This is a genomic window from Leisingera sp. S232 (assembly GCF_049800895.1).
In the GTDB taxonomy this organism is placed as follows: domain Bacteria; phylum Pseudomonadota; class Alphaproteobacteria; order Rhodobacterales; family Rhodobacteraceae; genus Leisingera.
Map to the genome: position 1 here is coordinate 1 of NZ_JBNAFX010000027.1, position 57,671 is coordinate 57,671.

Consider the following 57,671-nt stretch of genomic DNA (forward strand, 5'->3'; position numbering starts at 1 on the left):
CCCGCCATCAGCCCGCGGTCCAGCAGCTCCTGCGCCGTGTCGATGATTTCAACAGTGCCGAAACCGGGACCGGAGAGAACCTCCACAGCCTGCATGTTCAGCGTGCCGTCCGGATCATGGTCATTGTCCAGAATATGCAGATGGCTTGCCACCGGATCAAACCCGGTGGTCAGGCTGAAGCTGTCATCCGCCGCAACCGGCGCCGCATTGCCGACATCGATCTCTGCCGTCGCAAAACTGGTCGCCGCCCCCAGCTCGTCGGTGACGGTCAGCGAGACCGTGAACAGCCCCTCGCTGCTGTAGGTGCGGGAGGGCGCTGCCAGATCCGAAACCGTGCCGTCGCCAAAGTCCCAGGCATAGGTCAGCATATGGCCTTCGGCATCGCTCACATCCGCCTCAAAGGTCACCGTATGCGGTGCGGCGGCGGCGGTCTCCTCGCCCGGATCCAGCAGGATGCCGGCGCCGGAGGGGGCCGTGTTGGCGGGGCTTGTGTCCCCATTGCTGATCGTCAGGGAAATCGGGGCGGCATCTGTGCTGACACCGTCGCCGATTTCATAACCGATGGAGACGGTCGCGCTGGCGCCCGCCGCCAGGCCTGCGAACTGGCCGTCGCGGTCCTTGAACTCAACGCTGCCGTCGCTGCTGATCCGGAACAGCCCGCCGCCATCCGACCAGGTCTTCAGCCGCCCGGACGAGTCAAAACTGCTCACCGTGACCGGCTGGCCATTGCCTTTGTAGCCCTGCAGAGCCTCCAGAGCGAGGCCGGCACCGCTGTCATTGGCAAAGATATTATAGGGCAGGGCGGCCCAGGAGCCGTCCGCAAGCTCTGCCAGATCAACCGAAAGCGTATCCCCAGCCGCATCCAGAGACGGGGTGCTGGACACCGTGATGGTTGCGGTGGCCGCATTCGACCATTTTCCCTCATTGTCCTGCACCCGGTAGGTGAAACTGTCGGTGCCCTCAAAACCCGGGTCATCCGGCACATATTCCGCATGCCCGTAGTGGCCCGCCATCAGCCCGCGGTCCAGCAGCTCCTGCGCCGTGTCGATGATTTCAACAGTGCCGAAACCGGGACCGGAGAGAACCTCCACAGCCTGCATGTTCAGCGTGCCGTCCGGATCATGGTCATTGTCCAGAATATGCAGATGGCTTGCCACCGGATCAAACCCGGTGGTCAGGCTGAAGCTGTCATCCGCCGCAACCGGCGCCGCATTGCCGACATCGATCTCTGCCGTCGCAAAACTGGTCGCCGCCCCCAGCTCGTCGGTGACGGTCAGCGAGACCGTGAACAGCCCCTCGCTGCTGTAGGTGCGGGAGGGCGCTGCCAGATCCGAAACCGTGCCGTCGCCAAAGTCCCAGGCATAGGTCAGCATATGGCCTTCGGCATCGCTCACATCCGCCTCAAAGGTCACCGTATGCGGTGCGGCGGCGGCGGTCTCCTCGCCCGGATCCAGCAGGATGCCGGCGCCGGAGGGGGCCGTGTTGGCGGGGCTTGTGTCCCCATTGCTGATCGTCAGGGAAATCGGGGCGGCATCTGTGCTGACACCGTCGCCGATTTCATAACCGATGGAGACGGTCGCGCTGGCGCCCGCCGCCAGGCCTGCGAACTGGCCGTCGCGGTCCTTGAACTCAACGCTGCCGTCGCTGCTGATCCGGAACAGCCCGCCGCCATCCGACCAGGTCTTCAGCCGCCCGGACGAGTCAAAACTGCTCACCGTGACCGGCTGGCCATTGCCTTTGTAGCCCTGCAGAGCCTCCAGAGCGAGGCCGGCACCGCTGTCATTGGCAAAGATATTATAGGGCAGGGCGGCCCAGGAGCCGTCCGCAAGCTCTGCCAGATCAACCGAAAGCGTATCCCCAGCCGCATCCAGAGACGGGGTGCCCTGCACAAAAACCGGCCGTATCGTGCTGTCGGTTTCCGGCACCACAAAGGTTCTGGATGTTGTGGTAATGGACGGGTCATCCTCCCAATGCGAGAAATCCCAGTTGTAGCCGCCGCTGATATAGGAGCTTTGCACGTCCAGGGAATGATTGAACCCGATGATATTATCGCGGACCTGATCGCCGCTATAGGCGATCCCATCCAGATAGAAGGTGAACCCTGCCACATCCGGCATGTCATAGGTCGTGATGCTTTCCTCGGGGTAGATCAGGACCGTCTCGGTGGTGGCCAGGCCTGAACTGTCGATCGCGGTCAGCGCAACCGAATAGCCCACCGTTTCAAAATAATCATGCCCGCTCGTCGGAATTTCGAATTGAATGCCGCCCGGTACATTTTCCGCCGCCGGCAATTCGGGGTGGAAATGCTCATTATGCGCCAGGTTGACCGACCAGAACACATCCGGCCCGGACAGGAGCCCGTCCTCGGCGTCGGTGGCGCTGCCAGTCAGGGTGAGAATATCGCCCGCCCGGAAAGTGGCCCCCGCCAGAGGGGTATCGATGGTGACAGCCGGCGCATTGCCGACCGTGATGGTCACCGGGTTGTAAACCGTTTGCGCCCCGTTGGAATCCGTGGCGATCAGCTCGACCGTGTACTGCCCTTCGGAGGTATAGGTATATGTCGGGTTCTGCTCGGTGGAGGTGGCTCCGTCGCCAATACCGTCACCATCAATGTCCGGGCCATCGCCGAACGACCAGACATAGGTGATGTCATCCCCGTCCGGATCAAATGCATCGGTTTCAAAAGTCACCGTATGCGGCGTCGTCAGGCTGGCCTCTTCGCCGGGATCGAGAATGATACCCTGTCCCGCCGGAGCCTGATTGCTGCTGCTGTATTCCAGCCGGTTCACCGCGCCTTCAAAGGTGAAGATATTTCCGGTCTGGAAGGTGGTGATGTAATAGAGGCTGCCATCCGGCGCTTCCGCAAAGGTCAGAACCTGCCCGCCGGCATTCTTGAAGTGGTTGTCGGACACGAACACCGGCTCACCGGAGGAATAATCGATCTCTAGGTAGCGGATCCAGTTGCGGACCCAGTCGCCATAGAAATAGACCCCCTGGAATTCGGACGGAAACGCCGTACCGCGGTAAACAACACCGCCGGAAACAGAAGACCCCGCATCGCCATAGCTGGGCAGCTGGTCCTGCCCGGGGGCCGAGGCATGCACATAACTGTAAATCGGGCTCCCCGGATCATCGGGATCCGGCAGATAGCCCTCATAATCCGGCCAGCCGTGATCGGCGCCGGGGGCGGCGATATGGATGTCTTCGGTGGCAAAACGCCCGTTGCCGCCGACCTCGCCGATCCACAGCGTGCCCGACACCTGATCATACTCAGCCCGGAACGGATTGCGCAGCCCGTGGCTGTAGATCGTGGTGACCACCCCTTCGGGATCGATCGCCAGATTTTCGGCACTGGTTGAAATCGCAGATTGGGTATGCACCCAAGGCGTATAATTCGCCGCCGCAGCCGGATCATAGTAGGGGTTGTCGGCGGGGATCGAGCCATCGGTCAGATTGATCCGGTGCACCTTACCATCGTCATGGGTCAGATCTTGCGCATTGGCCGCCTCGAACTCCTCGCCAATGCTAATGTACATCTTGTAAGGGCTGGGGTCCGATGCATCAATCGGCTCATAGGCAATGGCCATGCCGCCGCCCTGGTGGTCCGCCTCGGAATAGGTGTCAAACTCCCGCCACAGAACCGTCTGCGCGCTGATGTCGCCGGTGCTGGTGGCGCCACCACTGTTTTCCTGGTGCTGATAACGGGCCACAGTTGTGCGCTGTTCGGCCAAATCGGTGTAGAGCAGGTAGAAATAGCCATTCTCGTCGAAATTCGGATCGACCTCAATGTTCAGCAGCCCGGATTCCCGGGAATTCTCAACCTGGGCGCTGAGATCCATGTAGACGGATTTCGCACTGTTTGCGACGCTCGGGTCCTCAACCAGGATGACCTCACCGCTTTTTTGCACCACCAGCATGCGGCCATCCGGCAGGAAGGCCATATCTGTCGGCAGCGACAACCCGTTCACAACCTTAGTGTCGATAAAGCCGCCGACATCGCCCACAGGCGTGTCAAACACCGTATTGTCTTCGATGATCACCGTTCCCGCAGGCGGGTGCAGGTCATGGCCGGTTTCGGCATTGCCGGTTGCGTCCACAATATGGTCCGCATCCTCATCAAAGCGGTAATAGCGCTCAAGGCCGACAGGAACGCCGCCGCTCAAATCCAGTGTCTGGGCCGCATTGCCCAGGATCTCGGCGCCCGGCCGGGCCAGCGACCAGACCCGGACCTCATCCATACGGCCTTCCAGCGCCCCGGCGACGCTGGATGCCAAATCCGAAATCACAAAGGTGTCATTATAATTCTGGGTCAAAGAGTTGGCCTCATTGACGCCATTCACATAGAGCCGGACAACACCGCTTTCGCGCACCAGGGCAATGTGGTTCCACTCTCCGGCTTCAAGCGGCGACAGCCCGACCACGACATCGCCCCAATCCGCATCGTAAAGGCGTGGGATGCCATCAAAGAAATTGATGTCATTGCCGCCTGCGGATTGCGAGGACACCGCCCCGTCATTCTTGGCAATCTCCGATCCCGGTTCAAAGAAGATATTGAATTCAATTGTAAAATCGCCTGTCAGCGAGATATCCTGAATATCAACGCCGACATTGTCGGTTTGCAAAACATTATTCACAGCACCAAAGCCCTAGTAACCAGCCACCCACCAAACAGGTTCACACGCAGCCGCCGCGGCCAACGGCATTTCTTTGCTGCGCGCCCCTACAAAAGACACAAACAGCAGCGCTCCATGCATCCAGCAGGCACTGTGCTCGCCAAAGACGGTAGGGTAGCCTTGGGCAATGTCAAACCGCCGCTGCCGCAAACCTATCCCCTTGTGCTGAACCACCCCATGATGGCTCAAGGTCTCGATCTTGCGGCGTTCTCCCAGTGATAGTTGTGTGTAAACGGCTCCCATGCCATGATCTCCTATTAGATAACTCATTGTTTTCTAAAAGGAGTCGCACTTCAAAGTAGCGCGCACCCGGCTACACTTCAATATCATGTAATCATAGTTATGTTAATATTTTAGTTCAGAGCGTATCAATTCTGAGCCCTGAATCCTGTCTCACTCCGGTGGGCGTCCCCATTTTGACAAGGCTCCGCTGCAGATTTCACCCGGCTGTTTTCATGATAGCAGCTCATAGATCCCGTCGGTCACATCGGGGGCAAACAGTGCCCCCGCCGTGGCTGGTGCAGCAAAGCCTGCCGGGGCCTTCTGAGCAGGCCGCCCGATGCATGCGGACTGATTTGATCATACCAGTCCACGCAGAAACCCTGCGGATCAGATCACAGCAATTGCCCTCTGCCTCAGCCGGAGTGGCGCCAGGGGCTGCACGGGATTGCGCAGCAGCGCTATAGATGGGATCAACACCCAGGCAGCGGCAGACAAGACAAGAGGCCCGTAAGGATGCAGATAGAAGAGACAGGATTGCCGGGGTTGAAAGTGCTGACCCCGGCGCGGTTCGGCGATGCGCGCGGGTTCTTCAGCGAAAGCTGGAACCGGCGGCGGATGCAGGAGGCCGGGATCGATCTGGAGTTCGTGCAGGACAATCATTCGCTGTCGCGCGAGACCGGCACCCTGCGGGGGCTGCATTTCCAGGCGCCTCCCCACGCCCAGGACAAACTGGTGCGCTGTGGTCAGGGCGTGCTGTTTGATGTGGCGGTGGATATCCGCAAGGGATCGCCGGCTTACGGCAAATGGTTCGGCATTGAGCTGAGCGCAGAAAACGGACGTCAGCTCCTGGTGCCCAAAGGCTTTCTGCATGGCTTCGTCACACGGGTGCCGGACACCGAGGTGATCTATAAATGCACCGATTACTACGCGCCCGACTGTGATGGCGCGGTGGCCTGGGACAGCTGCGCCATTGACTGGGGGTTTGACGGCGCCCCGATGCTGTCAGAAAAGGACGCCGCGGCGCCCGCGCTGGCGGATTTCGACAGCCCGTTTATGTGGGAAGGATAAGAGATGAAACTGCGCGCAGCCGGAGGTGCGGCATGAAACTATTGGTGACCGGCGGCGCCGGCTTTATCGGGTCCGCAGTGGTGCGGCTGGCCATCGCCCGCGGCTATCAGGTGGTGAACCTTGATGCGCTGACCTATGCTGCCTGCCTAAAGAATGTGGCAGAAGCGGCGGCAAGCCCCAACTATGCATTCGAGCAGTGCGATATCCGCGACCGCGCCGCATTAGACACTGTTTTTGAACGCCACCGCCCGGATGCGGTGATGCATCTGGCCGCCGAGAGCCATGTGGACCGCTCCATCGACGGGCCGGGCGATTTCATCGAGACCAATATCACCGGCACCTATCAGATGCTGGAGGCGGCGCGGAAATACTGGGAACAGGCAGGCAAGCCCGACGGCTTCCGGTTCCACCATATCTCAACGGATGAGGTGTACGGTTCTCTGCCTGCCGACCCCGCCGTGCAGTTCACCGAAGACACGTCCTATGATCCGCGCTCGCCCTATTCCGCCAGCAAGGCCGCCAGCGACCATCTGGTGCGCGCCTGGGCAGAGACCTACGGGCTGCCGGTGGTGCTGACCAATTGCTCCAACAACTACGGGCCATATCATTTCCCGGAGAAGCTCATTCCGGTGGTGATCCTGAATGCGCTGGCGGGCAAGCCGCTGCCGATCTACGGCGACGGCTCCAATGTGCGTGACTGGCTGTATGTGGAGGACCACGCCGATGCGCTCTTGTTGGTGATGCAAAAAGGCGCGCTGGGGCGGTCCTATAATATCGGCGGCGAGAATGAGCGCAGCAATCTGGAGCTGGTGGAAACGCTCTGCGCCATTCTGGACGGCAAGCGGCCCCGTGCGGACGGCAAATCCTACAAGGAGCAGATCACATTCGTGACGGACCGGCCAGGCCATGATGCGCGTTACGCGATTGATCCCTCCCGCATCCGCGACGAGCTGGGCTGGCGCCCCTCGGTGACGGTGGAGGAAGGGCTGGAGAAAACCGTGCAGTGGTATCTGGACAACGAGAGCTGGTGGCGGGCTTTGCAGGGCCGCGACGGTGTTGGCCAGCGGCTCGGGACTGGGAAGTGAAGGCTTTCCGGCTGGAAAGCCTGCCCCCCTCTCGGCGGCAAAGCTGCCTGCCGGGCAGCGGGACGGGGATATTTCCGGCCAGAAGAAAACCCAGCCCGTTGCCCGGACGCCATGAGCCGGTGTCGGGCAGGGGGGTCCCATGCTGACTGCGCATCTGCCCTCAGGTTATGTGCTGGCGCAGCTGACGCCTGAAGGCCGCTGGCTGATGCCTGCTGCCCTGATTGGTGCGGTGCTGCCGGATTTCGACATGCTGTGGTTCTACTTTGTGGACCAGAGCAGCATCCATCATCACCGCTACTGGGTGCATGTGCCGGTCTTCTGGGTCGCGGTTGCGGCTCTGATCCTGCCGGTTCTGGCTTTGCGGGCCCGCGCCCTGCTGGCCCCGGCGCTGGTGCTCTTTGCCGCCCTCTTCCTGCATATGGTGCTGGACAGCATCGGCGGCGGCATCCTGTGGGGCGCACCATTCGATGACCATCTCTATACGCTGGTGGAGGTACCTGCGAGCCAGCCCCATTGGGTGCTGTCGTTCCTGCTGCACTGGACCTTTCTGCTGGAACTGGGCATCTGGGCTTTAGCCTTGTATCTGTGGCGCAAAGGGAGGCCTGCATGATCCTTGTTTTTGGCAAAACCGGCCAGCTGGCCCGCGAACTGGCGGCGCATGAAAATGCCGCCTGCCTGGGCCGCGGTCAGGCGGATCTGTCGGACCCGGCGGCCTGCGTTGCGGCCATCCGCGCCCATGCGCCGGCTGGTGTGATCAATGCCGCCGCCTACACGGCCGTCGACACGGCCGAAAGCGAAGAGGCGCTGGCCGATACGGTCAACGCTGCCACCCCTGGTGCGATGGCGGTGGCCTGCGCGGAGATGGGCATTCCCTTTGTCACCGTCTCCACCGATTACGTCTTTGACGGCAGCGGCACCGCGCCCTGGCAGCCGGGTGATGCCCCCGCGCCGGTGAACGCCTATGGGCGTTCCAAGCTCAAGGGTGAAGAGGCCGTGCGCGCGGCGGGCGGCAGTTATGCTGTCTTACGCACCTCCTGGGTGGTGTCGGCCCATGGCAGCAACTTCGTCAAGACCATGCTTCGCCTCGGGAAAGAGCGGGACCGGCTGACCATCGTTGCCGACCAGATCGGAGCGCCGACCCCGGCCCGGGATATTGCGGCGGCCTGTCTTGCGATGGCGCGACAGCTGGCGGAAGACCCCGGCAAATCCGGCACCTATCATCTGCAAGGCGCGCCCCAGACCAGTTGGGCGGATTTCGCCCGCGAGATCTTTGCCCGCGCCGGCGTCACTTGCGACGTGGCGGATATTCCGACTTCGGCCTATCCCACACCAGCGGTGCGACCCCTGAACTCACGGCTCGATTGTGCCGCGTTAGACACTGTTTTTGGCATCCCGCAGCCGGACTGGCGGGTGGGTTTGAATGATATTCTGAAGGATTTGGGAGAATTGGCATGACCAATGGCAAGCCCGGCTCGGGTCGAAAAGGCATCATCCTGGCAGGCGGCTCCGGCACCCGGCTCTATCCGATCACCATGGCGGTCTCCAAACAGCTGCTGCCGCTCTATGACAAGCCGATGATCTACTACCCGCTGTCGGTTCTGATGCTGGCGGGCATCCGCGAGATCTGCGTGATCACCACGCCGCAGGATCAGGAGCAGTTCATCCGCCTCTTGGGGGATGGCAGCCAGTGGGGGGTGGCGCTGACTTATGTGGTGCAGCCCAGCCCCGACGGTCTTGCGCAGGCCTTCATCCTGGCCGAGGAATTTCTGGCCGGCGCCCCTTCGGCGCTGGTGCTGGGCGACAACATCTTCTTTGGTCACGGGTTGCCGAAACTCTTGGCAGCAGCGGATGTGCAAGAGACCGGCGGCACCGTCTTTGGCTATCACGTGGCCGATCCGGAGCGCTATGGCGTGGTGGGTTTTGATGCGGATGGCAAGGCCCGCGAAATCATCGAAAAGCCTGCCGTTCCGCCCTCGAACTACGCGGTCACGGGGCTGTATTTCCTGGATGGCACCGCGCCAGAGCGCGCGCGCGCGGTGCAGCCCAGCCCCCGCGGCGAGCTGGAAATCACCGATCTGTTGCAGAGCTACCTGAACGAAGGGGAGTTGCGGGTCGAAACCATGGGCCGCGGCTATGCCTGGCTGGATACCGGCACCCATGGGTCTTTGCTGGATGCGGGCAATTTCGTGCGCACCCTGCAGGAGCGCCAGGGCCTGCAGACCGGCTGCCCGGAAGAGATTGCATTCGAGCAGGGCTGGATCAATGAGGCCGGGCTGAAGGCGCGGGCAGAGAAATTCGCCAAGAACGCCTATGGCGCCTATCTGGAAGGGTTGCTGAAGTAGGGGCGGCCTGTTTCACCGGGCGCGCCGCCCGTCAGAACAGAAAGTCATCCGCATCCAGCCGCCCCGGGGCCAGATCCTCCAGAAAGACCTTGCCCGACCCGGTTTTGATCAGTGTGCCGCCACTCTGGCCGCTGATCTCCAGATCGGCAAACCGGTCCGCCGCCGCCGCCTCCAGGTCGATCAGGTCGCGGCCTGGGCGGAAATCCGCAATACTGTCGCGCCCATGGCTGCGGGCAAAGACAAAAACATCCTCGCCGCCGCCGCCTTTCAGGCTGTCGCGACCGCTGCCGCCCTCCAGCGTATCGCTGCCGCCGCTGCCGGACAGCAGATCCTTGCCGCTCTGGCCCTTCAGGCGGTCCTGGCCGCTGCCCCCCTTGAGACTGTCGCCGCCGCCGCCGCCGGACAACCGGTCAGCACCGCTGCCGCCCTTCAGGACGTCATCGCCTCCCTGGCCTTTCAGGCTGTCGCGGCCGCTGCCGCCCTCCAGCGTATCGCTGCCGGTGCCGCCCGACAGCAGATCATTGCCAGTGCCGCCCTTCAGGCTGTCGGCACCGCTGCCGCCCTTGAGCCTGTCGCCGCCGTCGCCGCCGTTCAAGCTGTCGCCGCCGCTGCCACCCTCCAGCGTGTCGCTGCCGGTGCCGCCCAACAGCAGATCATTGCCAGTGCCGCCCTCCAGGCTGTCGGCACCGCTGCCACCCGCCAGCCGGTCATTGCCGCCGCCGCCGGACAGCTGGTCATCGCCACCGGTTCCCTCCAGCCGGTCCGCGCCACTGCTGCCATAGAAACTGCCGCCCGGCAGCCTTTCCCCCGTTCCCTGACGCTCCGGAAAGGCAAAGCGCAGATCCGGCCCGAAGACATCCTCCAGCTCCAGCGGCACTCCGTCGGCGCTGGTCAGCACCATGGTGGTCTCCCCCGCCTGCAGCACCATGCCGGTACTGCGGCTGCCCGCCTCCAGCTGGACAGCGCTGTAAAGCCCTTCGAACAACGACAGGTCCAGCCGGTCCTCGCCGGGGGTGAAGTCGCGCACCGTCACCCGTTCCGCCGCCGGGTTGATAACAAAGGCATCGGCGCCGGCGCCGCCCTCCAGCCTGCCGCCGCCCGCGCCCGAAACCAGCACGTCATCGCCGGCATGGCCGTAAAGATCCGCCGCCCCGGCGCCGCCTTCCAGCACGTCATTTGCAGCGCTGCCCTCAAGCCGCGCATCACCCGCAGCGGCCTGGCGCACAACGCCCAGCTCTGCCAGCGGCAGGGTGAAGCGGCTGATGCCGCCCTCCGCGCCCGAAGCCGCAAAAACCTGCAGCTGGCCGCCGACCACCACCGCCTCCAGCGCGGTGACATTCTGCAGCCCGAGGCCGGGCATATGCTCCAGGCTCTGCACATGGATCAGCACCCCGCCCGCGGTCAGGGTGAACAGGCTGAGGCCGCCGTCATTGCCCGCCGCCAACACCAGAAGATGCTCCCCCGCCTGCACCGTCTCCAGCGCCGACACCCCGCCGAAACGGGTCATTGCGGTGTCATGCAGCTGCGCCCGGAATTGCAGGCCGCCCGCCGCATCCACCTGCACCAGCGTCAGCGAACTGCTGCCAGCAGCCCCCAGCAGCGCCCAGGCGGTGCCGTCCATCTCAAACCCTTCCAGCGCAGTGATGCCAGAGACCGAAAGCCCCTGCTCCGGCCCTAGCACCACGCTAGGGGTGAGCGCCCCGGTGGTCTCATCCACATTGTATCCGCGCAAGCCCCCGGCCTCTGCCGCCAGCAGCACCGGGCCACCCGCTGTCTCAACTGTGGCCAGCAGTGCCGCAGGCTCCAGACTGTAGGATGCGCTGCCGCCGCCCAGACCGGTCCGGGCCTGCACCGCCCCATCCGCATCCAGCCGCCAGCCCTGCAGGGCGCCACCGGACTGCCCCACCGCATAGACCGCTGACTTGCCGCCCGTCAGCTGCAGCACTGCCACCGCCCCCAGGCCGCCCGCATCGGCGCCCGTCAGGCTGTCCTGCTGCCGACTGCCCGGGCTGCCACCGCTGCCCAGGGCATAATAGCCGAGACCGCCGCTGGTCCCCTCCTGCACGAGCCGCAGCTCCCCGCCGGTCTCCGACAGCTCAAAATTGCCGGTGCGCAAGGACGCCTGGCTGTGCAGCTGCTGGCCTGCCAGCTGCGGCCCGCCGCCATTGCCGGGCAACTGCCAGCGGCTGATCCCGCCATTCAGGCCATTGATGGCATAAAGCGTGGCCTGGCCGTTCTGCACCGCGACCTCCAGATCGCGCAGATCGGTGCCGAAAATCATGTCATCCGTGCCGAACCTTGTGCTGAATGCCAGTGCCATTGTGCCGCTCCCATGCGCCGCTGAACCCAGGAGCGAACCTGGCGGGCAGGCGCGGCGCAAAGCGGGAGGCAAATCGGGCAAAACCGGGAATATTGTTGACAGATTGACGACAATTGATCGAACAGATAGGGGTCAAGAAGGGAACAGATTAGGATCACAGGTGCAGGCCGCGGCGGTGTTGCGCACCCTGCGTACGCCCCGTTAGCGCCGTTTTGACGCGGTTCTGGCACTGTGGGCGGCACCCCGTTTGCCATCCCGTTTCTCATGCCGGAGCCCCGCCCATGACCCAGGCCTCGCCGATCCTCGCCCTGCCCTATCTGATGCCTGCCCAGGCGCAGAAACATGTGACCCATAACGAAGCGCTGCAAATGCTGGATGCGCTGGTGCAGCTTCGCGTTGAAGGGTTTGATGCGGTGACACCCCCCACCAGCCCCGCCCTGGGCGAGACCCATGCGCTGGCCGCCAGCCCTGCGGGCGCCTGGGCCGGCCACCCCCATGCCCTGGCCGTCTGGCAGGGCGAAGGCTGGCTGTTCCTCGCCCCCCTGCCCGGCTGGCGCGCCTGGAGCATTGCGGAACAGGAACTCAGGGTCTGGGACGGCAGCAGCTGGATCCTGCCACCCGCCGACACCCAGAACCTCGCCCGTCTCGGCGTCGGCACCACGGCCGATGCCGCCAACCCGCTGGCGGTTTCCGGCCCGGCCACGCTGCTCAGCCATGCAGGGGCCGGCCATCAGCTCAAGATCAACAAATCCGCCAGCGCTGAGACCGCCTCGCTGCTGTTCCAGTCGAACTGGAGCGGCCGCGCCGAGATGGGGCTGGCGGGCAGCAATGACTTCGCAGTGAAACTCTCCGCGAACGGCAGCAGCTGGTCCACCGCTCTGGCGCTGACGCCTGCGGGCCGCGCCGGGTTTGGCACCGCCAGCCCGGCGGCGCATCTGGAGATCCAGGGCAGCAGCGATGATTACCTGCTGGCAGGCGATGGCGGCAGCCCGGACTTCCGGCTGGGCGCGGACGGCAACGGGGCTTGCGCCGGCGCCTGGACCGGCGGCGGCGCGGATTATGCCGAGTGGTTCGAATGGGCCGACGGCAATCCGGACGATGAAGACCGCCGCGGGGTCTCGGTGGTGCTGGAAGGGGAGAAAATCCGCCTAGCACGGCCCGGAGAAGAGCCGATCGGCGTGATCAGCGCCAATCCGGCCGTGGTCGGCGACGGCGACATGGATGACTGGAAGCACCGCTGGCTACGCGACGCATACGGCGCAATGCGGCGCGATGCGGCGGGCCGCCCGCAGGAAAACCCCGCCTATGATGCGTCCCGGCCGTATGTGCCGCGCAGCCGCCGCCCGGAATGGGCGCTGGTCGGACTGTTGGGCAAGCTGCGCCTGCGCCAGGGCCAGCCCACAGCCCCGGGCTGGATCCGGATGCGGCAGATCTCCGCAGAGACCGCAGAGCTGGAGGAATGGCTGGTGCGGTAAGTCTCTGCACCACGCGCCTGCACCCGGCGGGCAGCATCCACCTGGGCCTTACCCTTTGGCGCCCTGGCCGCGGGCATAGATGTCGTCGTAGCGGATGATGTCATCCTCGCCCAGGTAGCTGCCGGTCTGCACCTCGATCAGCACCATCGGTACCTTGCCCGGGTTCTCCATCCGGTGCACCGCGCCCAGCGGGATATAGACCGACTGGTTTTCGCTCACCAGCTGCTCGGTACCATCCACTGTGACCTTGGCCGTGCCTTCCACAACGATCCAGTGCTCTGCCCGGTGGTGATGGCTTTGCAGGCTCAGCGCCGCGCCGGGATGCACATGAATGCGCTTGACCTGAAACCGGTCCCCCACCGCCAGGCTCTCGAACCAGCCCCAGGGGCGGTGGTCCTTGGGGAATTCCGTGGCCTGACGGGCCTGTTTGCCTTTCAGCGCCGCCACAGCCTGTTTCACATCCTGCGCCCGGTCCGCCGCCGCCACCAGCACCGCATCAGGCATTGCCACCGCGATCACGTCTTTCAGCCCGATGCCGACCAGCTCCAGCCCGTCGCCTTCGGACCGCAACAGGCTGTCTGCGCAGTCAATCGCCGTTGCCGGTCCGGACGTCACCACGCCAGCCGCATCCGGCCCCGCCTCACGCCAGACCGCATCCCAACCGCCCAGGTCGGACCAGCCGCCCGCATAAGGCACCACCGACAGGTTGTCCGCCCGCTCCATCACCGCATAGTCGATCGAGATATCCCCGGCCCCTGCCCAGGCCGCAGGATCGAGCCGCAGAAAGCCCAAATCAGGCTGGCCCTGGTCCACCGCCTGCTGCACCGGCGCCAGCAGCTCGGGCGCATGCTGGCGGAAGGCCGCCAGAATGGTTTTCACCGAGAACAGGAAAATGCCTGCGTTCCACAGATACTGCCCCGAGGCCAGCATCTGCGCCGCCTTGGCCGCATCCGGTTTTTCCACAAAGCGTTTCAGCCCGATGGGGCGCGGCGTGAAATCGCCCGGGTCCCCGGACAGCTCGAGATAGCCATAGCCGGTCTCGGCCCGCTCAGGTTTGATACCGAAGGTGACCAGCTGGCCTGCCTGCGCCGCCTGCAGTCCGGCTGCCGCCGCCGCGCGGAACGCATCCGCATCCGGCACCACGTGATCCGACGGCGCCACCAGCATCAACCCTTCGGGATCGCTTTTTTCCAGCCACAGCGCCGCCGCCAGCACCGCAGGCGCAGTGTTGCGCCCTTCAGGCTCGATCAAGATGGCACCGGGATCGATGCCCGCGCCTGCCAGCTGTTCGGTCACGATAAAGCGGAAATCGGAATTGGTCAGCACCAGCGGGCTGGCAAAACCGTCGCCTGACAGCCGCCGCGCCGAGGCCTGAAACAGCGTTTCCTCACCCGTCAGCGGCACGAACTGCTTAGGGTAGCTTTTGCGCGACAAAGGCCACAGGCGGGTGCCAGAGCCGCCGCACAGAAGAACCGGATATATCATGATGCTGCCTTGCCTCCCCGCAGAATCCGGACCGTGAAATCTCCGGCCCCCCGTAGGTATAACCCGCCTGAAAGTTTCAGTGCGGTTGTTTTCACAATCTGCCGCTCCATAAAGGCCAGCGGCATGGCACGGTCCGGCCAGGGGCTCTCAAAGCGATGCAACCGGAAGCTCTCCCTCGCAAAACCGCATGAACTTGCCGCACCGTTCTTCCAAATAGGCCTGATCTGCCAGGCTGAACATTTCCTTGTAACGGCCCGAAACGCCCTTGTTGAAATTATAGACCCGCCGTTCCCCGGACAACAGGGCCTGCAGGGCGTCATTGGCCTCAAGCGCCTCCCGCCGGCAGTTCACCAGATCGCAAAGCACATCCAGCACAGACTGTGTTTCGCGGGTGATCTGCTCATAGGAAAATGGCACCCCCATAGCGGATTTCAGCCAAGGGATGGTGGCCCGCTCCAGCAGTCGCGCCATCACGTCAATGCCGTCACGATGAGAATGGATTGCAGAAAAAAACGGCTTGTTCTTGTCAGCCTCCCTGCGGGCACGCTCACCGGCTTCAAAAGCAGAGAGCGCTGCATCGCCTGGATGCCGGTAGGAAATCAGGACCCGGACATCGGGACGGCCAAGCGCCTCAGTATAACGGGGCTGAAATTCAGCATGCGTCTTGATCGACAGGTTTTCGCCCGGCTTCAGCCGGTCAGCCACTTTTGTCACATTGAAAAGATGATTGTCCCGCCAGAACACCCGGTGGCGTTCCAGCGGCCCGGTCAGAACCCGCTTGCGCAAAGCCTCTTGAGGCACACCCGAGGACTCACATACTGCCCTGGCAAGATGTGCCAGATAGGTGCTGGCAGACTTCTGCTGGCCATAAACGACGAGGATCATCCGGAAATGCCTTTACTGAAAATGGCTGCAGTTTAAAAATCACTCGGCCTTAAAATCACTTGGCCCGCAGATTATCCAGCCCCTGCGCCAGGAACCAGTCATAGGTGCCGCGCACCCCATCCTGCAGGCTGATCGAAGCCTGCCAGCCCAGCCGCGCCAGGCGCGTGACATCCATCAGCTTGCGCGGGGTGCCGTCGGGCTTGGACGGGTCGATCAGGATTTCGCCTTGAAACCCGGTGACCTCTGCCACCAGCTGCGCCAGCTCCAGGATCGACACATCCGCACCGCAGCCCACGTTGATATGGCTCAGCATCGCTTGCGTTTCGCGCCCATAGGCCTCCGGCCCCAGATCCATCACAAACAGCGAGGCCGCCGCCATGTCGTCCACATGCAGGAACTCGCGCCGCGGCGTGCCGGAGCCCCAGATGGTGACGCTCTGTGCGCCCGATTGCGCCGCCTCGTGGAAGCGGCGGATCAGGGCGGGCAGCACATGGGAGTTCTCGGGGTGGAAATTGTCGCCCGGCCCATAGAGATTGGTGGGCATCACCGAGCGGTAATCGACGCCGTACTGGCGGTTGTAGCTTTCGCACAGCTTGATGCCGGCGATCTTGGCAATGGCATAGGGCTCGTTGGTGGGCTCCAGCACACCTGTCAGCAGCGCATCCTCGGCCATCGGCTGATCTGCCAGCTTGGGGTAGATGCAGCTCGACCCCAGCTGCAGCAGTTTTTTCACCCCGGCCTCATAGGCGGCGTGGATGACGTTGCATTCGATCATCAGGTTTTCATAGATGAACTCAGCCGGGTAGCTGTTGTTGGCAACAATGCCGCCCACTTTGGCCGCCGCCAGGATAACCTGATCGGGCTGTTCCGCCTGCATGAAACCGCGCACCGCAGCCTGATCGATCAGATCCAGCTCGGCGCTGCTGCGGGTGATCAGCGTCAGATCCTCGCCTGCCGCCTGGCGCGCCTGCAATTGGCGCAGGATGGCGCCGCCCACCATGCCGCGGTGGCCGGCCACATAGATCCGGGGTCCAGTGCCTGCCATAACCTCAGCCCTCGACGCTGACCGGCAGATCCATGCCGTGCTCTTTCAACAGCGCATGGCGGCGCGCGGTTTTCAGATCTTCGGCCACCATCTCGGCGCACATGTCCTGGGTGGTGATTTCCGGCACCCAGCCCAGTTTTTCTTTGGCCTTGGTGGGGTCGCCCAACAGCGTTTCCACCTCTGCCGGGCGGAAGTAGCGCGGGTCGATCCGCATCACCACATCGCCGGGTTTCAGCGCCGGGGCGTGATCGCCCTCAACTGCCGCCACAGTGGCAATCTCATCGATGCCGCTGCCGGAAAACGCCAGGTCAATGCCCAGCTCGGCCGCCGACCACTGGATGAACTGGCGGACCGAATACTGCTTGCCGGTGGCGATCACGAAATCCTCAGGCGCATCCTGCTGCAGCATCATCCACTGCATCCGCACGTAATCCTTGGCATGGCCCCAATCGCGCAGTGCGTCGATGTTGCCCATATACAGGCAGGGCTCCAGCCCCTGTGCGATATTGGCCAGCCCGCGGGTGATCTTGCGGGTCACAAAGGTCTCGCCGCGGCGCGGGCTCTCGTGGTTGAACAGGATGCCGTTGCAGGCATACATGCCATAGGCCTCGCGGTAGTTCACGGTGATCCAGTAGGAATACAGCTTGGCCACCGCATAAGGGCTGCGCGGGTAGAACGGCGTCGTTTCGCGCTGCGGGGTTTCCTGCACCAGCCCATACAGCTCCGAGGTCGAGGCCTGATAAAAGCGGGTTTTCTTCTCCAGCCCGAGAAAACGGATCGCTTCCAGCAGGCGCAGAGTGCCCATGGCATCCACATCGGCGGTGTATTCCGGGCTCTCAAAGGAGACCGCCACATGGCTCTGCGCGCCCAGGTTATACACCTCGTCGGGCTGCACGTCCTGAATGATCCGGGTCAGGTTGGAACTGTCGCTCAGATCGCCGTAATGCAGCTTGAAGCGAGCCTGGTCCATATGCGGATCCTGATAGATATGGTCCACCCGCTGGGTGTTGAAAGAGGACGCCCGGCGCTTGATGCCATGCACCTCATAACCCTTCTCAAGAAGGAACTCCGCAAGATAGGAGCCATCCTGACCCGTAACGCCCGTGATAAGAGCTTTTTTCATAATATGCCCCGTTGCTGAAAGCCTCTGCGCCTGTTCCCGTGCTTAGGCCAGCGCGGCGGAAAAGACCAGCGGCGGGAACAGAGAAGAGTGGCGGCCTGCCCGGGCCCGGCTCAGCCTGCGTCCGGGCTTGCCGGACCTGCCACAGCGGCACCGGGCCAGGCGGCTCCTTGCGGGTCCGGATCATAGCCCAGCCGGGCGCAGAGACGACCATATGAGGGCGCTGTCTGCAGCTCTGCTGCAACTGTTTCAGGCACCGCCCGGCGCGGGCGGGCGGCAATGCTTGTGCCGCTGCGGCCGCTGTCTCCGGACAGGCTCTGAGCCGCCATCCGCTCTTGGAAACCGGCGCTGCCGGACAGCTCCAGCACCTGGCAGATCTGCGCCATGCCCGCTTCAGGTGCGGCCGTGAACGCCTCGTACTGCAGGATCGGGGTGTCGGCATAATGGTCCAGAAACAGATGGTAACGGCGGGCGTATTCCTCCAGCGTGCCAGGGGTAAAATGCACCCAGCTCTGGCGCAGCAGGCTCAGCCAGGAATCCAGCGGATGGCGCACTGTCACCAGGCTCAGCAAATGGTAGTCCGCCTGCAAAAGCTCTTTCATGGACGGCCGCTGCGGCAGGCCGCTGCCGCAGGCGTCTGTGGTGCAGAAATGGCTGTGGCTGTGATCGCGCAGCACCAGGTCGCCCCCCTCGAAGCGGGTTTCTGCCGCCAGCGCCGCCAGTCCGGCCTGAAAAATCCGCGCCAGCACCGCCTGCCCCGGAGGGCTGGACCCCGCCTTGGCCAAACTGATCAGGTCGCGCGGCGCAAAGGCGCCCTGATACCCCAGCGGGCTGAAAGGGTCGGCTTCGCTCAGCAGCCGGACGCACGGCAGCGCCGCAATGGATTTGGCAAACAGGGTGCCGCCAGTGCAGGCAAAATGATGCAGGCTGCGCAGCACCGGGCGCGCAGGCTGCGCCGCGGCAGCCCGGCACTCCGCCAGCAGCCGGGCCGCCGCGGGCGCCCGCATCCGGGCCGCCAGCCGGGCCGGATCCTCGGCCAGAAGCCGCTCAAGCTGCAGGCGGGCCGGCATGGCGTCACCCATGCCCTGCAATCCCGGCCAGGGCAGCCAGCTGCCGCAGCAGATCCTCCTGGGCCTCCTTTTCCTGCAGCACCGCACGGTAGCGCTGCTGCAGCTCTGCCAGATCCGAGGCACAGAGATCCAATTGCTGCTGCAGGTCTGCCTGTGCTGCGGCACGCGCCTGCGCCGCCTTATTGCGCCAGGCCACCGCATACGGGCGGTCCGGGTCCGCCGGCGCAGCCTCCAGCTGGCTGGCATAGCCCAGATCCTCCAGCCCGGCCTGCAGCGCCGCCATCCCCGATGCGCCCCGGTACAAGGGCTTGTGGCCTTCCTGCAGTCGCAGCACCTGGAAATGCTGCAGGCAGCCCGCCTGCTCCAGCGCCTGCAGCAGCGCCAGCGGCTGCGCCGCCGCCTCAATGACCAAAAGCCCCTGCTTTGGTTCGCCGCCCGCCTTGCCACGCTCTGCGGGCAGGCCACAGAGCGCCGCCAGATCCGCAACAGCCTGTGTCTGTGCCAAGTCTTCCTGTTGCACTTCCAGCCCGGGAAACAGCCGGAACAGCGTCTCTGCCGGCCCAGCCTGGCTGCTGAGATCCGGGAAATTGCAGCGGTAAAGCACCGCCGCGCCGCCGCCTGCCGAAACCGCGGCCCTGGCAGCCTGCACCGGTTTGAACCGCTGTGCCAGGGCCTGCAGTTCTGGCAGCGTTTCGGGATCCGTCCCGGCCAACACCACCGGCCCAAGCCCCGCCTGCACATAGCCTTCGGCGGCGCGGCTGCAACCGGCCCCGATATGCAGCACGAATTCCGCCGGGAACGAAAGAGAGAACGCAACCATGGTTCAGCGGGTTCCGCGCAGGAGGCGCCGGGCACTGCGCAGCGGCGCCATCAGGCGGAAGGAGCGCGACCCATAGAGCTGCTGCACCTGCGCCTTGAACCCGGCAGCAGCCTCTGCCTGGGTCGCGACCGCCTGCTCCAGCCCGGCAATCCTGTGCCCCGCCGCCTCCAGCGTTTCAGCCCTGGCCCGCAGCCGACCCTGGGCCATCTGTGTCTCTGCCTGCAGCCGGGCGCACCTGTCGCCAGCCTGTTCCAGCTGCTGCTCCAATTGCAGCTTTTCCCGGTACAGCGCTTCCATCTGCGCATACATACTGCGCTGCTGCTCCCGCAAAAGAGCACATTCTTCAGCCATCTCCCGACCATCCAGGAAAAGCGTCAGCGCCGTATCCGGATCCGCCTCCCCTGGTCCAACCCGTACCGAGGCCGCAAATTGCCCCGCCAGGCGGCTCAGAGCCGCATCCGCCTGCAGCCTGGCAGCGGCCAGCGCCAGCATCACCGCATCAGGGGCGGGGGCTGCAGCCTCCTGCAGGCGGCTCTGCGCCGCCGTGCTTGCCGCCAGGCCGCAGCAGGCCAGCACCGCATCCGGGGCGTGCCGGGCCGCCGTGTCATCCAGCAGCAGCACCCGCTGGCGGTCCTGCATCTGCAGGGCCAGCACCGTTTCAATTTCCTGTCCGGCAGCCTCCAGCGCCGCCGCCGGCCCCAGACCGTCCTGCAGCGCCCGGCAAACGGCCCCGGCCGGCGCGCGCGCCAGCAGCACAACCGCCTGCCCCTGCTCCGGCAGGGCCGCAGGCAGGGTCTCAAGCAGGGTAACGGAATACTGCCCCTGCAAACCAGCCTGCAGAGCCGCGCCCAGCGGCGCATGCGCCGCCCATACCAGCACCCCCCGGCCGGCTCCAGCCGCTTCCAAGGGGGCCGCCTCTGCCTTGTCGCCTGCCATATGATGGTTCCTCAACCGTCTTGCCGCTGCACCGGCATCTTTGCAACTTACTGTCCGCAACGGCGCCTGTCAGGCGCCATCCGCACCGGCAACCTTTTACGTGCGCGCACCGCCCAATAGCAAGACAGCACCCGGCCTGTCGTGCAGCCCGCCCCAAGGCACAGCCCCATTGGTCCCCATTAGGGGAGGACATCCCGGCGCCAGGCTGCTATGGGCAGATGCAGCAACCGCCCTATTGCGGCCCCAGGCAGACGCAGCACATGATACGGATCTTCAAAGCTGGCGCGCATATCCGCCGTTCTCCGCTCAGCTACCCGGCGCTGGCGCCGCTGTTTGACAGCCATATCGAGGAGGCTGCGACCCCCGACAGCGCCGATCTGTATGTTTTCTCCCATATCCTGGACATCGAAAACGCGCCCCGGGAACTGGTGGAGGACTGGCGCCAGCGCCGCCGCCCCATCGTGCTGCTCTCTGAAGAGCCGTTCTGGGACACGCTGTGGGGCCGCCAGCCGCTGGCCCGCCACCGTCTGGCGGACAGTCCCTGGGGGCGGCTGCCGGTACATCAGCTGACCCATCACAGCAGCACCGTCTTCCGCTTTGAACGGATCCCCTACTACCTTTTGACGAATCACCGTTTCGCCAATGCCTATGCGGCCAAATTCGCCCGCAATGCCCGCCAGACCCCGGCCGGCTGGCGCCGCGCCTTCCTGCAGCGGCGCAGCGATCTGGCCTTTCTGTTCGAACGGCGGGAGGGTGCGCATCATTCGCTGCGCTGGCCCGAAGGCGATACCGTCGGCCTGTGCCACTGGCGCACCCAGATCGCCGAAACCTGCCGCCGGGGCCGCGTCGAGCGGCTGGGCCGCAGCTGGCAACCAGAGCGCCCGGCGCGCGGCCAGCTGGCCGACTGGCATCTGGACAAGCTCGCCCTGCTGGACGGGCACGCCCGGGCGATCGGCGCCATTGAGAACACCCACCAGCCCAATTACATCACCGAGAAACTGTTCGACGCCTTCGCCTGCGGCGCGCTCCCTGCCTATACCGCCAGCCCGCGCCACCGGATCCATGATCTGGGGCTGACAACGGACAGCTGGCTCAACCTGCACGGGCTCTCTGCCGCCCAGGCAGCGGCCCGGCTCGACGGGCTGGACTGGGGCAATGCTGCCTGGCTGGAGCGCACCTGCGAAGCCTATGCCTGCGCCCAGCAGGCACTGTCGGCGCTTTTGGGCAATCCGCGCAACTGGCTGCGGGAACGGGCACGCCTGCAGGCGGCGCTGCTGGCAGAATTCCGCAGCATTCTGGATCAGGGCCATACTGCCTGGCCGGATCTCTCTGCCGCCTAACCGGGGGGCGGCGGCAGCCCGGGCACAGTCTTACAGCATCAGCAGCGGCTCGATCTGCAGGCCGTCGGCCTGCAGCCTGTCATCCAGAACAAACAGATTCAGCTCGCAGGCTCCGGCCCTGGCCGCCAGCTCCGGGTCCGAGGGCACATGCAGCAGCACTTCCCGTCGGCCTGGTGGCAGCAAGTCCGGCGCCGGCGTTTGGATGTCGCGAAAGCCGCCCTCGGGCAGGAAGAACCGCAACGCCAGCCGACAGGAGATCACCCCGCTGCTGTGCAGCGCCAGACGCAGCCCCACATAGCGCGCCTGCTTCAGCTCCTCTGCCTGCATCCGCATCCCCAGGCAGGCCCAGCCGCCGCTGTCCCCCTCGGTAACCTCAAATACCATCCCGCCGCCGCTGCGGCCCAGCTTCATCCGGGTCCGGCCAGCCGGATCGCAGGACAGCCACAGCCCGTCACCCAGATCCAGATGCCCGGCCAGGACCTCCTGCGCCTCTCCCTCTGCCAGGGCGGCAATCTGATCACGCAGCGAAGACAGCGCAGACAGCGCGGCAGGGGAATCCGAAAGGGTCACGGGGCAGGTCCTTATCTCAATATGCGGCGGCCAGCTTCCCGGAAAATGCAGGTGGATGCAAGCCGACCCGCGGCCGCTCCCGCATCCAGCCCCGGTTGAGAACTGCGGAACAGGCTGCTACAGGCGGTACTGCCGCCGCGGTTGCGCGGCGAATGCCAGCCTGGACGGATTTCCCGAATGCCTGCCTTGCCCACCCTTGCCGTAATCCTGCCCTGCCTGGACGGCTGCGGCTCTCTCGACCGGACCCTGCACAGCCTGGCAGAGCAAACAGGCCCGTTCCGCCTGCACTGCCATGCAGTGTGGGCAGGGCAGCAGGATGGCACAGCCCCGGCGCAGCAGCTGGACTGGTGGCAAGCGCAGCTGCGCAGCGGTCGCCGCCAGGTCGGCTGTGCCGGGCTCGCTCTCAGCCATGGGCCGGCCGCCGGTCCCGGCAGCGGCCTGGCCGGCTGCCTGGCGACCGCCATCGAAGCTTGCCCCGCAGACAGTGTCTTCAGCTGGATGCTGCCCGGCAGCACCCTGCCGCCGGACAGCCTGCAGACCGTGGCCGAGGCAATGCAGCAGTTTGCGCCCGAACAGCTGTCCTGGCTGAGCACCGCCTGCGCGGCGCCACTGCCGGAGCCGGTCCTGCAGGCCGGGCTCAGCGATGGCACCCATTGGGAGGCGCTGCCCTGCGCCGGAACCTTCTTCCGCCCCTGGCTGTGGCACAAGGCCGCCCTGGATTCGGCCCTGCAGGATCCGGATCCAGGCACCGCAACCTGGGCGCTGTGGGGCCACTTCAGCCAGCACGCAGGCCTGGTCCAGCTGCCACCAGCCGCCGCCAGCGGCGCCGATCCGCTGCTGCCGGAAGCCGCGGCGCTGGAAGCCCTGCTGCCCGCCAGCCGCCGCCGCGCCGCGCTGGCGGATTTGGCCGAGCTGGCCAAATCCGGAACCTCCCCCGCCTGGCGCCGCCTCAGCCGCTGCCCGGAACAGGGCAGCCTGGTGATCAGCAGCGAGGACGCCCTGCCCGCGCTGGCCCGCCATTGCAATATCCTGACGGACGCCATCCCCGGCCTGGCGGACCTGGCGCCGCAGCCGCCGCGGGAACTGGCCCGCGCCCGCCGCGCGCAGGCCTCGGCGTCGGCCTCGGCACTGGCAGCAGAGACAGGCGCCATCACCTTCCAGAACAATATCCTGGCCTATGACAGCGGCTGGCAATATCCCGCCATCACCGAGCAGCACGCTTACCGCCAGCTGGCACAGGCCGGTGCAGTGCCCGATGGCATCACCTATCTGGCCTATCCCTGGGCCACGCTGATCGACAAGCTGCACCGCAAGACCGCCGACCTGCCCGCCCAGCTGGCACAGTTCCGCGCCTTCTGCGCCCGGGTGCCCCAGGACACCATCAAGGTCACCGTCTGCCAGCACATCAAAATGAAAGAAGAGCTGGAGCTGCTCCGCCTCGCCGGAGTGACAGAGATCTTCTGGTCCCATGCCACCCATACGGACGCCGCAGCGGCACAGCCGGACGGGCTGCGGCTGCACCCTTTCCCGCTCTATCCGGTCCAGGCCACCGGGCCAGAGACCGCTGCACCGCCCGGCAATTCAGAAGAGCGGCCGCTTCTGTTCTCCTTCATTGGCGCCCGCGCCAACCAGCATTATCTGACCGGCAGCCGCAACTGGATCCTGGATCTGCTGCAGGATGATCCGCGCGGGCAGATCACCGGGCGCGGCGGCTGGCATTACAACAAGGTGGTCTACAGCCATCAGATCCATGCGCCGGACAACCACAGCAACCGCGGCGACGGCGGCAGCTTCGTCGACGGCAACGCCTCCGAGGAATTCCGCGCCTCGCTCAAGGCTTCGGTGTTTTCGCTCTGCCCGTCCGGCACCGGCCCCAATTCGATCCGCCTGTGGGAGAGCCTGGGACTTGGCGCGGTGCCGGTGATCCTGGCGGACAGCTGGGCACCGCCCGGCAACCCGGCGCTGTGGCAGGCCGGCGCGGTGTTCTGCGAGGAAACACCAGAGGCCATCCGCGCCCTGCCCGAGCGGCTGGCGGCGCTGGCTGCCGACCCGGACGCGCTGGAGCGTCTGCGCCACGGCGGCCGCCAGCTCTGGGCGCTTTACGGCCCGGACTGCTTTATCTACGACCTGCAAAAGTCCATGCTGGAGGCAGCGGCCCGCCCGCCCGTCCACAAGGCAAAACTGCTCGGCAGCCTGCAGGCCGGGCTGACCCGCCCGCAGGCAGAGCCCCGCAGCCCTGCAGCCGCCGCGCTCTATCTCAGCAGCCTGTCCAGCCGCCTGCTGCTGGACGGCACTGCAGCGCTGGACAGCCACCGTGCAGATCCCCTGGCCCAGGCGGCAGAGGCAGCGGCCCGCGCGGCGCTGGCGGCGGATCATCCTCTGGCCGGACAGCTGGACCGCACCCAAGCGCTGCTGCAGCGCCGGGCCGGCCTGTGCCCGCCGCCCGCCGCCGCCCCGGCGCGGATCCGGCGCGGCCCAGTCCGTGTCTGCCTGACCGGCAAACACGCCAACCGCACCCCGCTGGCCTATGCACCATTCCAGTCTTTGGTCCGGGACCGCATCACCCTGGCAGAAAACCTGCAGGACGCCGACATCATGCTGACCGGCTTCAGCGCCGACCTGCGCGAGATGGCTCCGGCGCTGCAGGCTGCGCAGCAGCAGAACCCGGACCTGCAACTGGCGGTTCTGTCCGAAGAACCGCTGTGGGACAGCATCTGGAACAATGATCTGATGTCCCGACATCAGCAGATGGAGGTCGGCGGGCCAGTGCTGGACTACCATGTGTTCAACCACAGCAACTCCGCCATCTTCGATTTCGAAACCATCCCCTATTTCCTGCTCACCCGCACCGGCTTTGCGGCCCGCTATGCCCTGGGGCTGGCGCGCCATGCCCGGCTCAGCCCGGCAGCACTGCTGCAGCACTGGCGCGCGGCCCCGGTGCCAGCCGCCTTTTATGCCGAAGTGCGCGACACCGCCGCCTATTCCCGGGTCTGGCCAGAGCAGCAGGTCGAAGGCCTGAGCGTCTACCGCACCGATGTGGCACGGCTCACAGAGCTGCCCGGCAGCTTGCGCGAAGGCCGCGGCTGGCGCCCCGGCGCCAAACGCCAGGCGCTGGCCGACTGGCACCTGGACAAACTGGCGGCGCTGGACATGCGCAGCCGGGTGATCGCGGCCTATGAAAACACCCACCAGCATGCCTATATCTCGGAAAAGCTGTTCGACGCTTTCCTGGCCGGCGGCATGCCAGTCTATTACGCAGGCCCCGGCCACAGGGTGCATGAACTGGTGCCCGAGGCGGCGATGATCAACACTTTTGGGCTGGACGCCGCAGCAGCCGCCGCGCGGATCACCGCCTTCTCTCCGGACTGGGCCTGCGCCGAGGCCTGGCTGGAGACCGCCCATCAGCTGCAGGCGCGGTTCAGCAACCCGGAGGCCATCGCCCATGAGCGCCGCCGGATCGCCGGAGCCGTGACGGATGCGGTTGAAAGCTGCCTGCCATGACAGTCATGACTGCCGCCATGATCTCTGCCCGCCCGCAACCAAGAGGGAGCGCCGATGCCGAACACTGATTTCAAACGCCGCATGGATGCGCGCCTGGCCTGCTGGTACAAGGGCGCGGACCCGCATGACGACCCCAAACGGCAGCAGCGGCGCAAATATATCGCAGGCCTGGTCAACAAGACCTCAATGTTCAACTACGCTCGCCGCATGGACCTGCCGCTGCCCGAACGCTTTGCCGAGGCTGACGGGCTGGAGGCGCTGGATTTCACCGCCCTGCCAAAGCGGGTGGTGATCAAACCCAACAATGCCGCCAACAATGACGGTGTGCTTTTGCTGGACGGCGAACGGGAGGTGTTCACCGGCGATCACGTGCCGCTGGCAGAGCGCGCCGGATACACCCGCCAGCGCTATGCGGCGGGCAGTTTCTTCAAGCCCGGCAGCAAGGTGATCGCCGAGGAGTTCATCCAGGACTTCGACCCCGCCTTCACTGTGCCGCGCGACTTCAAGGTCTATGTGGCGGGCGGCCGGCCCTGGGTGATCCAGGTGGTCAACCGCCAGGGCCCCAAGGCCGACTGGAGCCACCGCTATTACAGCCAGGACTGGGTCGCCTATGACCATTTCCAGCGTGAGAACAAACTGGCAGAGGTGATCCCCGAACCGGCCCATTTCGAAGAGCTCCTTGCGCTCTCCGCCCGCATCGCCCGCGACATCAACTGCTTCATGCGGCTGGATTTCTATATCACCGCCCAGCGGGTGGTGTTCGGCGAATTCACCTCTTACCCCAATGCCGGGCTGCAGTTCACCCGGATCGGCAGCAATGTGCTGTGTGATCTGATGGACCGCTACCCCGACCCGTTCTGACCCCGACCGGAGCTTCCAGGCCATGCCGCAGCATCTCTTTCTGTCAGGAACCGCCCGGGCCGGCACCAGCGCCCTGGTCAATATCCTGAACCAGCACAATCACATCCTGATCGGCCAGGAACGCTATTTCAAAAAGTTCCGGCAAAACACGATCAGACGCGCCCATTTCGAACAGGACCGGTTCCTGGATGTGCGCGCGGATGACACTCATGAACACGGCGGCCTGTTCCTGCCCCGGCGGCGGCAGCGGTTCAAAAATGCAGCCTATGTCGGGGATAAATACCCGCCGATGTTCCGGCATCTGGATCATGTGCTGGCAGAGTTCCCCAAGGCCCGCCATATCTACATCCTGCGCAACCCGCTGTCGGTTGCAGAAAGCTACGAGGCGCGGTTCCAGGATCCCAAAGACAGCTGGACCCTGGACTGGCGCGCCGGGCTGGCAGCCTGGAACGACAGCGTTGCCCGTATCGCCGCGCTGACAGAGGCGCAGCTGCAGCAGTTCCTGTTTGTGCAATACGAGGAGATCTATGCCAGCACCCGTGCCATCAATGCATTGTTCACCCGGCTGGGGCTGAGCAATCTGGAACCGGAGGCGCTGGCGCCTTTTGCAGAGAAATTCACCAGCCTTAACACCAAGCTGGTGCCGCGCCGCGACGACATCCGCGCCGCAGTGGCGCGCGATGCGGACTGGAGCGCCTACAAGCAGCTCTGCCTGCTGATGCCGCCGCCGCTTCGGAACAGCACGGAGGACCACCCGTGACTGCTGAAACAGCCACACCGTCCCAGGTCCCCGGCCCGGCTCAGCCCCCCAGCCCGGCCCTGTGCCCCGGCCTGGCCGGTTTTGCCGCCGACCGCCGGGAGGGAGATCTGACGCCTACGCGCACGGACCTGGCGCCGGGGATCTTCCTCAATGCGGATCCGGCGCTGCAGATGGCGGGGCGCTACAGCTCTGCCGCCGGCGCTTTCCTCGATCTCCACACGGCACCGGCAGGCCAAGGCAGCTGGTTTGGGCTGCATCTGGCGCTGGAGCTGCCGCCGCTGCAGGATCTGGCCTATCTCGGCTTTGCCTGCCGCACCGCTGCGCCGGAACCGCAGATACTGCGCGCCTGCCTGCGCTCCGGGCTTGAGGACGGCGGCTTCAGCGACTGCTTCTTTGACCGCCACATCCTGGCATCAGAGCGCGCCCACAGCCACCTGGATGCGCTCTATCTCGACAGCCAACCGGAGCTGCCGCTCAGCGCACCCTGGCGCGAGCTGGTGCTGTTCCTGCCCAGCCAGGGCTTTGATCTCAGCCTGATGCATCTGCATCTGTTTGCAGTCTGAGCCCGGGAGCCGCCATGCCTTCTGCTCCGCCCCTCGACCTGACCGTCGCCATCCCCAGCCATGACGACAACGGCAATCTGACTCGGCTGCTGCGGCACCTGGCGGCACTTGGGCTGGCCCAGGCTGTGATCGTCGCCGATGACGGCTCCCTGCCCGCGCCCGATGCAGAGACCCTGGCCCGAGACAGCGGGCTGGCCCCGGCCCGGCTGACCCTGCTGCGCCAGGACCGGGTCCAGGGCGCAGGGGCAGCGCGCAACCGCGCACTTTTGCATGTGAAGACCCGGCATCTCTTGTTTCTGGATGCCGACGACCTGCCCACCCGCGAATTGCGCAGCCTGTGCCAGGCGCTGGCGCAGGCGGATCCCTTCGACTTCTGCATCTTTCAGCACCACGACAGCCGGATGGCGCAGGAGCGGCATTGGGGGCAGATGCCCTTTGACCAGAGTTTCTGGGCTCAGGCGGGCCGCGCCCAGGGCAGCCTGAACCCGGTGCCGGACCCGGCCGCGCCGCTGCTGGCGCAGACCGCCAATTACCCGTGGAACAAGATCTACCGCACCGAATTCCTGCTGGAACAGAACATCCGCTGCTCTGAAACCCTGGTGCACAACGACATTGCCCTGCACTGGCAAAGCTTCCTGCGGGCAGAGCGTATTCTCAGCAGCGCCTGCACCGGCGTCACCCATTTCGTCGCCGATAACGGCCGCCGCCTGACCAACCGGCTGGACCGCGAACGGCTGCGGGTGTTCGAGCCGCTAGAGCAGATCGCGCTGGAAATCGCCGCCGGCCCGGATCCCGCCGGGCGTCTCTATGCCCCGGCCTTCTTCGGCTTTGCGCTGGGGCTTTTGAACTGGGTGCAGGGCACGCTGGCCAAGGAGCTGCAGGCCGAGCTCCAGACCCTTGGCTCTGCCTTTCTGCAGCGATATCTCAGCCGGGAAATGTGCCGCCAGCTGCAGCAGGACCGGCCCGCCGACTGGCAGCGGGCCGCAGAAATCTTCCGCCTGCCCGCTTAAAGCGGCGCTGCAAAAAAGGCAGGCGCCGCCTCGCCTTTTTCCAGGCAGGCGGCAAAGCCGCGCGCCGCATCCAGCGCCTCGCGGATGGTCACATCCATATCCAGATAGCGGTAGGTGGCCAGGCGGCCCACAAAGGTGACGCCGCGGGTGTCCTGTGCCCGCTTCACATAGGCGGCCAGCAGTTCCTTCTCCTTCACCTGGCGGATCGGGTAGTAGGGGATGTCGCCGGGCTCTGCCAGGCGGGAAAACTCGCGGTAGAGCACCGAACCCTCATGGCTTTCCCAGGGTGCGAAATGCTTGTGCTCGGTGATGCGGGTAAAGGGCACCTCTTCTTCGCCGTAGTTCATCACCGCGCAGCCCTGATAGTCGCCCTGATGGGTAAAGCGTTCGAAATCCAGCGTCCGGTAGCCCAGGCGACCCAATGCGTAGCCAAAATAGCCGTCCAGCGGTCCGGAGTAGAACACATGGTCATACCCCTGCCCCATCTCCGGGGTGAATTCAGTCTCTAACTGGACCGAAATGCCCGGATGATCGAGGATTTTTGTGATCATCGCGGTATAGCCGTTTTCCGGCATGCCCTGGAACTGGTGGAAGAAATAATTGTCATCATAGTTGAACCGCACCGGCAGCCGCTTCAGGATCGAGGCAGGCAATTCCGAGGGGTGCATGCCCCATTGCTTGATGGTGTAGCCCTTGAAAAACGCCTCATAGAGCTCGCGACCGACAAACCGCATCGCCTGCTCTTCGAAGGTTTCAGGAGTCTCGATCGAAGTGTCGGCCTGTTCATTGACGATAAAATCATGCGCTTCTTCCGGGCGCATCGTCTTACGGAAGAACTGGTTGATGGTGTGCAGATTGACCGGCAGCGAGAACACTTCCTGCTCCCCCGACAGTCCGCGGGTGGTGGATTTCACCCGGTTCTTATAGGGCAGGAAACTCTCAAACCGGTTCACATAGTCCCAGACCTCGGCGTCGTCGGTGTGGAAGATATGCGGGCCGTAGACATGCACCATGACACCGGTGTCTACATCGCGCTCGGTGTGGCAGTTGCCGCCGATATGGTTGCGGCTGTCGATCACCGTGACCCGGTGGCCCGCCTCGGCCAGATGCCGCCCGATCACGGCGCCTGAAAGGCCTGCGCCCACCATCAGATAGTTTCCTGCCGCCATGCCCCTGTCCTTCTTTGCTTGCCAGTTCACGTGTTCCGTGCCGCCCGGCCACCCCCGGCGCCGGTTCAGCCGCTCTTCAGCTGATGCCCTTGCTGTACCCCAGGGTCTCGGCAAAGGGAAAGGTCAGCTCTTCCGCCATTGCGTGCAATTCGGCGTTTTCCGGCCGTTTCCAGCTGCCCGCAGGCGTCACCTCAATGGTTTCCTTGCGCTCCTTCAGCACCGTGGCATTGGCTGGCGGGAACAGATGCGCGCGCTCCCAGGAGATATCTGCGGTATTGAAGCCGGTGAACAGCGACAGGTCGCGCTCCAGCCCGGCCCAGTCCTGAATGCGCCCGGTCCAGGTCTGCGGATCCTCTGTCAGATCCTCATAGCGCAGCGGCATGAAATCCGCCGGCGCGTGCCGACGCAGGATCTCCAACCGCTTCTGGCGACCGGCCCAGTTGCGGGTGCGCCCGCGCAGCACCTTGGGCCGCTTCAGCACCTTGGCCCAGCTCACCGCCACCGCGCGTGGGTCGCGCACCAGATTGAGGATCTTCAGCTCCACCTGCGGCAGCAGGCTGAGAGCCAGGCACAGATCCACCGATTTCGAGCTGTCGATCAGCATCCGCCCCCCGGCCTGCTGCGAAGCGGCTTCGTAAAGCGCGCCAAAGGCCTCCAGAAACTCCGCATGCTCCGCCTGCAGCGCCTTGCGCACGTCCGGATTGCCCCAGCGGGTGTCTTCTGACGCCGCCTTGCCAAAAACCTGCATGCTTTGCGCCAGCTGCTGCAGCGCGCCGCCGCCAAAGCGTGCCTCCATGGCCGCGATCACCGGCCCCCAGAAAGGGCAGTCCGGCACCGTCTGGCGGCAGCTGCAGGGCACCCCGTCCGTCTGCGCCGCCGGCAGGTCGCGGATCTGGCCGATGTTCTGCGCCTGGGGATGCTGCGACAGCATCAGCGACAGGAAAGTCGAGCCAGAGCGCCCCGCACCCGCAATGTAAAGAACCCTGACCGTCATCCTGCCTGCCCCTGTGCCATGCCCGCGCCATCCCTGTGCCATACCTTGCCTGCCGCCCCCGCAGGAAGCAGATATGCCTTGTTTCATGCCGCTGTTTTTGGGACAAGCGCAATGATTATTTGGACGGCTGGGCAGACTATGGACGATTTGGGCCAAACCACTCTGGAAACCGGCAGCTGGCAGTCCGCGCAGGACTTCCTGCAGGCCGTCCGCCAGGCTCCGGACAGCCCGGCCATCACTGCAGGCGGCGCGACATTCAGCTACCGCAGCTTCCACGCCCGGGTGCAACAGCTGGCCGCTGCCCTGGCCGCGCAGGAAACCGCCGCCAAGGCCCCGGTCGCCGCGATCTATCTCAGCCGCACTGTTGATACCTATGCAGCGGTGCTGGCGGCGCTGCTGCGCGGCCATGCCTATGTGCCGCTGAACCCGAAATTCCCGCCCGAGCGCAACCGCTACATCCTGGACCGCTCCGGCGCCACCGCGCTGTTCTATGAAGCCGCGGACAGCGCCGCGGTGCAGAACATCATGGCCGCCCAAAGCGGCGAGCCCGCAGCCGCCGTGCCCTATTGCATCAGTACCGAAGACCTGCCGCCCGCGCCGGCCATCCTGCCCGAACGGCGGCATGACAACCCTTACGCCTATATCCTGTTCACCTCCGGCTCCACCGGCAAACCCAAAGGCGTGGCGCTGCGCCACAGCAATCTCGGCGCCTATCTGGATGCGGTGTTTCAGGTGGCGGATTACGGGCCCGGCGACCGGATGTCGCAGAATTTCGACCTCACGTTCGACCTCAGCGTGCATGATATGTTTGTCTGCTGGCGGGCCGGCGCGCATCTGATCGTCCCTTCCGAGCACGATCTGGACGCCCCTGCGGATTATGTGCAGCGCAACGATGTCACCTGCTGGTTCTCGGTGCCCAGCCTGGCTCAGAAAATGCGCCAGCAGGGGGCGCTCAGCCCCGGCGGCCTGTCCGGCCTGCGGCTGTCGCTGTTCTGCGGCGAGGCTCTGCCGGTGGAACTGGCGCAGGCCTGGGCCCGCGCCACCGGCAAGCGGGTGGAAAACTGGTACGGCCCGACCGAGGCGACGATCTCCTGCACCCGCCAGGCACTGCCTGCGGATCCGGAGCAGATCAGCGGCCGCAACGGGCTGGTGCCGATCGGCACCGCGCTGCCCGGCATGACCGCGCGGGTCTTCAAGGAAGACGGCAGCGCGGCGGCGCCCGGAGAGACCGGCGAATTGCTGATGAGCGGCCCGCAGGTGGCCGACGGATACCTGCAGGATGCAAAAAAGACCGCCGCCGCCTTTGTGGTGCCTGCTGGGCAGGACCACATCCACTACCGCACCGGCGACCGGGTGCATCTGCAGCCCGATGGCACCCTGGAGTTCATCGAACGGATGGACAATCAGATCAAGATCCGTGGCTACCGGGTCGAGCTGGGCGAGATCGAGGCGGTGCTGCGCGCTGCCGCACCGGGCTGCGAGGCGGTGGTGGTGCCGCTGCCGCTGAAATCCCCTGCCCCGACCGCGCTGGTGGGGGTGGTCGAAGGCTATGGTGGCCCCGGCCGGGAAATCCGCGAGGCGATTGCCGGCAAGCTGCCGGATTACATGTCGCCGACCCGGGTGCTGGTGATGCCGCAGTTCCCCAAGAACGCCAGCGGCAAGATCGACCGTGGCGCCATCGGCCAGCGGGTGCTGAAGCGGCTGGAAAAGATGAATGCCGCCGACCAGCCGAAAAAGAAGATGAAACGCTACGACCGGCTGATCCAATTTGCCCAGGAGATCAACCCGGCGCTGTCGCGCGCCGAGATCGAAAAGGCCGAAAACCTGATGGATGCCGGGCTCGATTCCATGGGCTTTGTCGATTTCACCATCAAGCTGGAAAAGCGCTTCGGCCTGGAGCTGACCCAGGACAGCGCCGCGGAACTGTCGCGAATGTCGCTGTGGCAGATGGTGGTGTTCATCCGCAAGGCGCTGGAAGCCAAGGATGAAACCCGCTTCCAGCCGCCGCCGCCGGACAGTCTGGACGGCAGCGCCCTGAAGCAGCATCTGCACTACCGGGCGATGCGGGCGCTGGATCTCTTGGATAAATTCCCCGCCTATGCCGCGGCGCCTGATGCACCGCCGCTGGTGCCCTTCATCGGCTCTTCCGGCTTCATGCGGGCGATCTGCCCTGAAACCATCGAGACCGCCGCCGCCGCCGCCGGGCAGCAGATCCGCGCCGCCAATCTGGGCATGGCAATGCTCAGCGTGGAAGGCATTGCCGAACTGTGTGAATACATCCGCGACACGCTGCAGGCGCAGGGCCTTCGCCTGCCGCTGGCAGTGCTGGAGATGGAAATCATGCAGCTGTCGATCATGCCGCCCGCAGGCGACATTGAAATCCTGACGGACTACAAGGCCGGCGCCTTCAAGGACATCCCGCGCAAGCATTACGACGCCGACACGGTCTGGGATGCCGGGACCGGCGGCGCCATCGCCGTCTCGGATGCGCCGCGCCCCGGCGGCGCGCCCACCACTCAGGCCAACTGGGAGCGCAAGCGCAACCAGGAAATCCGCGACGCCTTTGAGGGCCGGATGCGGATGGACGGCAAAGCCGTTGCCGCCTGGCTGCGCGGCCTGCGCGCCCTGCAGGACGTCAGCGATGACACCGTAGCAGTGATCCACCCGGTGCACTGCCCGGATCTGGCAGAGATGCGCGCGGCGCAGATGCCCAACCATTTCCTGGACACCGCCGCCCTGGCAGAACGCGAGGCCGGCGTGCGGGTGATCCTGGATACCGCCTTTGCCATGGACAGCGGCGACTTCAAGAACATCAGCCACATGAATGATTACCAGGGCCGCCAGAACTTCTCGGCACAGCTTGCTGCACAGCTGTTTCGCTGACCGCCCGCCAGGTTTGACAGGAAACACACCATGACACAGACACCGGTCTTTCTGTTCTGCTCCGAACGGTCCGGCTCCAATCTGATCAGCATGATTGCGGGCACCCATTCGCAGTTCTATTCACTGCCGCCCTTTCATTTCGGCCGCCTGGCCCTGCTGAATCTGCATGAAACCCTGCAGGAAGGCGTGGAGTCCGCAGCCTGGCAGCAGATCTGCAAGCGCTCCGCGGCCCGGATCAAGACCCTGCTCGGCCCGCAGGAGGCAGAGGCGGCACAGGCCTGGCTGGCGGCGCGCAGCCGCATCGATGCCGCTGAACTGGCCCGGTTCCTGTATCAGGACAGCGTGCCGGCAGCGTCCGGAAAGCGCGTGTTCGTCAAGGAAAACAACCTGCACCGGCTGCTGTTTTTCATCCTGCAGGCCTTCCCGGACGCCAAATTCGTGTTCCAGGTGCGCGACCCGCGCGACTATCTGGCCTCGGCCAAGGCGCTGCGCGCCAAGGAGGGCGCCACCAAATTCGGCAACAACCGGGACGCGGCCCGGATCTGGCGCGAAGATCAGGAGGGCGGGCTGCATGCATTGGCGCTGCTGGGCCCAGAGCGGGTATTCCTGCACCGCTACGAGGATCTGCTGACCGCTCCCGAGGCGCTGCTCAAGCGGATGTGCGGCTTTCTGGAAGTGGATTTCGAGCCCGGCATGCTGGACTTTCATCAGACCGACCAGGCCGCAGCGCTGGCCACCAGCCACAAGCAGCGCGCCAATGTCTCCAAACCGCTGATGAGCGGCAATTTCGCCAAATACCGCAGCGCCCTGACCCGCAAGGAAATCCGCCAGATTGAAAACCGGCTCGGCGATCTGATGCAGCTGTTCGGCTATCCGCTGGATCTGGCAGCCCCCGGCAAGCAGCACGGCAGCGGCCTGCTGGGCCGCTTTGCCCGCCAGCCGCTGCTGAAACCGCTGGATTACGGTGCCTGGGATCCCGCGACAGCCGCCCCCGCAGCCTCCTGAAACCTGCGCCCTTCTCCCACCAACAAGGAGCCTGAACCCCAGGCCCTGCCGGGAAAAGGGCGCCTCTAGGTCTGCGGGACAGCCAGCTCTGTCAGGAACCTGCTCAGGGTTTCTTTGCCCTCCCGGTCCAGCTCCTGCAGCTGCAGCTGTGCCAGCGCCAGCTGCATCGCCTCCGGCTCCGGCAGCGGCTTCCTCTCCAGCACCTGCTCCAGATCGGCAAAGAAAGTGCTGCGCCCGACGGTCTCTCCCAGCCAGGCATCGATCGGGCGGAACTGCTCCAGCATCCGCGCCCGGTTGTCGGCGCCGAACAGCTCGATGCTGCTGCTGGCAGGCAGCGGCAGCCGACCCTGCAGATCCGTGCGCAGCGCTTTGCGCAGCTCCGCCGCCAGCTCCGGCGCCAGCCGGTGATTGGCCTGCCGGGCAATCTCATAGAAGGCCCGGTGGATGGAATCATTCTCGCGCCGCTCCGGCGCCAGCCCGCTGGGCAGATCCAACCCGGCCTGGGTGATGAAATCCGCCACCGAGCCGCCACTGGCGCGCACCTGCTCATAATCGCGCAACACCACCCGCGCCTCAGGCAGCGCCGTGACCCAGCCCTCCACCATCAGCCGGTAATTGAAATGGATACCGCGCAGATAGCTCTCCAGCCCGTCCTTGCGCAGCGGCGCCAGCTTGTGGCCGAACTTCAGCCGCTGACCGTGCCAGGAGGCCAGGTATTCGTCGATTCTCCGCAACGTCGCCACCAGGGTGAACTCCGCCCCCGGAAACCAGCCCGCCAGCCGTTCGATCAGCTCCGGCCCGGCAGCACTGAAATTGGCAAAGACTTCAGCCGCCAGAACCACCGTATGCGGTTCCGAGAACCGGATCTGCTGCTGAATCGCATGCACCATCTGCGGCAGCGCCGGCAGCCGCTTGTGATAGCTCGGCACCTTGCCGCGCTTGTGATCGGCCAGCATCCGGAACGCCAGCGCGTTATGCGGCTCGCGCAGGTTGATCGGCAGGCTGTCCTCAGGCGGCGGCAACAGCCCGCCTGCAGCGGCCGCCATATGCGACAGCCCTTCGAATTCCACAAACGGATAGAGAATGCCATGGCGCGCCAGCGCCGGCGCGTTGCGCGCCAGAAAATCCTGCAGCGAGGTGGAACCGACCTTGTGGTGGCCGATGAACAGCACCACCTTCAGCGGTGCAGGCGCACCTTCGGCGGTGCGCAGACGGACGGGCGCCTTCGCTGCAGCGGAGGGGGCTTTGGATCCGGATCCGGAGGGCTGAATCAGCTTCTTGATGAGCTTCACTCGGCGGCTTCCTGCTGCATGTCTTGAGGCTGGCGGGCCAGGTTCAGCTTGGCCTGCCAGTAGGTTTCACTGGTGAAGCTGCCATACTGCATCCGGTACTCCGCCGCCAGCCGGTCATAGGCTTTCAGGAACGCGCGGGCATTTCCGGCAAACCGCCGGATCTCGCGCCAGGCAGCAGCTTTGGAATGGCGCACGGTATAGTATTTGCTGCGCGCCGCATTCAGGCAGGTGATCTCTGCCGCCCCCCAGGCATATCCGATATGGCTGCGGTTCTGCGCCTCCAGCGTGATCTTGCGGCCCAAGCGGCCAAAGCCCGGGATCAGCAGCCCATTGAGGCTGAACTTCATCAGATACCGCCGCCAGGCGGCAGGCGGTTTGCTGCGCAGCGGTGGCAGCGCCACCTGCGGGTTCATATCCTGCCAGGCCTCGGCCCCGGTCAGCGCCTTGATGTCGGCCCGGCGCCCGGCCATATCGGCATTTGCATCAAAAAAGCCCGGCCCCTTCATCACGTCCTCAACCGCCAGGTTGATCGCGGCCAGCGTATCGTAATGCATCCGCGGCAGGTTCCTCAGAAAGAACCAGACAGCAATTTTCAGCACCCCCAGAGCCCCCACGTCCAGGCGCGGCAGGCTCAGGTGATGGGCCATATGGCTGCGCAGATCCAGGTACCAGGTCTGCGGGCTTTCCTTCTCGGTAAAGCTTTCCTGGAACGACACCACCCCGTTCAGGCGTACGATGTTGAACTCGTTGGCCAGCGAGAAGCTGACATCATCGCCGCGCACAAAGAACGGGAAGGCCAGATGCTTGGCCTGCTCCAGCGGGAAAGCGAAATACCACCAGCCGCCATACAGCCCCTGTGGTGGCGGCCCGGAGATCTCCTGTTCCATCGCCGCCATCTGCTTGAATTCGCGCAGGTCGGTGCCCATGAAAAGCGGCAAGCAGCGAGAGGAGAAGCAGGCCCCGTTTTCCCAGATGGCCCAGCGGTGCTGTTCGCTGATCATGGCGCCGGCCACCGCGGTCGACGGGTCTTCGGCATAGGCCAGCAGCATCCAGCTGCGCTCCAGGCTCTCCATGTGGATAGAGGCGTCGTCATCCATGAACAGACAATGCGAGGCACCGCGTGCCCGCGCCTCCAGAAGACCGCGGGTGAACCCGCCGGCGCCGCCCAGGTTCTCGTTCGGGATCACCGTCACCCCGTCACGCGGCGGCAGCTCCAGCGACTGGCCATTGTCGGTGATGATCAGCTCGACATGATCTTTCATCCAGGAGCGCGCGCGAAAGGCGCAGAATCGCTCCGCCGTGCGCGCCGCCTCGGTCTCACGCTTGAAGGTGGTCACCGCCAGCGCCAGCTGCGGAGTGCGCCGCGGCGCATCCTGCGTCTGCCAGGACGCCTGCGTCAGCAGCGCCTCGCCGCCCGCTGCCCGCAGCTCGAAAAACAGCAGCGCAGCATCACCCGCCGCCTGCATCAGCGCGGTCAGATCCAGCCGTACCGGACAGTCCTCTGCCAGCTCCACAATGTGGTTGCTGCGATCCCAGGAGCGCCCGCGCGGCGCGGCAAAGACCGACACGGTGAATCTGCCCTTGCCTTCCAGCAGCAGAAACAGGCTCTGCAGCGCGCATTGGCGTTTCCAGATGCCCGCGTTGAACAGGTTGAACCAGGTGTCGAAACGGGCGCTGCTGCCCGCAAAGAACCGGTAGCCGCCCGAGGTGCCGTCAGCGGCGGTGACCGGCCCGGTCGGTCCGGTTGTGCGCAGATACAGTTCCTGCTCCGTGCAGATCCCCAGCTCAGGCCACATCAGCCCTTGCAATGCGGTAAACTCTGCCGCCGCCGCATCTGTCATGCCCGTCCCCTTTCGCACCCGTCCTGCACCGCCCGCTGCATACTGCAGCTGCACCGGGAAGTACACGTCCGCGTTACTTCGCAGCGGCGGGAAGTTGCAGCTGCTGCAAAAACTGTCGCGCTGCGGCGTCGGGCAGCCCGGACAGGTCCCGCTGCAGCTGCGCCAGCGCCGCGGCAGCAACCTCTGGCAGCGGATGCGGCCGCACCGCCGCCGCCGCCTCCAGACCGACAAAAAACGGGTGGCGCCCGGACAGCTGCCCAAGTGCTGCATGCACCGGGTGGAACCGCTCCAGCAGCTCCCGGCGCAGCCCGGCGCCGTAGACTTCCACATCCGCGGCCGACGGCAGACCGCGCGCCGCTGCGCTGCGCTGCAGGAACTGGCGCAACGCCGCAGCCGGCTCCGGCGCCAGCGCCAGATTGCCGCGCCGGGCCAGTTCCGCCAGCGCAGGATGCAGGCTGGCATTGGCCTGGAACCGGCGGATCAGGCCGCGCGGGAACCGCAGCCCGGAGACGGCCATGAAATCCGCCACCGAGCCACCCGCCGCCTTCACCTCCTCATAGGGGCGCAGCACCAGCTCTGCCTCCGGCAGCACCGCCCGCCAGCCCGCCAGCGCCTGCCGGTAATCGAAATGCACCGTGTCCCAGTAATCCTGCAGCCCGCCCTCTGCCAGCGGCGCCAGCCGGGCACCAAACCGCAGCCGCTGCATGTGCCAGGCGGCCAGATAGCTGTCGATCTGCCGGAAGACGGTGATGATCCGGACCTCGGCGCCGGGAAACAGATCTGCAATGCGCCGGATCATTTGCTGCTGGCCCAGGCCCATATTGGCAAAGACTTCCGAAGCCAGGATCACCGCCTGCGGCTGCAGCGTCGCGACCTGCGCCGCCACCGTCTGCAGCATCTGGCGCGAATGCGGCAGCCCGCGGTGGTACTCCGGCAGCTTCCAGCTGCGCGTGCCCTCGCTTAGCAGTTTGAAGGCCAGCGCATTATGCGGCTCTGCCACATTGGCAGGCCAGCGGGCGCGCCCCAGCGCGCGCGCCGCCTGCAGCCCTGCCCCCCGCAGACCCAGGCCGCGCATCAGCCGCTGCCTCGGCCGGTTCCACGCCAGCGCTGCCTGCAAATCCTGCGCCAGCCCCGCAGGCGCGGTGCTGGGATAGAGGATGCCCTGCTCCAGCAGCGCCATACGGTTGTGCAGCAAAAATTTCTGCAGCGAGGTCGAGCCCACCTTGTGATGCCCGGTAAACAGAATGACTTTCATGGCGCTCCGCAGTGGCTTCACCCAAAACAGCCTCTAACAAGGGGAAATACTCTAGGCCAGCATCGCTTCATGCACCGCGATCGCCTCTTCCAGATCATCATAATAGCGCATCTTGCCATGTTCCAGCACCAGGCCAGCATCGCAGAATTCACGCACCTGGCCCATTGAGTGATTGACCATGATGGCGCTGGAATGCTGCATCCGCTCGGCAAAGACGGCACGGCTCTTGCGCTTGAACGCCTTGTCCCCCACCGCCGTCACCTCATCGACCAGATAGGTGTCAAAGCGGATCCCCATGGAAGCGCCAAACGTCAGCCGCGAGCGCATGCCAGAGGAATAACTGCGCATCGGCATGTGGTAGAATTTACCCAGCTCGGCAAACTCCTCGACAAAGGCCACCAGCTCATCGGTGTCCACCCCATAGATCCGGGCGATGAAACGGACGTTCTCGGCGCCGCTCAGCTCGCGGTGGAAAGAGCCGCCCAGCCCCACCGGCCAGGACATGCTGCCGCCGCTGACCACCCGGCCGTGATCAGGGCGCATGATCCCCGCAATGATCTGCAGCAGCGTCGACTTGCCGGCCCCGTTGCGGCCCAACAGCGCCAGCGACTTGCCATCCGGCAGGGTGAGGTTCAGGTTGTCGATCACCACCTTGCGCTCGCCCTTGAGCCAGAAGCTCTTGGTCAGGTTCTCAAAGCGGATCATGCCAGCCCCTTTCCAGCTCTTGCTGCCCGGCAATCAGCTGCGGTCGCGGATCGAATAAAAAATCAGCGCCGAAATCGCCCAGATCAGCACCAGGAACAACGCCGTCAGCGCGCTCAGCACTGCGCGGCGCGGATATTCCGGCTCTTCGGCCAGCGTCGGCTTGATATAGGTGGCCAAGTAAAGGCTCTGGCGGGCGGCATCATCGCGCGCCGTCTCCAGCGCGGTCAGCGCCGCGCGATAGACTTGCTCGGCATACTCCCGATCCACCGTCAACCGCTCGAACTCCGAGATCAGCGACGGGTAGTCCTCGCCCACCGCACCGGTATCGGTGTTGTTGGAAGCAAAGGTCTGGCGCTCGATGTTGATTCGCTCGCGGATCACCTCGATCTGCCGCCGCGCCTGTTTCAGACGCACATCGCCCGAACTGACAGTGCCCGCCAGCAGGTCGTATTCGATCAGCGCCGCAGCGAGCTGCTGCTGCAGGTTGTTCATCACCCCCATGCGGCCCTGGATATCGGCCTCCGGGTCAACGATGCGGGTGCGGGTGCGGAACTGGGTCAGCGCCTCGCGGGCCTGTTTCAGCCGCTCCAGCGCCTCCATCAGATCAGCTTCGGCATAGCGCATCGCATCTGCGCGCGCCTGCTCATTGAGCGCATTGATACGGATCTGGCTTTCCTCGACGATGGCTCGGGTCACCGCCTGCGCCATCTGCGCATCAAAGCCGACCGCCTGCACTTCGATCAGCCCGGAGCCGCTGTCATAGGAAATCCGGGCAATCCGCTGCCAGTACCAAACCAGCTCCTCCAGCGTTGCATCCGGCCAGATCGAGAAGACCCAATCCGTTGGCCAGTACTGGCTATAATGGCTGCGCAGATCCAGCCGCGCCTCCACTGCCGCGGCCATTTCCTGGCTCTGGATGAACTCATAGAGAATATCGCTGTCGGAGGCGGCCGTATTGCCGGCAAAGCTGGCCAGCCCGCCCAGAAGATCATTGGCGCCGGAGCTGTCCTGGCTGCGCACGGTGAAACCGGCAGTGGAGGCATATTGATCCTCGGCCACTGCAAACAGATAGAAGACCGTGGCCACCAGCGGCACCAGAACCATCAGCGCCAAGCTGGCGATCAGCCCCCAATGGCGCTGTTTCATCCGCGCCGGACGCGCCACCGGATAGGCCGGAGCCTGCGCGCGGACGGTTTCCAGCTCGGCCAGGGCCGCCTTGGCGCGGCTGCGCCATTTGCGCAGCTTGCGGCCCTTCTTGCCGCGCGCCTTCCCGTCGTTGCCCCTGCCCGCACCTCTGCCCGCGCCGCTGCCGCGGCCACGGAGACCGCGCGCGCCGGGCATCTGCTCCGCGTTGCCTGTCTCTTCTGCGGAGGCTTCCGGCTGGTCAGACCCTGCGGTGGCGCCTGACGATTTGCGACCAGTACGGAATTGCGCCGCGGACTTGCGCCGCGCCGCCGGACGTTCCTGTTTCATAATCTGCTTACCCCGGCCTGCAGCCGTTTGTAATTGCCTCGTCTTTCTTCCATAGTATCGCCTGCGACGCATCCATTCACAACCATACAATCACTGCATTCCCTCATGGCCAGCTCCTCATCCGCTGCTTCCGCAGCTCCGGCCGCACCGTCGGCACCGGCGGCCCTTGCCGCCGCCCAGACGCCCCGGCCCCACCGCCTCCGTTTTGCTGCGGCGCGCACCATCGGTGCCCTGATGCTGCGCGAGATGTCGACCCGTTACGGGCGCACGCCAGGTGGTTATCTCTGGGCGGTGCTGGAGCCGATGGCGGCGATCCTGTTCTTGTCGATCGGCTTTTCGCTGGTCATCCGCAGCCCGTCCCTGGGGACCAGCTTCCTGCTGTTCTATGCCACCGGATATCTGATTTTCAGTCTCTATCAAAGCATCTCAGGCGCAACCTCCCGCGCCATCGGATATTCCAAGCCGCTGCTGAAATTCCCGGCAGTCACCTGGCTGGATGCGGTGTTGGCCCGGTTCCTGCTGAACAGCTTGACCGGCATTCTGATCACCCTGCTGCTGATCGGCGGGGTGCTGACTGTGATCGACAGCCGGGCAGTGCTGGACCTGCCGGTGGCCGTGCTGGCCATGGTCCTGGCGATGGCGCTGGGGCTTGGGGTCGGCATCATGAACTGCGTGCTGATGGGGTTGTATCCCCTCTGGGACGTGGCCTGGTCGATCATCACCCGGCCGCTGTTCCTGGCCTCCGGAGTTCTCTACATCTATGAGGATCTGCCGCCGCTGGCCCAGGATATCCTGTGGTACAATCCGTTGCTGCATCTGAGCGGGCTGATGCGCACCGGTTTCTACCCGACCTATACCGCAGCCTATGTGAGCATCACATATGTTCTGGCCGTCAGCCTGTTTCTGCTGGCGCTGGGTCTGGTGCTGATGGGCCGCTACCATCGCGATATCCTGAACCGCTGAGCAGGCAGGGGCAGCCACTTGGTTTGCGCCCGCTTTGCCCCAGTACTGCCCGCCAGATCAACCTTCGCCGCTCAGCTCCAGCACCCGTGCATGGCTCACAGCCCTGCGCCGCAAGAGCCCGTCGCGCAGCGCATGGAACATCAGCCGCAGAAAGACCCTCCGGTCGCCGCCATGCTGGCGCGCCTTCATCAGCCATTTCGGCACAATGACCAGCAGCACCGGCCAGAACAGCCAGCCCGCCGCCATCCGATACAGCAGCAAGAGGTTGCGGTGATAGTAATAGGCCTTCCACAAGGGCTGGAACCGGCCGCGCTGCGCCTCTGATCCGCCATCCTTGCTCTGGAAGGTCGACAGATCATGCTCAAACCGCACCGAAGGTTCAAAGCCGATCCGGCCGCCCGATTTGGTCAGCCCCAGCGTATAGATCCCGTCATCGCCATAGATGAACAGCTCCGGATCCGGGAAGCCGATGCGGCGCACCGCATCCGCCGAGATGAAGAAGCCGACAAAGGAGGTGACATCGATCTGCATCCCCGGCCCCTCGTAATCCGAGGGCTGCACATGAAAGCCGGAGCGGCCGCCGCCGAACAGCGTGCGCAGGAACGCGCCGGCGTGCCAGAACGGGTTGCGCGAGGGGCGGTTCATCTCGCAGATGCGACCGTCCGGGAAATAGACCGCCGCCGCCACCGCGTCCCAGCCGCCACCGTCTGCTACCCGGTCTTCTGGCCCGTCTGCCGTGTCTCTCGGCTGCTGATGCATGGCCAGCCCGTGAAATGCTGCCAGCCCACCCGGCGCGGGCCGCCCGTCGTCATCCATCACCGCCAGCCAGTCCGGGCTGTGCTGCTCCATCGCCCGGCGCATACCCATCTCGAAACCGCCGGCGCCGCCGCGGTTGGTCTGGCTGGTGCAGATATCAAGCCGCGGATCCGCCTGCGCCGCCAGCCAGGTGCCGGTGCCGTCGCTGCTGGCATTGTCAGCCACCACCACGGCCGCCAGTTCGCTTGCCGGGCTCTCCAGCAGCCGCGCCAGCGTCGCCTTCAGCTTGTCCAGCCGGTTGTGGGTCACCACCACTGCCACCAGGCGGCCAGCGCCTGTGGCGGCATCCGCCGCCGCCAATGCCGGGGATGTGCTGCCGGGTGCCTGTGCTGTTACCGCCAAAGAATGCTCCTTGCCTGTCCGGACCTGTCTGGGCCTATCCGGGCCTGTCTGGTGAATCTGCTGCCGCTTATGCGCGCCCGAAAGCACATAAATACCAGATGCTGTCAAACGCTTTCCCGCCCGGATCTGCCCTCAGCCCCATAGGTCCGATTCGGACCAAATGTTTCGCGCGCGAAACATTTGGTCAATCTTACTGACCTAAATGATCTCTCTCGCGTGGCTGGTATCAGACGCTAAAAAGGGCCTTTCGCAAGAAAGGCCCTTTGCCTGCGGCGCGCGTATTTTTGCAAAGAAGAAGAGAAGCCAGGCTCTGATCAGAGCTTTTTCAGCCAGGCCTGCAGCTCCTTGACCAGGGCGGCGCTGACCGCCTCGCCGCTGATTTCGATCTTCTGCGCGCTGGGGGTATAGGCCAGCTGCACGCCGCGAGGCGCGGGCAGGGTGATCCGTTCGCCCGGCATGGCGGCGTCCCAGTCGCCGCTGCCGCGCACCCGCGGGGCGCTGACCAGCGGCGGAACCGGCGGCAGCTTGGGCGGCGCAGGCAGCGGCGGGGCAGCGGGCAGGGTGCCGTTTTCGGCTGCCACCTGTGCCAGCGACGGCGGCGGTGGCGGGAGATCAGACTCTAACCTCGGGGGTTTCGCAGGCTGCGCCTCTGTCAGACGGGTCAGCACCTCCAGCTCTGCCTCCGGTGTGGCGCGGTCGGCGGCCTGCAGCGCCGCAGTGGCGCGGGCGGCAAAGCCCGCATCCGCCTCGATCTCGCGCACCAGCGCCAGACCCAGCTTCTCGCTGATGGCGGTTGGGTAGAACAGCACCGCATCCAAGGCTTCCACCAGCGTGACAAAGCTGCCGATCTTGGAGCGTTTGGCGCGGGTCGCATTGCCGAACAGTGCCTGCAGCGCGTATTTGCGCCGGCTGAAAACCCCCTCCTTATAAGCGCGCACCGCGATCCGGGCGCGTTCGTAATGAGAGAGATTCACCCGGATCTCGTTTTCCTCGACCATCGCCACATAAGAGGCCTCGGCGCTGTCGGGCTGGATAACCAGCGCCTTCAACCTGGCAAATTGCGGGTCTGAAGTTTCTTCATAGAGCCTGCGAAGCGCGGTCAGCCGGCGCGCACCGGAGATCAGGCCATGGGTAATGGTGCCGGCGCTCTCCTCCAGCGGCACCACTTCTGCCGGGGTCTGCTGGCCGCGGGCCCGGATCGATGCCATGAGGGCGGCAAGCTCTTCCTCATCCTGTTCGATACGATCACGCACCAGATGGTTTTCGTCGATTGCCGCCAGCGGCAGCTCTTCGATCATCAGCCCTTTGGCGCGGGCGGTTTCCAGAACCCCGCTGAGCTCCTGCAGGGCGGCCTGAGCGGAGGCATCAGAGGCCACCTGGGCAATGGGGGCGGCGCCGACGCTGGACGCGGTGCCAAGCGCGGGTCTGCCGGCGGGGGCGGCTGCGAGGTAATCCGTCTGCGCCGGGGAAAGCCGTTTGCGTTTTGCCATATCCTGTCCTCATGTCTCCGGCATGCATGATGCCGGAAATTCCCTGTTAGAGCCTTAGCTCACCGCGCGCTGCCCGGCCTCATCCTGCAACACCTCGCGCCGCCAGACACCGATCAACAGCTTCTTGAAGGCGGCATAGGTCGCATCGAAGGTCTCGCGGCCGCGGGCATAGGTCTCGCGGTTGAAGTCGCGGTAGTCGGCCTCGTAGATGCCGCTCACCTGCTCGCCGGCCTGGCCAATGAGCGCGGTGTAATCCTGTTTGTGAGGGCTGAGCACCCGGCCCATATAGGCCTGCATCAGCGCCGCCAGTTCGCCCTGCTGGGCACCGTCATAGCGGGTGATCACAGTGCGCACCGCGTCCCATTCAAACGCAAGCCCGGGGCGGCCAAGCGCGCGGGCCGCCAGGTTCTCTCCCTCTTCGATGGAGGCAAAGGTGGAATGCAGCATGTCAAAGAAGCGGCCGGTGGAATCAAACTCCAGAAAAGACGCGCCCATCGGCACCAAGAGGATATCGGCAGCCGACAGCCCGTTGATGGTCAGGTAGCCAAGCGCCGGGGGCGTGTCGATGAAGATCACGTCATACTGGTCCAGGACCCCGTCGGCCTCCAGCCGCTCGGTCAGCGCATCCCACAGTTTCCAGCTGCGCGCCGCCATCCGCCAGACCGGGATCTGGAACTCTGCCCAGTAGAGGTTCAGCTGGGCGCCGATGAGATCGATGTTGGGCCAGTGGGTGGTCTGGATGACGTCCCTGGCCGTCATCTCCATGGCCGCATCCAGCGCTTCGTCCAGCGGCTGCGGGGCGTCGCCGCGATCGAGCCGGCGCTGGTTCTCCAGCCGCAGGTGTTCGCCATAGTGGCGCGCCAAAAGCGGGAAGGCGGTTTGCCATTCGTCCTCGACCCGGCCGCCAAAGATCGAGGTCATCGACCCCTGGCTGTCGAGATCAATCACCAGCACCTTGTAGCCATCAAGCGCGGCGGACATCGCCAGATGCGCCGCGGTTGAGGTCTTGCCGACGCCACCCTTGAAGTTGGCCACCGCCACCATTTTGGCAGGCAGCCCTTCGGGGCGGTAGGGGGTGTAGTCCTTGGCCTTGGAGCCCTGGGCGGCAAAAAAGGCCCGTAGCCGCAACACCTCGTCCAGGGTGAACCACTTGGCGCCGCCTTCGGTTTCCGATCTGCCCTGGGGCAGGTCCGGGTTGGCCTTCAGCACCCGGCGGAAATGGGCCTGGGCGACGGGGATCAGATAGCGGGTAATTTCCCAGGTGGAGAACAGGCGCAGCTCTTTGCGGCCGTCTTCGTTCATGCCACGGCTGGCGAGATCCGCGCGTCCCTGGGCGCAGGCGCTGGCGATTTCGGCAAAGCCTGCGGTGCTGGCGGGGGCATCCAATTCTGCCAACGCAGCGTCGGGATCAATGCTGAAATAGGGGGGAAGGCTGCTGCTTGCCTTGTGGATATCTCTGGCCATGAGAATGCTGCCTGTTGCCGGTGAGCCCGGAGGCTCAATGCGTGTGAAGTGGTGTTTGCTCTGCTCTGCAGCCCTGATGTGCTGCCTTTTTGCCAGAATACCCAAAAACACCGCACATGAAAGCAAAATGCGCATGCCGCCTGAATTTTCTAAGCAATTCCGGGATTTGCGGCGGGGCGGCTGGGGCTGTTTCAGAGCGGTGAAAAAAATCTGCTCTGTTAATTATGAGTTATTTATTAGTTACAGGGCGAGGAGGGCCTGTGCAAAGCCCTTTTTTACAAGGCGATTGGGGTGGATTTTGGCGCACGTGCGACTCTGAAACCCCGTTGAAACGACTCCGAACCCCCGATGTGACGATTCCGAACCCCCGTTGCCGCGGGGTGTGGATAACCCTAGGGTGAGTGTAATCAAAACCACGATAAATGAGTCGCGGCACCGGGGCATGAGATCCCAGGCCCCGGCAGAGCAGACGGCGGACAGGCAGATGGCAGCAGGGCTGACAGCGGAAGGGATTCCGCCAGAGGGGCAGGGGGATTTCTTCCTTTGCGATATCTTCGGGGCGATCCCCAAGAATGATCTGGCCTCGATGGAGCATCCGCTGTTCTCGCTTGGCACACGGCCGGACCGGCGCATTCTGAACTATCAGCACAACGGCGCCGAGATCACCGTGACGCCCTCTGTGAAGGGGCTGGCGACGATTCACGACAAGGATATCCTGATCTTCTGCATCAGTCAGCTGATGGCGGCGCTGAATGCCGGTCGCCAGGTCAGCCGGGTGCTGCATCTGAAAGCGCATGACCTTTTGGCAGCCACCAACCGGGAAACCTCCGGCGATGCCTACCGCCGCCTGCGCGAGGCCTTCGAGCGGCTGGCAGGCACCCGCATCACCACCAATATCGTGACCGGCGGGCAGGAGGTCACCACCGGTTTCGGCCTGATCGAAAAATGGGAGATCGTGCGCAAGGCCCGCGGTGGTAAGATGGTCAGCGTGGCGGTGACGCTTTCGGACTGGCTGTACCGGGCGGTGCTGTCGAAATCGGTGCTGACGCTGAGCCGCGATTACTTTCGGCTGCGCAAGCCGCTGGAGCGGCGGATCTATGAGCTGGCGCGCAAGCATTGCGGGCGGCAGAACAGCTGGCAGGTTTCGGTGGAAACCTTGCTGAAGAAATCCGGCTCCGCTAGCCCGCGCCGGGTGTTCCGCAAGATGGTGCGCGACATGATCGACGCCCAGCCCTTGCCCGACTACGCGCTGGAGGAGCTGGAGGGGGACATCATCCGCTTCAGCCAGAAACATGCGGTCACAGAGGCGGTGCTGAATGCGCCGCAGCTGAAACCGCAGACGCTGGAGGAGGCGCGCGCGCTGATCCCCGGCGCCGATGCCTATGCGCTGGAGGCGGAATGGCGCGCCATGTGGGTCCGCTCTGGCAGCCCCCGTCTGCGGGCCGCTGATGCGGCTTTCCTGGGCTGGGTCCGCAAACGCGCGGCGCTGTAGGGGCGCTCCCTGGAATTGGGTATTTGAAACCAGAAAGAAGCGGCAGGGCAGAGCGTCTTGCCGCTTCTTTCTGGTCTTAAATACCCGCGCCGCAGGCCGCCGTTGTGCCAAAGAAAGCGGCGCTCAGGTCTCTCTGGAAAGGTCAAAGGCATTGACCCAATGTTTCGCGCGCGAAACATTGGGTCCGGATCGGACTTTTCTGGGCGCGAGCAGAACCGGGCTTTGTTCAGCAGGACAGCAGCCAACAGGGCGGGGGCAAATCAGCGGCTGGACCTTAACAGGCCCGCGCCCCGCCTGGCGGCGGGGGCGGGCCTTGTCTCAGGTCCTGCCCTTGGAGGTCTGCTTCAGCCGTTGCCTTCCTTCAGGGCGCCAGACATGCTTTGCAGCACCGGGCTGATCAGATAGTCGGCCAGGCTCTGGCGGCCGGTTTCGATCATCGCCTGGGCCGGCATGCCGGGCAGGGTCTTTACATTGGGCAGGGCGGCCAGCTCTGCCGCATCGATGCGGATATGCACCGGGTAATAGGATTGGCCGGTGGCCCGGTCGGTGCTGCTGCCGGCCGCCACCATCACCACTTCGCCCTGGACCGGCGGGGTGGAGCGGAAGCTGTAGGCGGTCAATTGCACCCGGGCCTGGCTGCCCATGGCCACTTCATCGATATCCGCCACCGCGACCCGGGTTTCCACCAGCAGGCCCGCATCTGCGGGCATCAGCTCCAGGAGAGTTTGGCCGGGCTCCACCACCTGGCCCGGGGTGTTGACTTCAAGTCCGACCACCCGGCCGCTGCGTGGGGCGCGGATGGTCAGCCGCTCGGCCACGTCCAGGGTGGCGTCCAGGCGCTGGCGCAGGTCCAGGACCTGCTCCTGCACCTCCTGGCTTTGCATGGCGATCCGTGCCACCCGGTCGCGGCCGGTCTGCAGCAGCCGCTCTTTCATCTCGCCGATTTGCTCCAGCACATTGCCGCGGTCGCTTTCCAGCATCCCCAGAGTGCCCATCAGATCGCTTTGCTGCATCTGCCGCTGGCTGATCCGGGTTTTTGGCACCAGGCCTTTTTCGAACAGCCCGGCCAGATCCGTCAGCTCTGCCTGGACCAGCGCCAGCTGTTCTTCGGTGGCCCGGATGCGGGCATCGCGGCCCTTGAGTTGGTCCTTCAGCTGCAGGATGCGGCCCTGAAGGATGTCCATCTGGCCCAGATACAATGCCCGGTTGGAGGTGAGCAGATCCTGTTGCACTGCGACCAGCTGCGCCAGGTCCGGCGCCGCAGCGATCAGCTGCGCCAGCTCGGTGCCGGGCTGCAGGCTGTCTGCCTCTGCCAGATCGGCCTCCAGCCGCGCCTGTTGCGCCAAGGCGCTGGCCAGCTGGCTGTTCAGGATCGCCAGCTGCGCCTCCACCCGGCGGCTGTCGAGCCGGGCGATGACCTGGCCCTTGGCGACCTGGCCGCCTTCGACCACATTCAATTCGCGCAGGATGCCGCCCTCGTAATGCTGCACCGCCAGCCGGTCGCCGACCACATTGAAGGCGCCCGGCGCCACCACCGCGCTGGTGAGTTCCGCCCGGGTGGACCAGAACACCAGCCCTCCGAACAGGCCGAAGCCGCAGACAATCATCCACAGCACCAGCTGGCGCACCCGGGTCGGCGGGTGTTTGGGCAGCGCCACCGTCTGGCTGCTGTCTGCGGGCATCAGGTCACGAAAGCCGCCGGAGCCGCCGGGTTGTGGCGCCGGGCTGCGGGTCTCAGAGTCAGCCAGGCTCATGCGTGTGCTCCTTTATCCTGGGTCCGGAGGGCGGCGCCCTCCGGGGGCTTGCCCGAGGGGGTGTCCCGGGTTTCATCCCCCGTGCCCTCTGCGGTGTTGCGGTGGCGGAAGGGGGCTATCTTGGGGTCGTCGGAATGCGCCTGGGTCTGGGCCAGCGGCTGCGCCGCCGCCTCGATCACCTGGCGGGCTTCGCCGAAGCGGGCGATGCGGCCCTCCTGCAACAGCGCCGCATGGCTGACCCGGCGCAAAAGGCTGAGCCGGTGGGTCACTGCCACCACAGCGGCGCCACGGGCGCAGGCGGCTTCGATGGCGCTGGCCAGCGCCTCTTCGCCTTCGGGATCGAGGTTGGCGTTGGGTTCATCCAGGATGATCAGCTTGCGGTCGCCAAAGAAGGCACGGGCCAGGCCGATGCGCTGGCGCTGGCCTGCGGAGAGAAACTCGCCGCGCGGCCCGGCCGGGGCGTTGTAGCCGCCGGGCAGCGCCAGGATCATTTCATGCACCTGCGCCAGTTTGGCCGCCGCCACCACGTCCGAAGGGCGCGCCTCCGGGTCCATCAGGGCGATGTTTTCCGCCACCGTGCCCTGGAACAGCTCGACCCGCTGCGGCAGGAAGCCGATGTGCTGGCCGATCTGCGCCGGATCCCAGTCGGTGAGCGCGGCATCGTCGATGCGGATATGGCCGCGCACCAGCGGCTGCAGCCCTGCCAGCGCATGGGCCAATGTGGTCTTGCCGGCGCCGGAGGGGCCGATCAGCCCCAGCGACTGGCCCGGCTTCAGTTCAAAGGACACATCCAGGAGCAGCGGATCCGGACGCCCGGGCAGCACCACGGTGGCGTTTTCCACCGCCAGCCGGCCGTCCGGCTCAGGCAGGGTCAGCCGCTCTGGCGCGGCGCTGAGATGGGCCAGGAATGTGTTCAGCCGCCCATGGGCGCCGCGTGCCTTGAGGAAGCCGCGCCAGCCGGCGATCGACTGTTCCACCGGTGCCGCAGCACGGCCCAGAAGGATCGAGGAGGCAATCATCAGCCCCGGCGTCAGCTGATTGTTGATCACCAGCACCACGCCAACCCCCAGCACTGCGATCTGCAGCCCCATGCGCGCGGCTTTGGCCAGCGAGGTCATCAGCGCCACCCGGTCGGTGGCCAATGTGTTGAACAGCAGCGCCGAAAACGCCTTGAGCTGCCAGCGCGCAATCAGCGGGCCGGTTTTGCCCATGGCATGGATGAGCCCTGCGTTGGTCATCATTTCAGCCACTGCGGTATTGGTCTCTGTGGCCTGTTTGGTGGCCTCTTCCAATGGTTTGCGGGCCATCATCTCGCTGAGCAGCCCCAGGATGAACAGCAGCGCGATGCCCGCCAGCGCCACCGCGCCCAGGATCGGACTGAACAGGAAAATCAGCAGCAGGAACATCACCGACCAGGGCGCGTCCAGAAGCGCCAGAAACACCGGGCTGGTGACAAAGCCGCGCAGCTCCTGGATGTCGCGGATCGGTTCGGCCCGGCGCAGGGCCGGCGGCAGCTGGCCGCTGATCATGCCGTCCAGAACCACCGGGCTGAGCCGGGCTTCCAGCCGAGAGCCCAGCCGCGCCACCAGACGCTGGCGGATCATGTCGAAGAGAAAAAAGAACACCAGCGCGATACCCGCGCCGGTGGTCAAAGCAATCAAAGTCGGAATGCTGCCCGAGGCCATGACCCGGGTAAACAGTTGCAGCATGTAGAGCGGCGCTGTCAGGACAAGGAGGTTTACGAAAACACTTGCCGTGAAAATGGCGGCAAGCACGCCCCGCTGACCATCAAATACCCGTCTTTCCTTCATTGTCGTAGCCCCCCGGCTGCACGAAATTGAAGTTAAAAAATCTGGAGAACAGCGCCCTGGTCCAAGGATGCAATCCTTGGCCGGGGACCAAATCGCTGTCCTGAACCAGGGCTGGACGGGCCCGGGGGGAGATCCCCCAGGCCCGCCGTTCCGGTGGCTCAGACGGCTGTGGGACCCCAAATGTTGTCGTAGCTGTCGTCAAAGCCGGTGTCGGAGGCCAGCACCTTGATTGCCTCGTAAGAGCCGGCATCACCGGTGGTCACCGCATTGATGCCCACGCCGCCGATCGGGATTGCATCCTGTCCCAGCGAGGTGAACGGTGCCTCGTTGCCGGTCAGGCCGAGGATGTTCACCGTGGCGCCGCCGGCGCTGATGCTGGTGTCGGTGCCGTCGTCGGTGACGGTGGCGCCGCCGCCGTTCAGCGCCTCAAAGGCTTGCTGCGCCGAAGTGCCGAGGCCGCCGTCGACATTGGTGACACGCAACAGCAGCACATCGTGGTCCTGGTCGATGTCAAAGTCGGTGATGGTGTCGGTGCCATCGGTGGAGGCAAAGCTGGCGCCGTCCCAGGTCAGGTCGATGATAAAGACATCCTGGCCGTCGCCGCCGGTCAGGTTGTCGTCACCTGCGCCGCCTTTCAGGAAGTCGTTGTCATCACTGTTGCCGCCATGCAGCCGGTCATCGCCGTCGCCGCCATCCAGGAAGTCGCCGCCCTCGCCGCCGAACAGCATGTCGTTGCCGTTCTCGCCATAGAGGCAGTCGCGGTCGTTACCGCCGCCCAGGGTGTCATTGTCCTCGCCGCCCTGCAGCACGTCCTTGCCGGCGCCACCGTACACCATGTCGTCGCCGTCATTGCCGTCGACAAAGTCATCGCCGCTGTTGCCGTTCAGGGTGTCATTGCCGCTGCCGCCATGGGCCACGTCATTGCCGCTGCCGCCTGAGATCCGGTCGTTGCCCTCCTCGCCATAGAGGAAGTCATCACCGCTGTCGCCGAAGATTCTGTCGTTGTCGGTGCCGCCGAAGGCTTTGTCGGAGTCGCCACCGCCGCGGATGGTGTCATTGCCGGCATCGCCGTACAGGCGGTCATGGCCGGAATTACCGTGGACGCAGTCGTCGCCTTCGTTGCCGTGCAGCTTGTCGCCGCCCTTGCCACCATAGAGACGGTCATCGCCGTCGCCGCCATAGCCGTAGTCGGCCCCGCGGCCGCCGACAATGACGTCATTGCCGCCTTCGCCGAACATGGTGTCACTGCCAGAACCGCCGCGAATGCGGTCGTTGCCATCCTCACCGCCATCTTCCGGGGTGTAGCAATCCGGGCAGTCGACCGGCTTCAAGCCGTTGACTTCATGGCCTTGCGGTGCCTGCGGCGAGGCTTCGTCGTCGCAGCAGCTCCAGTCGATCTCGTAGCCATTGACGTCGGCGCCGAGATTGCCGCCCTGGTCGCCGAAGATCAGGTCGCCCTGGGCGCCGCCTTCCAGCACGTCGTTGTTGGATCCGCCGCGCATGGTGTCATTTCCTGCGCCGCCGTTGACGTCGTCGCGGCCTGCGCCGCCATCCATCAGGTCCTTGCCGCGGCCGCCCTGCATCAGGTCATTGTCAGCCTCGCCGAACATTTTGTCGTTGCCGCCCTGGCCGTCCATGGTGTCGTCACCGTCGCCGCCCAGCATGCAGTCGGCGCCATCGGCATCATCGTCCTTGTTGCCGGTGCCGCTGACAAAGCCGAAGTCAAGATCGGCGCCCTGGCCCTGGCGCTCGTCGCCGAACATCTCGTCATTGCCGGAGCCGCCGATCACCAGGTCGTCCCCGAGGCCACCGGCCATGCGGTCATGGCCGCCCTGGCCGTGCATCCGGTCGTCGCCGTCGCGGCCGTACATGGTGTCATGGCCGTCCTTGTCGGTTTCACCGGACTGGCCCATGTCGCCCCACATCCAGTCGTCACCGCCTTCGCCGTCCATGCAGTCGTCGCCGAGCTCGCCGTAAAGGTAGTCAGCCGCATCGCCATCAGCGGCGCTGTAGTTGCCGTCGGCATCGTCGCCGAAGATGTGGTCGTCGCCCTTGCCGCCGAACACGCTGTCGCTTTGCTCGCCGCCCAGCAGGGTGTCATTGCCGGTCTCGCCGTCGATATAATCGCAGCCTTCCTCGCCATCGATCCAGTCATCGCCGTCGTCGATGTATTTCTTGCCGTAGATCGGCACCTGGTATTCTTCCCAGGTCTCCTGGTCGACCTTGGTTTCATAGCCGGTGATCACCTGCACGTAATGACCCTTGCCGTCGCCATCGCCGCCGAACAGCGTGTCATTGCCACTGCCGCCTTCGATCAGGTCGTCGCCATCCTGGCCTTCGACGTAATCCTGGCCCTTTTCGCCGTCGATGCGGTTGTTGCGCTCGTTGCCGTAGACGGCGTCATCGCCGGCGCCTGCACGGGCGTTGTCGCCGGCATCGTGGTCGTTCAGGTTGATCACATTGCCGTCGGTGCCGCCGATTTCGGTGGTGCCGTCATTGTAGTCCGGGTCGGTCTTCTTGTCGCTGAACCGGATATCGCATGTGGGGTCGCAGACTTCCCAGTCCGGATTTCTGTCTTCAATACCCATGGTAAACGTCCTCCTCATTAAGTGTGTGGGGCGGGGCAGCAGCTGCTGCCCGGGTCATGCCCCCGCCGGCGCCATGGCTGCTGCAAGCAGGTGGCGCAAAAGGCGTCATCATGCCTTCTGGAGCCATTGCACCCCATCTGCGCTGCAGCCGATGCCCCCAAATGGGGACAAATCGGCGCCTTAGATGGGGGCGCCCAGCCGAAGGGCCAGGCTGGCGGCGGCGTCCAGCAGCGGGCCGTGCCACCAGGCGCCGGCCGCCAGCGCCACCGTGGCCATAGCCAGCACCGCCAGCGCCGCGGGCCAGCGCCGCCGCGGCCTGGGCGCGGCCTGGGCCAGCGCCTCTGCCAGCGCTGCCTTGAGCACCGGTTCAAACTCGATCCGGAGCGCCCCCTCCATCCGGTTCACCGCGGCCTCCAGCTGGTCGATGCGGGCGCTGAGCGCGGCGCGGTCGTCGGCGGCCTTTTGCATGGCCTGGGCACCGAGGCCGTCGTTCAGGGTGGCGAACATTCCGGCGATGCGCTTGTGCAGCGCCACCAGGTCGGCCTGGGCGGCCAGCGGCGCCTCGCCCTGGCGCAGGGCGGTGGCGATCTGCGCCAGCACCGCAGCGCTGAGCCGCGGCGGCTGCATCGGTTTGTCCTGGAGCCGTTCCGATTTGCCCTGTTCCGGCTGATCCTGGGCCGACTGGTCCTGTGCTGCCGCGGGCGGGTTTCGGACGGGGTCGGCCCGGGTCTGTTCAACCTGGGTCTGTTCAACCTGGGTCTGCTCAGCCTGGGCAGGCTTGGTTTGAAAAGAGGCCGGCGCAGGCGGGCCTTGGACCGGGGTGTCCTGTGTGATCTTATTCATGACGCCCTCCCCACCGAGGCCTGCCAGGTCAGCCGCTGGGCCATCTCGGCGCGGCCTGCTGACTGCAGTTTGGCCAGCACCCGTTTGGCATAGGTGTTGAAGGTCTGTTCCTTGAGGCCTGCGATATGCGCCGCCTCGCGGTTGGTCAGCCCCAGCTGAATGAGGGCGGCCACCCGCGCCTCGGCTGGCGACAGCCCCATCTTCTGGGCCAGCATTTCGATGCGGCGGCGGTCGGGCTGGCGCGGCAGGATCGCCACCACCAGTGGCTGATCGGCGCCGCCGCAGCGGTAGCGGGTCAGCGACACCGGCAGCCGCATGCCGCTCTGGCGGTCCTCCAGAAACAGGATCAGCTCGCGCGGGCGCCCCGATCCGCCGCGGCGCGAGCGGGCGCATTCGGCGACGGCGGCATAAAGCCCGGCGGTCTCGCCCGGGCGGGCGCAGCAGAGGCGGCCGGAACTGTCGCTCAGGAGGTCGCCGCTGTCGAGCATGTCGCGGCCGGATTCATTGCAATGCAGCAGCGCCCCTTCGGGGCTGAGCACCAGCACCGCGCTGTCGGTCTTCTTGGAGACGGTCCACAGCAGCGCGCTGGTCACCGCCGCCTGGGTCTCGCCTGCCAGTTCGCGCAAGGCATCCTCGCGCAGCACCGGCCAGATCGCCTGCAGGATGTCGCCGCAATGGTTGTCATGCGGGCCGTCTTCGAGGCGGAGCGCAATCAAGTCCTCGCTGCCGTCCTCAAAGCTGCAGGAAAACAGCGCCCAGCCGTTGCCTGCCGCCAGATCTGCGGCCAGATCCGCCGCCTGTTCCGACGGTAGTGCCGAGGCCAGCGCCTGTGCCGCCTGCCCTCCGGGGCAGCGCAGGCGCAGCTCGCTGGCGGCGCCGGGCTGCAGCTGGCGCCGCAGCACCGCCGCGGCAGTGTCCGGACAGGGTCCGCCAAGCGGTGCGGAACTGGTCAGCACCGGGGCGCTGCGGTGCCCCGGCTGCACCAGAGCCAGCCGTGTCAAAGAAGAGATTTGCCTTTGCAGAGACTTTGAAAACAATACCTTGCCCGTTTGCGCAACGGACGCACTCAACATAACCATGTTGCCCCCCGGCATGACATAATGAATGCCTTGAAAGGTAGCACGGCAGGGGGCAGGGCAAACCGGGCAGAAGGGGTACGCCAAAGGCAGGGGAGTGCGGGCTGCGGCGCAGGAGCGGCCGAGGCAATACTACCATAGGGGTAGCGCTGCCTGGCAGGCCAAGTCGATTCGTGTAACCTGTGATTGTCATGTGGATAACTTAGATTTCTTTAAATTGTCCATTCTTGACTGGAAACGCTTCGTTTCCCCATACGCGGCAATGCCGAAGCGATCAGGATGCACGGCAGGATTGCAATGGAAACCAATAGGATAAGTCAGGAGCCCCGACTGCGCTCCGGGGCGGGCTGGCAAAAGGCGCTGCGCCAGAAGGCCAAGCTCCTTAACAAAAAGGGATAGATTCTTTATAGTTTATCCACAGCAATGCGCATCAGAAGTGTTTGAACGTCCGTTTGCGCAGCCCGGGCTGGAAGGTTTTTCCGGGTGTGTTCCGTTTTTATCACGATCGGGAAACGGCGGCGCCAGAGTGCGGCCGGGGCCGGGATAGCAGCAGGCGGACAATGTGTGTTTCAGGGAGCGGCAGCGTATTGCAGCCATGGCCGTCTGCATCAGCAGGCTGCTGCGGCAGTACGCTCCTGGAGACGCGCCGGTCTCAGGGACCGGTGCGGGTTACGAGTAAAGGAGTTTTGGATGTCTGTTCACATTGTGGGGGAAAGCAGGCTTCTCAGGGACATGTTTCTGTCCATCTGTGAAGCAAATGACTATGAGACCGGGCAGTGCTGCAGTGCCCTGGCGGAACTGCCGCCGCTGGGCACAGGGGACATGGTGCTGTGTTACTGTCACAGCCACTGCCCTGGCGCGGCGCTGCTGCAGGAGCTGCAGGCCTTTCGCATCGGCAATGGCACGGCGCCGCTGATCCTGATCACCGGCGATGACTGCCCGGCGGCCGACCAGAGGCGGCTCAGCCAATATGCCGAAGCGGTGATCCCCGAGCGCAAATCAGCAAATGCGCTGATTGCTGCGCTGAAGGTTGTGCAGGACGGTTACCGCATCGTGCTGCCCGGGACGCTGGCGGAGGAGACGACGGTGGCAGACAGAACAATGCAGCCGGACCGACATGGCAACGGATCCGGCAGCCGACCCCGGGCCAGCCACGGTCTGTCGGACCGTGAGCAGCTGATCCTGGCCAAGCTGACCGAAGGCGCCACCAACAAGAGCATCGCCAATGAACTGGGGATCTGCGAAGCCACGGTGAAAGTGCATC

General features: G+C 65.1%; 43 protein-coding genes (1 of these 43 running past the window's edge). 17 read left to right on the top strand and 26 right to left on the bottom strand.

Annotated elements, in window-relative coordinates:
• Positions 1-4,634 (bottom strand): PKD domain-containing protein (locus tag ACP151_RS15325; protein WP_424979773.1); only part of this gene is annotated, 4,634 nt, incomplete at its 3' end.
• 12 nt (positions 4,635-4,646) lie between these two features.
• The gene (locus ACP151_RS15330) at positions 4,647-4,916 is read right to left on the bottom strand and encodes a hypothetical protein (RefSeq protein ID WP_424979774.1); all 270 of its coding nucleotides are present in this window, start codon (positions 4,914-4,916) and stop codon (positions 4,647-4,649) included.
• A 492-nt stretch (positions 4,917-5,408) separates the two neighbouring features.
• On the opposite strand from ACP151_RS15330, the gene rfbC reads away from it, so the two are divergent.
• From rfbC to rfbA, 5 genes are all read left to right on the top strand, one after another.
• Positions 5,409-5,963, top strand: coding sequence for a dTDP-4-dehydrorhamnose 3,5-epimerase (rfbC, locus tag ACP151_RS15335; protein ID WP_424979775.1), 555 nt, complete (start codon positions 5,409-5,411; stop codon positions 5,961-5,963).
• Positions 5,964-5,995: 32 nt separating this feature from the next.
• Positions 5,996-7,048 carry a dTDP-glucose 4,6-dehydratase gene (gene rfbB, locus ACP151_RS15340; RefSeq protein ID WP_424979776.1) on the top strand — a complete coding sequence of 351 codons (1,053 nt, stop codon included), beginning with the start codon at positions 5,996-5,998 and terminating at the stop codon, positions 7,046-7,048.
• A 139-nt stretch (positions 7,049-7,187) separates the two neighbouring features.
• Positions 7,188-7,658 carry a metal-dependent hydrolase gene (locus ACP151_RS15345; RefSeq protein ID WP_424979777.1) on the top strand — a complete coding sequence of 157 codons (471 nt, stop codon included), beginning with the start codon at positions 7,188-7,190 and terminating at the stop codon, positions 7,656-7,658.
• On the top strand, positions 7,655-8,503 hold the full coding sequence (gene rfbD, locus ACP151_RS15350) for a dTDP-4-dehydrorhamnose reductase (protein WP_424979778.1): 849 nt from the start codon (positions 7,655-7,657) through the stop codon (positions 8,501-8,503). Before ACP151_RS15345 ends, rfbD begins: the two co-directional genes overlap by 4 nt.
• On the top strand, positions 8,500-9,390 hold the full coding sequence (gene rfbA, locus ACP151_RS15355; RefSeq protein WP_424979779.1) for a glucose-1-phosphate thymidylyltransferase RfbA: 891 nt from the start codon (positions 8,500-8,502) through the stop codon (positions 9,388-9,390). The genes rfbD and rfbA overlap by 4 nt, the downstream gene beginning before the upstream one ends.
• Before the next feature lie 31 nt (positions 9,391-9,421).
• Here rfbA and ACP151_RS15360 read toward each other — a convergent pair whose 3' ends face one another.
• Positions 9,422-11,710: a calcium-binding protein gene (locus ACP151_RS15360; protein WP_424979780.1), complete on the bottom strand. Its 2,289-nt coding sequence runs from the start codon at positions 11,708-11,710 to the stop codon at positions 9,422-9,424.
• A gap of 281 nt (positions 11,711-11,991) precedes the next feature.
• Here ACP151_RS15360 and ACP151_RS15365 point away from each other — a divergent pair, with 281 nt between their 5' ends.
• A complete protein-coding gene (locus ACP151_RS15365) occupies positions 11,992-13,185 on the top strand; it encodes a peptidase G2 autoproteolytic cleavage domain-containing protein (RefSeq protein WP_424979781.1) in 1,194 nt (397 codons plus the stop codon).
• Between the two features lie 48 nt (positions 13,186-13,233).
• Here the strand turns inward: ACP151_RS15365 and ACP151_RS15370 are convergent, their stop codons facing one another.
• The 7 genes from ACP151_RS15370 to ACP151_RS15400 form a co-directional block, all read right to left on the bottom strand.
• On the bottom strand, positions 13,234-14,670 hold the full coding sequence (locus ACP151_RS15370) for a mannose-1-phosphate guanylyltransferase/mannose-6-phosphate isomerase (protein ID WP_424979782.1): 1,437 nt from the start codon (positions 14,668-14,670) through the stop codon (positions 13,234-13,236).
• A 147-nt stretch (positions 14,671-14,817) separates the two neighbouring features.
• The gene (locus tag ACP151_RS15375) at positions 14,818-15,555 is read right to left on the bottom strand and encodes a hypothetical protein (RefSeq protein WP_424979783.1); all 738 of its coding nucleotides are present in this window, start codon (positions 15,553-15,555) and stop codon (positions 14,818-14,820) included.
• Positions 15,556-15,610: 55 nt separating this feature from the next.
• Entirely contained in the window at positions 15,611-16,600 is a 990-nt protein-coding gene (fcl, locus tag ACP151_RS15380) for a GDP-L-fucose synthase (RefSeq protein ID WP_424979784.1), read from the bottom strand.
• Positions 16,601-16,604: 4 nt separating this feature from the next.
• Complete coding sequence (gmd, locus tag ACP151_RS15385; protein WP_424979785.1) at positions 16,605-17,723, bottom strand: GDP-mannose 4,6-dehydratase; 1,119 nt, start codon at positions 17,721-17,723, stop codon at positions 16,605-16,607.
• 110 nt (positions 17,724-17,833) lie between these two features.
• Entirely contained in the window at positions 17,834-18,802 is a 969-nt protein-coding gene (locus tag ACP151_RS15390) for a hypothetical protein (RefSeq protein ID WP_424979786.1), read from the bottom strand.
• On the bottom strand, positions 18,795-19,610 hold the full coding sequence (locus ACP151_RS15395; protein WP_424979787.1) for a hypothetical protein: 816 nt from the start codon (positions 19,608-19,610) through the stop codon (positions 18,795-18,797). Before ACP151_RS15395 ends, ACP151_RS15390 begins: the two co-directional genes overlap by 8 nt.
• A 3-nt stretch (positions 19,611-19,613) precedes the next feature.
• Positions 19,614-20,546, bottom strand: coding sequence for a hypothetical protein (locus ACP151_RS15400; protein ID WP_424979788.1), 933 nt, complete (start codon positions 20,544-20,546; stop codon positions 19,614-19,616).
• 260 nt (positions 20,547-20,806) lie between these two features.
• Here ACP151_RS15400 and ACP151_RS15405 point away from each other — a divergent pair, with 260 nt between their 5' ends.
• Positions 20,807-21,886: a hypothetical protein gene (locus ACP151_RS15405; RefSeq protein WP_424979789.1), complete on the top strand. Its 1,080-nt coding sequence runs from the start codon at positions 20,807-20,809 to the stop codon at positions 21,884-21,886.
• A gap of 30 nt (positions 21,887-21,916) precedes the next feature.
• Here the strand turns inward: ACP151_RS15405 and ACP151_RS15410 are convergent, their stop codons facing one another.
• On the bottom strand, positions 21,917-22,456 hold the full coding sequence (locus ACP151_RS15410) for a hypothetical protein (protein WP_424979790.1): 540 nt from the start codon (positions 22,454-22,456) through the stop codon (positions 21,917-21,919).
• Between the two features lie 177 nt (positions 22,457-22,633).
• Here ACP151_RS15410 and ACP151_RS15415 point away from each other — a divergent pair, with 177 nt between their 5' ends.
• From ACP151_RS15415 to ACP151_RS15435, 5 genes are read left to right on the top strand one after another with little or no spacing between them, the layout of a single operon-like run.
• Entirely contained in the window at positions 22,634-25,957 is a 3,324-nt protein-coding gene (locus ACP151_RS15415; RefSeq protein ID WP_424979791.1) for an exostosin domain-containing protein, read from the top strand.
• A 54-nt stretch (positions 25,958-26,011) separates the two neighbouring features.
• Positions 26,012-26,818: an ATP-grasp fold amidoligase family protein gene (locus ACP151_RS15420; protein ID WP_424979792.1), complete on the top strand. Its 807-nt coding sequence runs from the start codon at positions 26,012-26,014 to the stop codon at positions 26,816-26,818.
• Positions 26,819-26,840: 22 nt separating this feature from the next.
• A complete protein-coding gene (locus ACP151_RS15425; protein ID WP_424979793.1) occupies positions 26,841-27,578 on the top strand; it encodes a sulfotransferase family protein in 738 nt (245 codons plus the stop codon).
• Positions 27,575-28,141 (top strand): hypothetical protein, encoded by a 567-nt coding sequence (locus ACP151_RS15430; protein ID WP_424979794.1) that lies wholly within the window; start codon positions 27,575-27,577, stop codon positions 28,139-28,141. Before ACP151_RS15425 ends, ACP151_RS15430 begins: the two co-directional genes overlap by 4 nt.
• Positions 28,142-28,155: 14 nt before the next feature.
• The gene (locus ACP151_RS15435) at positions 28,156-29,151 is read left to right on the top strand and encodes a glycosyltransferase family 2 protein (RefSeq protein ID WP_424979795.1); all 996 of its coding nucleotides are present in this window, start codon (positions 28,156-28,158) and stop codon (positions 29,149-29,151) included.
• Here the strand turns inward: ACP151_RS15435 and glf are convergent.
• The gene (glf, locus tag ACP151_RS15440; RefSeq protein ID WP_424979796.1) at positions 29,148-30,320 is read right to left on the bottom strand and encodes a UDP-galactopyranose mutase; all 1,173 of its coding nucleotides are present in this window, start codon (positions 30,318-30,320) and stop codon (positions 29,148-29,150) included. The two genes, ACP151_RS15435 and glf, sit on opposite strands and share 4 nt — an antisense overlap.
• Before the next feature lie 76 nt (positions 30,321-30,396).
• A complete protein-coding gene (locus tag ACP151_RS15445; RefSeq protein ID WP_424979797.1) occupies positions 30,397-31,314 on the bottom strand; it encodes a sulfotransferase family protein in 918 nt (305 codons plus the stop codon).
• A 111-nt stretch (positions 31,315-31,425) separates the two neighbouring features.
• On the opposite strand from ACP151_RS15445, the gene ACP151_RS15450 reads away from it, so the two are divergent.
• Positions 31,426-34,197, top strand: a complete 2,772-nt coding sequence (locus ACP151_RS15450) for a non-ribosomal peptide synthetase (RefSeq protein ID WP_424979798.1) — start codon at positions 31,426-31,428, stop codon at positions 34,195-34,197.
• Between the two features lie 30 nt (positions 34,198-34,227).
• A complete protein-coding gene (locus ACP151_RS15455) occupies positions 34,228-35,202 on the top strand; it encodes a sulfotransferase family protein (RefSeq protein ID WP_424979799.1) in 975 nt (324 codons plus the stop codon).
• Positions 35,203-35,267: 65 nt separating this feature from the next.
• Here ACP151_RS15455 and ACP151_RS15460 read toward each other — a convergent pair whose 3' ends face one another.
• The 5 genes from ACP151_RS15460 to ACP151_RS15480 form a co-directional block, all read right to left on the bottom strand.
• On the bottom strand, positions 35,268-36,494 hold the full coding sequence (locus ACP151_RS15460; RefSeq protein ID WP_424979800.1) for a hypothetical protein: 1,227 nt from the start codon (positions 36,492-36,494) through the stop codon (positions 35,268-35,270).
• Positions 36,491-38,335, bottom strand: coding sequence for a hypothetical protein (locus ACP151_RS15465; protein ID WP_424979801.1), 1,845 nt, complete (start codon positions 38,333-38,335; stop codon positions 36,491-36,493). The genes ACP151_RS15460 and ACP151_RS15465 overlap by 4 nt, the downstream gene beginning before the upstream one ends.
• Before the next feature lie 73 nt (positions 38,336-38,408).
• Entirely contained in the window at positions 38,409-39,590 is a 1,182-nt protein-coding gene (locus ACP151_RS15470) for a hypothetical protein (RefSeq protein ID WP_424979802.1), read from the bottom strand.
• Positions 39,591-39,641: 51 nt separating this feature from the next.
• Positions 39,642-40,295 carry an ABC transporter ATP-binding protein gene (locus tag ACP151_RS15475; protein ID WP_424979803.1) on the bottom strand — a complete coding sequence of 218 codons (654 nt, stop codon included), beginning with the start codon at positions 40,293-40,295 and terminating at the stop codon, positions 39,642-39,644.
• A 33-nt stretch (positions 40,296-40,328) separates the two neighbouring features.
• Positions 40,329-41,768, bottom strand: coding sequence for a sugar transporter (locus ACP151_RS15480; protein ID WP_424979804.1), 1,440 nt, complete (start codon positions 41,766-41,768; stop codon positions 40,329-40,331).
• 105 nt (positions 41,769-41,873) lie between these two features.
• On the opposite strand from ACP151_RS15480, the gene ACP151_RS15485 reads away from it, so the two are divergent.
• Complete coding sequence (locus ACP151_RS15485; RefSeq protein WP_424979805.1) at positions 41,874-42,731, top strand: ABC transporter permease; 858 nt, start codon at positions 41,874-41,876, stop codon at positions 42,729-42,731.
• 57 nt (positions 42,732-42,788) lie between these two features.
• Here the strand turns inward: ACP151_RS15485 and ACP151_RS15490 are convergent, their stop codons facing one another.
• From ACP151_RS15490 to ACP151_RS15500, 3 genes are all read right to left on the bottom strand, one after another.
• Complete coding sequence (locus ACP151_RS15490) at positions 42,789-43,889, bottom strand: glycosyltransferase (protein WP_424979806.1); 1,101 nt, start codon at positions 43,887-43,889, stop codon at positions 42,789-42,791.
• A gap of 314 nt (positions 43,890-44,203) precedes the next feature.
• Entirely contained in the window at positions 44,204-45,379 is a 1,176-nt protein-coding gene (locus tag ACP151_RS15495) for a ParB/RepB/Spo0J family partition protein (protein WP_424979807.1), read from the bottom strand.
• A 54-nt stretch (positions 45,380-45,433) separates the two neighbouring features.
• Complete coding sequence (locus ACP151_RS15500) at positions 45,434-46,843, bottom strand: AAA family ATPase (protein WP_424979808.1); 1,410 nt, start codon at positions 46,841-46,843, stop codon at positions 45,434-45,436.
• A gap of 484 nt (positions 46,844-47,327) precedes the next feature.
• Here ACP151_RS15500 and ACP151_RS15505 point away from each other — a divergent pair, with 484 nt between their 5' ends.
• Positions 47,328-48,335: a replication initiator protein A gene (locus ACP151_RS15505; RefSeq protein WP_424979817.1), complete on the top strand. Its 1,008-nt coding sequence runs from the start codon at positions 47,328-47,330 to the stop codon at positions 48,333-48,335.
• Between the two features lie 344 nt (positions 48,336-48,679).
• Here ACP151_RS15505 and ACP151_RS15510 read toward each other — a convergent pair whose 3' ends face one another.
• From ACP151_RS15510 to ACP151_RS15530, 5 genes are all read right to left on the bottom strand, one after another.
• Complete coding sequence (locus ACP151_RS15510; protein ID WP_424979809.1) at positions 48,680-50,089, bottom strand: HlyD family type I secretion periplasmic adaptor subunit; 1,410 nt, start codon at positions 50,087-50,089, stop codon at positions 48,680-48,682.
• Positions 50,086-51,900 carry a type I secretion system permease/ATPase gene (locus tag ACP151_RS15515; protein WP_424979810.1) on the bottom strand — a complete coding sequence of 605 codons (1,815 nt, stop codon included), beginning with the start codon at positions 51,898-51,900 and terminating at the stop codon, positions 50,086-50,088. The genes ACP151_RS15510 and ACP151_RS15515 overlap by 4 nt, the downstream gene beginning before the upstream one ends.
• Before the next feature lie 158 nt (positions 51,901-52,058).
• The gene (locus tag ACP151_RS15520) at positions 52,059-54,488 is read right to left on the bottom strand and encodes a calcium-binding protein (RefSeq protein WP_424979811.1); all 2,430 of its coding nucleotides are present in this window, start codon (positions 54,486-54,488) and stop codon (positions 52,059-52,061) included.
• 180 nt (positions 54,489-54,668) lie between these two features.
• Positions 54,669-55,331, bottom strand: coding sequence for a hypothetical protein (locus ACP151_RS15525; protein ID WP_424979812.1), 663 nt, complete (start codon positions 55,329-55,331; stop codon positions 54,669-54,671).
• Complete coding sequence (locus ACP151_RS15530) at positions 55,328-56,332, bottom strand: helix-turn-helix transcriptional regulator (protein ID WP_424979813.1); 1,005 nt, start codon at positions 56,330-56,332, stop codon at positions 55,328-55,330. Before ACP151_RS15530 ends, ACP151_RS15525 begins: the two co-directional genes overlap by 4 nt.
• Positions 56,333-57,097: 765 nt before the next feature.
• Here ACP151_RS15530 and ACP151_RS15535 point away from each other — a divergent pair.
• Positions 57,098-57,671 carry the 5' portion of a helix-turn-helix transcriptional regulator gene (locus ACP151_RS15535; protein WP_424979814.1) on the top strand. Its footprint extends 98 nt past the window's final position, so 574 of the gene's 672 nt are visible here — the first part of the coding sequence; its start codon is at positions 57,098-57,100; its stop codon lies beyond the right edge, outside the window.

What these genes read in the sequence shown, in the direction of transcription:
- ACP151_RS15330 (WP_424979774.1), bottom strand. Translation starts at nt 4,916, where the DNA reads ATGGGAGCCGTTTACACACAACTATCACTGGGAGAACGCCGCAAGATC.
- ACP151_RS15345 (WP_424979777.1), top strand. Translation starts at nt 7,188, where the DNA reads ATGCTGACTGCGCATCTGCCCTCAGGTTATGTGCTGGCGCAGCTGACG.
- ACP151_RS15480 (WP_424979804.1), bottom strand. Translation starts at nt 41,768, where the DNA reads ATGAAACAGGAACGTCCGGCGGCGCGGCGCAAGTCCGCGGCGCAATTC.
- ACP151_RS15495 (WP_424979807.1), bottom strand. Translation starts at nt 45,379, where the DNA reads ATGGCAAAACGCAAACGGCTTTCCCCGGCGCAGACGGATTACCTCGCA.
- ACP151_RS15405 (WP_424979789.1), top strand. Translation starts at nt 20,807, where the DNA reads ATGATACGGATCTTCAAAGCTGGCGCGCATATCCGCCGTTCTCCGCTC.
- ACP151_RS15525 (WP_424979812.1), bottom strand. Translation starts at nt 55,331, where the DNA reads ATGAATAAGATCACACAGGACACCCCGGTCCAAGGCCCGCCTGCGCCG.
- ACP151_RS15510 (WP_424979809.1), bottom strand. Translation starts at nt 50,089, where the DNA reads ATGAGCCTGGCTGACTCTGAGACCCGCAGCCCGGCGCCACAACCCGGC.
- ACP151_RS15465 (WP_424979801.1), bottom strand. Translation starts at nt 38,335, where the DNA reads ATGACAGATGCGGCGGCGGCAGAGTTTACCGCATTGCAAGGGCTGATG.
- ACP151_RS15515 (WP_424979810.1), bottom strand. Translation starts at nt 51,900, where the DNA reads ATGAAGGAAAGACGGGTATTTGATGGTCAGCGGGGCGTGCTTGCCGCC.
- ACP151_RS15420 (WP_424979792.1), top strand. Translation starts at nt 26,012, where the DNA reads ATGCCGAACACTGATTTCAAACGCCGCATGGATGCGCGCCTGGCCTGC.
- rfbB (WP_424979776.1), top strand. Translation starts at nt 5,996, where the DNA reads ATGAAACTATTGGTGACCGGCGGCGCCGGCTTTATCGGGTCCGCAGTG.
- glf (WP_424979796.1), bottom strand. Translation starts at nt 30,320, where the DNA reads ATGGCGGCAGGAAACTATCTGATGGTGGGCGCAGGCCTTTCAGGCGCC.
- ACP151_RS15445 (WP_424979797.1), bottom strand. Translation starts at nt 31,314, where the DNA reads ATGACGGTCAGGGTTCTTTACATTGCGGGTGCGGGGCGCTCTGGCTCG.
- fcl (WP_424979784.1), bottom strand. Translation starts at nt 16,600, where the DNA reads ATGGCAGGCACTGGACCCCGGATCTATGTGGCCGGCCACCGCGGCATG.
- ACP151_RS15500 (WP_424979808.1), bottom strand. Translation starts at nt 46,843, where the DNA reads ATGGCCAGAGATATCCACAAGGCAAGCAGCAGCCTTCCCCCCTATTTC.
- ACP151_RS15505 (WP_424979817.1), top strand. Translation starts at nt 47,328, where the DNA reads ATGGCAGCAGGGCTGACAGCGGAAGGGATTCCGCCAGAGGGGCAGGGG.
- rfbD (WP_424979778.1), top strand. Translation starts at nt 7,655, where the DNA reads ATGATCCTTGTTTTTGGCAAAACCGGCCAGCTGGCCCGCGAACTGGCG.
- ACP151_RS15450 (WP_424979798.1), top strand. Translation starts at nt 31,426, where the DNA reads ATGATTATTTGGACGGCTGGGCAGACTATGGACGATTTGGGCCAAACC.
- ACP151_RS15435 (WP_424979795.1), top strand. Translation starts at nt 28,156, where the DNA reads ATGCCTTCTGCTCCGCCCCTCGACCTGACCGTCGCCATCCCCAGCCAT.
- ACP151_RS15400 (WP_424979788.1), bottom strand. Translation starts at nt 20,546, where the DNA reads ATGGCAGGCGACAAGGCAGAGGCGGCCCCCTTGGAAGCGGCTGGAGCC.
- ACP151_RS15425 (WP_424979793.1), top strand. Translation starts at nt 26,841, where the DNA reads ATGCCGCAGCATCTCTTTCTGTCAGGAACCGCCCGGGCCGGCACCAGC.
- ACP151_RS15375 (WP_424979783.1), bottom strand. Translation starts at nt 15,555, where the DNA reads ATGATCCTCGTCGTTTATGGCCAGCAGAAGTCTGCCAGCACCTATCTG.
- ACP151_RS15390 (WP_424979786.1), bottom strand. Translation starts at nt 18,802, where the DNA reads ATGGGTGACGCCATGCCGGCCCGCCTGCAGCTTGAGCGGCTTCTGGCC.
- ACP151_RS15475 (WP_424979803.1), bottom strand. Translation starts at nt 40,295, where the DNA reads ATGATCCGCTTTGAGAACCTGACCAAGAGCTTCTGGCTCAAGGGCGAG.
- ACP151_RS15395 (WP_424979787.1), bottom strand. Translation starts at nt 19,610, where the DNA reads ATGGTTGCGTTCTCTCTTTCGTTCCCGGCGGAATTCGTGCTGCATATC.
- ACP151_RS15365 (WP_424979781.1), top strand. Translation starts at nt 11,992, where the DNA reads ATGACCCAGGCCTCGCCGATCCTCGCCCTGCCCTATCTGATGCCTGCC.
- rfbA (WP_424979779.1), top strand. Translation starts at nt 8,500, where the DNA reads ATGACCAATGGCAAGCCCGGCTCGGGTCGAAAAGGCATCATCCTGGCA.
- ACP151_RS15470 (WP_424979802.1), bottom strand. Translation starts at nt 39,590, where the DNA reads ATGAAAGTCATTCTGTTTACCGGGCATCACAAGGTGGGCTCGACCTCG.
- ACP151_RS15415 (WP_424979791.1), top strand. Translation starts at nt 22,634, where the DNA reads ATGCCTGCCTTGCCCACCCTTGCCGTAATCCTGCCCTGCCTGGACGGC.
- ACP151_RS15455 (WP_424979799.1), top strand. Translation starts at nt 34,228, where the DNA reads ATGACACAGACACCGGTCTTTCTGTTCTGCTCCGAACGGTCCGGCTCC.
- ACP151_RS15485 (WP_424979805.1), top strand. Translation starts at nt 41,874, where the DNA reads ATGGCCAGCTCCTCATCCGCTGCTTCCGCAGCTCCGGCCGCACCGTCG.
- ACP151_RS15370 (WP_424979782.1), bottom strand. Translation starts at nt 14,670, where the DNA reads ATGATATATCCGGTTCTTCTGTGCGGCGGCTCTGGCACCCGCCTGTGG.
- rfbC (WP_424979775.1), top strand. Translation starts at nt 5,409, where the DNA reads ATGCAGATAGAAGAGACAGGATTGCCGGGGTTGAAAGTGCTGACCCCG.
- ACP151_RS15520 (WP_424979811.1), bottom strand. Translation starts at nt 54,488, where the DNA reads ATGGGTATTGAAGACAGAAATCCGGACTGGGAAGTCTGCGACCCCACA.
- gmd (WP_424979785.1), bottom strand. Translation starts at nt 17,723, where the DNA reads ATGAAAAAAGCTCTTATCACGGGCGTTACGGGTCAGGATGGCTCCTAT.
- ACP151_RS15360 (WP_424979780.1), bottom strand. Translation starts at nt 11,710, where the DNA reads ATGGCACTGGCATTCAGCACAAGGTTCGGCACGGATGACATGATTTTC.